Below are 57,671 nucleotides of genomic sequence, written 5' to 3'. Positions count from 1 at the left end.
TGAAGGTGTACGTCACAGATACCAACCAGGTTTCTCTGTGCAATTCCACCCAGATGCTGCACCAGGTCCGCACGATGCAAGTTATCTATTTGACGAGTTCATCGAGATGATGGAAGCCTTCAAACAAACAAACTAAAGACGAGTGTGAAATCGTCGGAGAATTTATTTAATGGCAACCCGAGAGTTGCCGAATAGAAAGGCAGGTCGTTTCTTTTAGTCGCTATTAGGCGAACTAAAAACTCCCTGCACTAGATTTTTTATCGAAAGATATCGTTTCTCTAAAAAATCGTCGGAGAATTTATTTAATGTCGCTCTGTGAGGCGACGAATAGAAAGGCAGGTCGTTTCTTTTAGTCGCTATTAGGCGAACTAAAAACTCCCTGCACTAGATTTTTTACCGAAAAGTATCGTTTCGCTAAAAAATCGTCGGAGAATTTATTTAATGGCAACCCGAGAGTTGCCGAATAGAAAGGAGAAGGGTGAGCCGTATTTGCTGAACTGAATACGGGCTACGGACGATGCTAAAAAGATAGTTATTCTTAGAACTGACAGTTCTAAGAATAACTCCTATTTTAGCTTTGTCCGCTTGACGCCCTTAATATCTTATAAATGCCTAAACGTACTGATATTCAAAAAATTATGGTGATTGGTTCTGGTCCGATTATTATTGGTCAGGCTGCTGAGTTTGACTATGCTGGGACTCAGGCTTGCTTGTCTTTGAAAGAGGAAGGGTATGAGGTTGTTTTAGTAAACTCAAACCCTGCAACTATCATGACTGATAAGGAAATTGCAGACAAGGTTTATATCGAACCGATTACACTTGAGTTTGTGACTCGTATTCTCCGTAAAGAACGTCCAGATGCCTTGCTTCCAACACTTGGTGGGCAAACAGGGCTTAACATGGCCATGGAATTGTCTAAAAATGGCATTCTTGATGAATTGGGAGTAGAACTTCTCGGGACTAAATTGTCTGCCATCGACCAAGCTGAAGACCGCGATCTCTTTAAACAATTGATGGAAGAATTGAACCAACCGATTCCAGAATCTGAAATTGTTAACACAGTGGAAGAAGCCGTTGCCTTTGCAGCGACAATTGGCTACCCAGTGATCGTCCGTCCAGCCTTTACCCTAGGTGGTACTGGTGGTGGTATGTGTGCCAACGAGGAAGAATTGCGTGACATTGCTGAAAATGGTTTGAAGTTGTCACCTGTTACCCAATGTTTGATTGAACGTTCCATTGCAGGTTTCAAGGAAATCGAGTACGAAGTGATGCGTGACTCAGCTGACAATGCTCTTGTTGTATGTAACATGGAAAACTTTGACCCAGTCGGGATTCATACAGGGGATTCCATCGTATTTGCCCCAGCGCAAACTATGTCAGATTATGAAAACCAAATGCTTCGTGATGCAAGTTTGAGCATTATACGCGCTCTCAAGATTGAAGGTGGATGTAACGTTCAGCTAGCCCTTGATCCACACAGCTTCAAGTATTATGTCATCGAAGTAAATCCTCGTGTATCTCGTTCGTCAGCCCTTGCTTCTAAGGCGACAGGTTACCCAATTGCTAAATTGGCTGCTAAGATTGCAGTCGGTTTGACCTTGGATGAGGTCATCAACCCAGTTACAGGTTCAACTTATGCCATGTTTGAACCAGCCCTTGACTACGTTGTTGCCAAGATTCCACGCTTCCCATTTGACAAGTTTGAAAAGGGTGAGCGCCGTCTTGGTACTCAGATGAAGGCGACTGGAGAAGTTATGGCCATCGGTCGTAACATCGAAGAGTCACTTCTTAAAGCTTGTCGTTCACTTGAAATTGGTGTCCACCACAATGAAATGCCTGAACTTGCAGATGTTTCAGATGATGCCTTGATTGAAAAGGTTGTAAAGGCACAGGATGACCGTCTCTTCTACGTATCAGAAGCCATTCGCCGTGGTTACACACCGGAAGAAATTGCTGAGCTGACAAAAATCGATATCTTTTATCTGGATAAACTATTGCATATCTTTGAAATTGAGCAAGAATTAGGCTCACATCCAAAAGATCTTGAAGTTTTGAAAACTGCAAAATTGAATGGTTTTTCAGACCGTAAGATTGCTGAACTCTGGAATACTACAGCTGATCAAGTTCGCCAACTACGTTTGGAAAACAAAATTGTCCCAGTTTACAAGATGGTTGATACTTGTGCGGCAGAATTTGAATCAGAAACTCCTTACTTCTATTCAACCTATGGTTGGGAAAATGAATCGATCAAGTCTGAAAAGGAATCTGTACTGGTCCTAGGTTCAGGTCCGATCCGTATCGGTCAAGGGGTTGAGTTTGACTACGCAACCGTTCACTCTGTTAAGGCGATTCAGGCTGCTGGCTACGAAGCTATCATCATGAACTCAAACCCAGAGACAGTTTCAACAGACTTCTCTGTATCGGATAAACTTTACTTTGAACCATTGACATTCGAAGATGTTATGAATGTTATTGACTTGGAGCAACCAAAAGGCGTTATCGTTCAGTTTGGTGGTCAAACAGCTATTAACCTTGCAGAGCCATTGGCTAAGGCAGGTGTGATTATCCTTGGTACGCAGGTTGCTGACCTAGACCGTGCCGAAGACCGTGACCTTTTTGAGCAAGCCCTCAAAGACTTGGATATTCCACAGCCTCCTGGACAGACTGCAACAAACGAAGAAGAAGCAGTGCTTGCAGCTCGCAAGATTGGTTTCCCAGTCCTCGTTCGTCCTTCTTATGTCTTGGGTGGACGTGCCATGGAAATTGTAGAAAACGAAGAAGACCTTCGTTCTTACATGCGTACAGCCGTTAAAGCAAGTCCAGACCATCCAGTTCTTGTCGACTCTTATATCGTTGGACAAGAATGTGAAGTTGATGCTATCTCAGATGGACAAAATGTCCTTATTCCTGGTATCATGGAGCATATCGAACGTGCTGGTGTCCACTCAGGTGACTCCATGGCTGTTTATCCTCCACAAACCTTGTCTCAAAAGGTTCAAGAAACCATCGCAGACTACACTAAACGTCTTGCAATTGGCCTCAACTGTCTTGGTATGATGAACATTCAGTTTGTCATCAAGGATGAGAAAGTCTACGTTATTGAGGTCAATCCACGTGCCAGCCGTACTGTTCCATTCCTATCAAAAGTAACCAATATCCCGATGGCTCAGGTTGCAACTAAGTTGATTCTTGGTCAAAGTCTTGAAGAACTTGGTTACCAAGATGGACTTTACCCAGAAAGCAGTCGTGTTCATATCAAGGCGCCTGTCTTCTCCTTCACTAAGCTCGCAAAAGTAGACAGCTTGCTCGGTCCTGAAATGAAGTCAACAGGAGAAGTTATGGGTTCTGATACGACACTAGAAAAAGCGCTCTACAAGGCTTTTGAAGCTTCTTATCTTCACTTGCCAACCTTTGGGAATGTTGTCTTTACTATCGCTGACGATGCCAAGGAAGAAGCTTTGGATTTGGCTCGTCGTTTCCAAAATATTGGCTACGGAATCCTTGCGACTCAAGGAACAGCAGCTTTCTTTGCAAGTCATGGCTTGAAGGCTCAACTCGTTGGTAAGATCGGTGATGATGAACACGATATCCCAAGCTATGTTCGTAAAGGGAAAATACAAGCCATTATCAACACAGTTGGTACTAAGCGAACTGCTGATGAAGATGGTGAACAAATCCGCCGTTCAGCTATCGAACATGGTGTACCACTCTTTACAGCCCTAGATACAGCAGATGCTATGCTTAAGGTACTTGAAAGCCGTAGCTTCGTTACAGAAGCAATTTAGTTTCTTGGTAAATGATCTAATACTCTTCGAAAATCAAATTCAAACTGCGTCAACGTCGCCTTGCCGTACTCAAGTACAGCCTGCGGCTAGTTTCCTAGTTTGCTCTTTGATTTTCATTGAGTATAAGTAGCTTTTTCTCCAGCGTCAAAAGACGCTGGTTTTTACTCTTTCATAGAGAAATCGAGTTAGAAAAAATAGTTACAGTTCATCATTAAATGTCAAAGTTTATTAATAGATTTATCATTAACGTTAAGTGAGTAGACTTATTCTGACTTTCCCTAAAATTTTGTTGAATTTTATGATATAATAGGGGAAAATTGAGAAAATGAGCAAGTATTTTCATAAGTCCTTTCAAAAAGTATCTTAACTTTTGGATAAAAATTTGTAATCTCGGCTTCTCAATATTAGAATAGTAGGAAAAGACAAGATTAGAAAGAGGTAAGTATCTATGTCTTCTCATAAAAAAGTGTCACTCTCTGAGATTAATCAATCTATCGATACTCCAAATAATAATCATTTCTGGCAAAATTTAAAGGCCTTCTTGGGTCCAGGTGCCCTTGTGGCAGTTGGTTATATGGATCCAGGGAACTGGATTACAAGTGTTGTCGGTGGGGCTTCCTATAAGTATAGTCTCTTGTTTGTTATCCTGATTTCATCGCTTATTGCCATGCAACTTCAGCAGATGGCAGGAAAGCTTGGAATTGTAACTCAGATGGACCTGGCTCAAGCAACGGCACACCATTCACCAAAATGGCTTCGTTATAGTCTATGGGTGATTTTGGAGTTGGCCTTGATGGCGACGGATTTGGCAGAAGTTCTAGGTTCAGCCATTGCCCTCAATCTTCTCTTTAAAATTCCGATTATGATAGCCATCCTCTTGACGGTTTTAGATGTCTTTCTCTTATTGCTACTGATGAAGTTTGGCTTTAAGAAGATAGAAGCAATCGTGACCACGCTAATTTTAACGATCTTAGCAATCTTTACTTACCTAGTAGCTTTGTCACATCCAAGCTTCCAAGGAATCGTTGAAGGTTATCTGCCAAATGCAACCTTATTTGAGAGTCCTCTGCCTGGGCATGAAAGTCAATTAACCTTGGCGTTAGGTATCGTGGGTGCGACAGTGATGCCCCACAACCTCTATTTACATTCTTCCTTGTCTCAAACTCGGAAAATCAATCACAAGGACAAGAATGATGTTCGAAAAGCCGTGCGCTTTATGACCTGGGATTCTAATCTCCAATTATCCTTGGCCTTTGTGGTTAACTCCCTTCTTTTGATCTTAGGAGCGGCCCTCTTTTTCGGACATGCATCTGAGATTTCTGCCTTTTCTCAAATGTATAACGCCCTGCAGGATTCAACCATTGCGGGAGCTATAGCTAGCTCAACCTTATCAACCTTGTTTGCCTTGGCCCTATTAGCCAGTGGTCAGAATTCGACTATCACAGGTACCTTGACAGGCCAAATCGTTATGGAAGGTTTCTTACATATGAGATTGCCACAGTGGTTCATTCGTTTGGCGACTCGTCTCTTTGCCTTACTGCCTGTCATGATAGTAGCAGTTCTGTTTGGTCATCAAGAAAAAACCTTGGATCAGTTATTGGTTTATTCACAGGTCTTTCTTTCAATCGCTCTTCCATTTTCAATCTTCCCCTTGATTTATCTTACTTCAAAAAAATCACTGATGGGAGAATTTACCAATGCCAAATGGAATACCATCCTTGGTTATATCGTTTCCATTATCTTGACCATCCTCAATGTGAAATTGCTGTTTGATATTTTTTAAGATCTTTTAACATGAAGTAGAAAAAAATCACCCGAGAGTTAAATTCACTGGATTCCAAAAAGTTAGACAAAGAATATACAAAAGGGATTTCGTCCTGTGTAATGTACAGGGTGAAGTCCCTTTTTAGATGTTAAAAATTGTGATTTTATGATAATATAGGTATAGGATTTATATTTGTAAGTAATTTTATATCTTAGGAAATTTATTATTTTCCTCACTGTTTTTACAAAATAATAAAGCAAATTTATTGAAATAAAATATAAACTAAAATTTGAATTGGTTTCGTAGTATTCCTCTCTTAAAGTATGGGAGTATTTTACAGGAATATTAAAGTTATTTATTTTCTCATGAAATATGCAAACAGTCTACATTTTTACCAATCAAGACATTATAAAAACCATTGAAGATTTACAACAATTTAGTTTCCATAGTTTTGATAAGATAAGAGTAATAGAAGGAGGCTGAATATGAAAGAATATATTTTACATCAAGGAAGAGCTGTAGTGAAAGTTCCACTTTCTAAAATTTATTATGTCACAACGCACCCAACAAAAGCTCATGCTGTTCTTTTTGTAACAGCCGAAGGGAATTTTGAAGCTTCAACCTCACTATCTAAAATTGAAGCAGAAAGTACAGAAGAACTTATTAGATGCCATAGAAAGTTTCTTGTGAATAAAGATAAAATAGCAGGATTTAATCATGAGACAAGAACGATTATGTTTCTGGATGATAGAGTATCAGACATCGCTTGTTCTAGAAGACACTTTACAATATTAAAAAATCAGTGGAAAAATATATAGGAGTGAAGTAGTGAATATTTTTATACTAGAAGATAATTTTTTACAACAGACTAGAATTGAAAATATTGTCAAAAAAATTTTGGTGGATAATAAGGTTGAGTATAGGCATTTTGAGGTTTATGGAAAACCTCAACAGCTTTTAGAGGACATTTCAGAGAGAGGAAATCATCAATTATTTTTACTTGATATTGAAATAAAAGATGATGACAAAAGAGGATTAGACGTTGCTAGAGAAATTAGAAAACTTGATTCTCAAGCAGTGATTGCTTTTGTAACATCACATTCTGAGTTTATGCCTGTATCTTTTGAATATTTAGTATCAGCTATTGATTTCATTGATAAAGAATTACCTGAACCATTATTTATCAAACGAATTGAAAATGTTATTTCAAGTGTTAGAGATAATCAAAGAAGAACAGTATCTGAGGACTCTTTTATATTTACAGGATCCAAAGCTCAAATTCAAGTCCCTTTTAAAGATTTATTGTATATTGAAACATCAACAATTGCTCATAAGTTGACTCTCTATTCCAAACGAGACATAGTTGAATTTTATGGACAATTGTCAGATATTCTTAAACAGGAACCACGTTTATTTCAATGTCATAGATCATTTATCGTAAATCCTTATAATATATCTTTAATTGATAAAGAAAATCGATTAGTTCATTTTCAGAACGGGTCCTCTTGTATTGTCTCTAGATTAAAAATTCGTCCACTTATGAAAGCTATCGAAAGACTTCATGACTAAGGAGATTTAGATGATATTTTTTCTAAATATTATAGGTGTTTTTCTATTGTTATGTATCCATACTAAGGTTGTAGGTGAGAAATTAAATCTAAAAAAAGTAGTAATGTCCATTATTCTGTTCCATCTTTTATCATTCCTATTTATTGTTTTATTTAAATCAACTGGATTTTACTTTCTTGGGTCATTATTGCTTTATCCCACCTTTTTTATCCTATATACTTTGTCTATTAGTAAATTAAGAAGTAAGGTTTCTTTATTACTTTTTTACTCATTATTTCCACTTGGATTTTGGGATGTCATCAGAAATTTTTTAGGTTACTTTATAATTTTTAAGATTCCAATATTGTATAGACTATATGAAACTAATCTAGGAACAATGATTTTCTCTTTATTAGCTGAAATTATTGTGTTTTTTCTTATTAGTCTCTTTCGATATAATTTTAGTCATTTAAAAATAAAGAACTTGGATAGAAAGACAAAATTTATTTTAATTACTGCGGATATTTTAATGCTAGCCTATTTTATCTTACCATCTTATATAAACTACAGTGATAAAGTAAGTTGGGATAGAATGTTGGATTATAAAGAATTATTGACAGCAGTTTACTTTTTATTGTTTATTTGTTTTGTTAATCTCTTGGATAGAAGATTACTTCAAGAACTACAGGAGAAAGTCGTTCTACAAAAAGAAATTCAATTGCAAAATCTTAGTAATTATAGTCAACAAGTTGAGGGGCTGTATCAAGAAATTAGAAGCTTTAGACATGATTATGCTAATATTTTATCGAGCTTAAAAATAGGTATAGATCAAAAAGATATTAATCTGGTTTCTCAAGTCTATGATAGTGTTTTGAAAAATTCTGGTGAAAAATTAAAAGGTAAGCGTTTTGATGTAGCACATCTAAGAAATATCAATGATTTGGCGCTAAAGAGTTTACTATTATCTAAGTTATCGGAGGCCCAAAACTTATCCGTTCCAGTTTCCCTGGAGATTGGTGAACAGTTCTCTATAAAAAATATGGAACAAATTGACTTCTTAACAATTACTTCTATCTTGTTAGATAATGCTATTGAGTCCGCAGCAGAAGGAGGAATAGCAGTTTGTTTCCTTGAGGATACAGAATGGAATAAATTAGTCATGATTGTAAAAAATTCTACTTTAGAAAGAGAGATAGAATTGAGAGATATATTCAAGCGTGACAATTCTTCAAAAGGCGTAGGTCGGGGTCTAGGATTGGCCAATGTTCGGAAAATTTTAAAATCTTATCCAAATGTATGTTTGAAAACTACAAGTAAAAATTATGTCTTTACACAGATTCTGGAAATAGAACTTTAAAAGAGCGACCACTCTTAGGATATTCTATTGAATATTTTAAGGAGTGCCTCAAGCTTACTTGATTTGCGCTGTAGGGTGCTATCGTAGGTAGCTATTTAGCTTCTGAATTGAGACCACCAAAATAGTTTAAAAAAGAAGAGGTTTTACTATGTCAAATGAAACTATGATTCAACTTATACTCATTGCAATTTGTTGTGTATACATTATTTTTAATACTAAGTCTGATAAAAATCCAAAGAGAGGATATCGTACAGCTTTGTACCTTTTCGTTATGGCTGGTATTATATCCTATATTATGAAATATCTAAATTGGTTAGATTTTTTCTTACTAATAACTCCGATAATGTGTCTATTTAAATTTGAAAATAAGTGGAGTTAGCAACATTTGACTCTTCATTAGGCTATCAGCTTTTTTGATATTAATGTATTTTAAAAAGTTTTGAGCATGTTACATAGAGGCTGGGCAAAACCCTACTTCTAACTATCAAAAAACGAGTATTCCGTAGATGGAGATACTCGTTTTCTTATGTCATGGTTTATAATTAAAATAAAATGAATGGTTACAAATCATGAAAAAATACGTTTCGTGATGAAAATCGTACATTTAAAGACTTAGTGGTAAAAATCTCTTTTGTTCTGCTATACTGAACTTGTCAAGGTTACAATCTGACAAAAAATATCTATTATATAGGAGTTATTATTCCATAATGAAAAAACAAGAGATATTAAATCATATTGATAACTTATTATTGTCTGATGAAGTTTCTCATGATGTTCAATTAAAAAAAATATTTTTGAATGGAGAAACCTCAATAAAAAATGATGAATTTGGAGCTATAGGTAGATTAAGTAATGACTTGTCTATTTATTTGATGACTCATCAATATCTGGCGCCGAAAAATGTGATAGAATTTGCTAGCTTAATTGCAAAGATACCTCATCAAGAGAGAGGTAAAGGAGCTTTCTTAAATATGCTCGCTATAACATTTTCTAATTTAAAGTAAGTTGGAGAATTTATCTATCATGTCAACTTGAAGATAGCTTTTTAATATCGAGGATATTAAAAAGCTATCTCATAATGTAAAACTTACATTTAAAGATTTTGAGGAAATTAATCTTTTGCTATACTTATATTAAATTCATCAAGGTTATAATCTGACAAAAATAATAAAAATTAATATGGAGGTATTCCTCATGGAAACAAAGACACCGATTCAATTTGATGTTTTGGATACCGAAATGCTGGCTAGCATTGAGGGAGGAACAGTTAGTGTAGGGGAAGTTGCTCAGGCGACAGGAATTTGCACATTAGCAGGAGCAATGATTGGTAGTTTGGTTGTATCAGGAGCTGGAACTTGGGCTGGAGGTATTTTAGGAGCACAATATTGCACAGGTATATGGGCTATCGCTAAATCTTTATAGAAAAGGGGTTAGTTAATGGAAAGTGGGAAATTTAGGCTAATTTTAGCTCTTTTTACGTCTTTTTTATAATACGTGCGCTTGAAATAGTTCTAAATGTTACAATAAGCGAAGTTTTAGTTCTTTCTGTAGGTAGTGTGTTTTTTGAGTTGCTGATTCACTTATTTACGCATAATAAGAAGAGAGGAAACACTAGTTCTGAACTATGCTTTAATCGATACAAGCAATTTATTAAAAAGATTTCAGCACCTACTTTTTTTCTGTTACTATTATCAATTATCTTTGTTGTTATAAATGGCTATAAGTCGTCTTCTGTATTATTTTATACTCATATATTTGTAGTATTATTCACAGTAGGATACATTATTTGCTCAAATAATATCGAATTACATATTTCAAAAAAGGAATGAGGTTACGTATGAATAAATTAAATATGCACTTTATAATAATAAATTCTTTTGAGACATAGTAGTAAAGTGATTGAGCTATAGATATGATGAGGATGGAAATATGGAGATTGTAATAATGAATATAGTTAATCATCTCTTGCTAAAGATTGAATGGATAGTAAGTAATATCTTTATAAAAATGAGTATACTTTGGATGCTTATTTGGTTTTTATACTATTTAAAGAGTGATTTAGCAATGTATTTCTTGTTTTTTGGAAACGGCTTTTTATTATTGCTAATAATTTTTCGATTTTCACTGTATCAAATTAAACTAGTAATGCAGAATGATATTAAGTAATTGTGTCTAGATCATATTTTGGGGAATCATATTATAATCATTCTGGACGTTTTCAAGATCTTTTGGGATTTGTATAATAGAACTTGGTGAAGCTATTATAGGCTTTTGAATAGGAACTGAATTTTTTCTACGAAATAGAAAGTTGAGGTACAAATGAAGCATCGTTTGATAATTGCAATTAGTTTTATAATGACGGTTTTAGTCCTAAATATTTTATTAGAATCAAATACTATTATTCATAAATTTATTGCTATATTAGGTCTGACTATGTATTATAGAGGTGTTTTTAGAGAGTATAAAAATTTTAAAAATAATTCAGATTTTTAAATTTTATATTAAGTCATGTAATTTGTGTGTTATTCATGATATTGTAGGAGACATTCCATATAGGATTGTAATTATCATTTGAATGTTTTCAGATAATATTATTTGTAGGAATGATTATCTATATACGAAATCGAATTGGAACTCTCGGAATTTCAAAATGAATATAGAATCTGTAGTAAAATGTGTTGTATCAGAAATGGCTGTGATAATAGCAGTATGTTATAGTAATGAAGGAGTATCGAAATGAATCAACAATTTAGAAATCAATGTTTAGATGCAATTGTAGAATTTGAAACTAGCTTTAAAGAAATGAACTTACCTCAACAACAATATTTCCAAGCTTATAGTCTAGTTAGTAAAATAGTATCCGAAATGAAATTAGATGGTGTTGCATTTGCTCAAGCTTTTAGATATTTTTATGAATTTTTTAGTCGTGAGTTATTTCCAGGTGGTATTGTTTTATCTGAACAAGCTCGTAAAGATTTTAGTAGAGTATCAGATTTGGCGAATTCTGCGGAGTTACTAAGAACAATCCATAGTCCTATTAAAATATTTTGGTAAATAGAGAATGTATTATAATGACATGAATTGCAACTTGATTTTAAATTAGCTATTTACTAAACGTTTAAAAGTTAGATGATGATCATAAAAAACGCATAATATCAAGTGTTTACAAACATTGATACTATGCGTTTTTTAATGCAGAGATTTGCTGGATTATTTCCTTGTGGTGAGTTTTAGTCAAGCAAATTTAGCAATTCTCATCTTAGACGAAAATCCATTATAAAAAAGCTGCATGAAGATGCAGCTACACTATAGCAACGGAAGACATGGGATTCGAACCCACGCACGCTTTCACACGCCTACCGCGTTTCCAACACGGCCTCTTAAGCCTCTTGAGTAATCTTCCAATACTTACTAAAATAGTTTATCATAAAGGGAATTATCTTGCAAATAAAATTCAAACAATTGGCAAAATGATAGAAAATGAAAGAAAGTGACAAAAAGTGCTTGACTTTGATTTTTTTTGTGGTAGAATGATTATTGTAATCGTTAACAGGAGGTGAGTAAGTGCTAAAAACCGAGAGAAAAAAATTGATTTTAGAGGAGCTGAGCAAACATAAAGTCATTTCTCTAGAGAAATTAGTAGGTTTGTTAGACACGTCAGAATCAACGGTTAGACGAGATTTAGATGAATTGGAATCGGAAAATAAACTTCGCCGAGTTCATGGAGGAGCAGAGTTGCCTCGCTCCTTGCAAGAAGAAGAAACCATTCAAGAGAAATCTGTCAAAAACCTTCAAGAGAAAAAATTGATTGCGCAAAAAGCAGCTTCCCTCATCAAAGAAAAAGATGTTATCTTTGTGGATGCAGGAAGTACAACAGCCTTTCTCATTAAGGAATTGGAGCGAAAAGACATTACTGTTGTGACTAACTCCATTCACCATGCAGTACAATTAGTGGATAAGCAAATTCCAACTGTGATTATCGGTGGTGGGGTTAAGATGACGACTGATGCCAGCATCGGTGGTGTCGCGCTTAACCAGATTAACCAACTACACTTTGACCGTGCCTTTATCGGAATGAACGGTGTGGATGATGGTTATTATACAACTCCAGATATGGAGGAGGGAGCTGTTAAGCGAGCTATCTTAGAAAATGCCAAACAAACCTATATTTTGGCGGATTCATCCAAGATAGGTCAGTCTTGTTTCGCTAAGGTTGCGCCTATAAAAAGAGCTATTGTCATTACAAGCAAGGGTCACGAACTCTTGCCAGCTATTAAAGAAAAAACGGAGGTTATCGAAGTATGATTTATACAGTCACGCTAAATCCATCTATTGACTACATTGTTCGTCTGGATAAAGTGGAAGTTGGTAGTGTTAATCGTATGGATAGTGATGATAAGTTTGCTGGTGGTAAGGGAATCAATGTTAGCCGTGTCTTGAAACGATTGGATATTCCAAATACAGCGACTGGATTTATCGGAGGTTTTACTGGTAAATTTATCACAGATACTTTAGCTGAAGAACAAATTGAAACCCGATTTGTTCAAGTAGCAGAAGATACGCGTATCAACGTCAAGATTAAAGCGGATCAAGAAACTGAAATCAACGGAACTGGTCCTACAGTTGAGCCTGAGCAATTGGAAGAGCTAAAAGCTATTCTTTCAAGTCTAACAGCAGAAGATACAGTGGTATTTGCTGGTTCAAGTGCTAAAAACTTAGGCAATGTCATCTATAAGGATTTGATTGCCTTGACCCGTCAGACGGGTGCTCAAGTGGTCTGTGACTTTGAAGGTCAGACCTTGATTGATAGTTTGGATTATCAACCACTTTTGGTCAAACCAAACAATCATGAACTTGGAGCTATCTTTGGAGTGAAACTCGAAAGCTTAGATGAGATTGAAAAATACGCTCGAGAGTTGCTGGCTAAAGGTGCTCAAAACGTTATCATCTCTATGGCTGGTGACGGTGCCCTTCTGGTAACATCAGAGGGAGCCTACTTTGCTAAACCGATCAAGGGAACAGTGAAAAACTCAGTTGGTGCTGGTGACTCTATGGTTGCTGGATTTACTGGTGAGTTTGTCAAATCAAAAGACGCAGTAGAAGCCTTCAAATGGGGAGTGGCTTGTGGAACAGCAACTACCTTCTCTGATGACTTGGCAACTGCAGCATTTATTAAAGAAACTTATGAAAAAGTTGAGGTAGAAAAAAGATGAAAATTCAGGATTTATTGAGAAAAGATGTCATGTTGCTTGATTTACAAGCAACTGAAAAAACAGCAGCTATCGAAGAAATGATTCATAGCTTGGTAGAACACGGATACGTGACAGATTTTGAAACTTTTAAAGAAGGAATCTTGGCGCGTGAAGCTTTGACTTCTACAGGTTTGGGTGATGGTATCGCTATGCCACACAGCAAAAATGCTGCTGTTAAAGAAGCAACAGTTCTCTTCGCTAAGTCAAACAAGGGTGTTGACTATGAAAGTTTAGATGGACAACCAACTGACCTCTTCTTTATGATTGCTGCTCCAGAAGGTGCCAATGATACTCACTTGGCTGCCTTGGCAGAATTGTCTCAATACTTGATGAAAGACGGTTTTGCTGACAAACTTCGTCAAGTAACATCAGCTGATCAAGTTATTGAACTCTTTGATCAAGCATCAGAAAAAGCTGAGGAACCAGCTCAGGCTCCTGCAAATGATTCTGATGACTTTATCGTAGCAGTTACAGCTTGTACAACAGGAATTGCCCACACTTATATGGCTCAAGAAGCTCTTCAAAAAGTGGCTGCTGAAATGGGTGTTGGTATCAAGGTTGAAACTAATGGTGCCAGCGGTGTAGGTAACCAATTGACAGCAGAAGATATCCGTAAGGCTAAAGCTGTCATTATCGCTGCAGATAAAGCAGTTGAAATGGATCGTTTCGATGGCAAACCATTGGTAAATCGTCCAGTAGCAGATGGTATTCGTAAGACAGAAGAGTTGATCAACTTGGCTCTTTCTGGAAATGCTGAAGTTTATCATGCTGCTAACGGAGCAAAAGCTTCAACAGCGTCTAACGAAAAACAAAGTATCGGTGGTGCTTTCTACAAACACTTGATGAGTGGTGTATCTCAAATGTTGCCATTCGTTATCGGTGGTGGTATCATGATTGCCCTAGCCTTCTTGATTGATGGTGCAATGGGTGTGCCAAATGATAGCCTTGGAAATCTTGGTTCTTACCATGAACTCGCTTCTATGTTCATGAAAATCGGTGGCGCAGCCTTTGGTTTGATGCTTCCAGTATTTGCAGGATATGTTGCCTACTCAATCGCTGAAAAACCAGGTTTGGTAGCAGGTTTCGTAGCTGGAGCTATTGCCAAAGAAGGTTTTGCCTTTGGTAAAATCCCTTATGCTCAAGGTGGTGAAGCAACTTCAGCCCTTGCAGGTGTATCATCAGGTTTCCTAGGAGCTCTTGTTGGTGGATTTATCGCAGGTGCCTTGGTACTCTTAGTTAAAAAATACGTGAAAGTTCCTCGTTCGCTTGAAGGTGCTAAATCATCCTTCTCTTGCCACTTCTTGGAACAGTCTTGACAGGATTTGTCATGCTTGCTGTTAACATCCCAATGGCAGCAATCAACACTGCTATGAACGACTTCCTTGGCGGTCTTGGAGGCGGTTCAGCTGTCCTTCTTGGTATCGTTCTTGGAGGTATGATGGCTGTCGATATGGGTGGACCTGTCAATAAAGCAGCTTATGTCTTTGGTACTGGTACTCTTGCAGCAACAGTGTCAACAGGTGGTTCAGTAGCCATGGCAGCAGTTATGGCTGGAGGAATGGTTCCACCACTTGCGATCTTCGTCGCAACTCTTCTCTTTAAAGATAAATTCACAAAAGAAGAACGCAACTCAGGTTTGACTAACATCGTTATGGGCTTGTCATTCATCACTGAAGGAGCGATTCCATTTGGTGCGGCTGACCCAGCTCGTGCTATCCCAAGCTTTATCCTTGGTTCAGCAGTGGCAGGTGGACTTGTTGGTCTTGCAGGTATCAAACTGATGGCACCTCACGGAGGAATCTTCGTTATCGCCCTTACAACAAATGCCCTTCTTTACCTTGTCTTTGTCTTGATTGGAGCACTTGTTAGTGGTGTAGTTTATGGTTACCTTCGTAAACCTTTAGAAAAATAATTACAAATACATTCAAATGACTGAACACGAAAGTGGGCAGTCATTTTTTGATAATGGAGTTAGAGAGACCGGTCTCTAAAGTGATATAATAGAGGTAAATCGTAGAGAATTTAATACTCAATGAAAATCAAAGAGCAAACTAGGAAGCTAGCCGCAAGCTTTACTTGAGTATGGTAAGGCGACGCTGACGTGGTTTGAATTTGATTTACGAAGAGTATAAATGACAGAATACTAAAGTTCTACAAACACCTTTGAGGAGATAAGTGTCATGAATGATTCTAGAAAAGAAGAAATCGACAAACTAGAGAAATCTAAGATTTATTGCCAAAATCTTACAAAAGAAGAGTTGCAAGAGACCTATGCCAGCTTGGTGGAGGAGAATTTTCCTGATTCTAAACGAATTCATTTTATAGCTGATTTAGGTAGGAGCCCAGAAATTGCCTTTCATTTTGAGCTCATTTGCAACGATTGGGAGGAAGGAACTGACCTGAATTTTGAAGCGAGTTTTGACCAGCATGGGCAGGCGGGAATCGATTATCTTTTAGAAACTCTCAATCAAGAGGAAGTGGAGAGTCAACGCGTTTTGATTGTATATCTTCTAGCGAAAATCCTCTCCAAAGCAAGACATAGAGATTTTTATGCGTTTTCTTGCAAGCAAGTACTTCCTGTTCTAATCTCTCTTTTACCTAGTTCAGAAGCTTCGAATCGTAGAAAGCTAATCATTGCCCTAGGTTGGATTGGTTCAATAGGTGAGATAGAAATCTTAGGACAACATCTCTTGACTGACCAAGATGCTCTTTGTCGTGCCTGGTCTGCCAGTAGTCTAATGCAATTATCTTTTCATCAAGTAAAAAAAGAAATCTTAATGGAAAAAACGAAGGATTTGTTTTGTGAAGCAATTACAGAAGAAAAGGACTTACAGGCTTGCGCTCTGATTGTAGAAGCAGGCCAGGTATTGTTTGGGAAAAAATGGATTCCTACATCTGCTGTAGAGAAGTTGGAAATCGAAAAGATTGAGAAGGCAAGAAAATCAGCAATTAGATTTTTAAAGAAATAGTGAGACAAGGTTGTTGAAAAATCATATAGAAAAGAAAGTGCAGAAATATCAACGAAAAATGATTGTATCTAGTAGATTCAGTCATTTTTTTGATTTCTCTAGATGTTTCTGAAATATGGTATAATAGAAGCATGGCAAACAAGAATACAAATAAAACAAGACGGAGACCGTCAAAAGCTGAATTAGAAAGAAAGCAAGCTATCCAACGGATGTTAATTTCCTTAGTCATAGCTTTTTGCTTAATGTTCGCTGCTCTGAGATTAGGAGCAGTTGGACTCACGCTCTATAACCTTATTCGATTACTAGTAGGAAGTCTAGCCTATCTGGTCATCTTTGTCGTTCTAGTCTATCTTTTTTTCTTCAAATGGATTCGGAAGCAAGAAGGTCTAATCTCAGGTTTTCTTTGCATTTTTTCAGGCTTATTGTTGATTTTTGAAGTTTATCTTGTATGGAAATATGGCATCGAGCAGGCTGTCTTTAAGGGGACTTTAGCCCAAGTTTTGACAGATTTGACAGGCTTTCGTGTGACTAGCTTTGCTGGAGGAGGGCTTCTAGGTGTTGCCCTTTATATTCCAGTCGCCTTTCTCTTTTCAAATATTGGTACTTACTTTATCGGAGCCATCTTAATCTTGATCGGTGCTCTTCTAGTCAGTCCTTGGTCTGTCTATGACGTTGCTGATTTTCTTGGAGCACGTTTTGCACTTTGGATGGAGCGACGTGAGCAGAAAAAACAAGAACGTTTCATCAAACGAGAAGAAGAAAAAGCTCGTAAGGAAGCAGAGGAACAGGAAAGACTAGAAAAAGAACAAGCAGAACAAGCCTTGTTGGATATACCTCCTGTTGATATGGAAACTGGCGAGATTTTAGAAGCGCCCCCTGTTCATTTTGATGATTTACCACCTCTTCCTGAGGAAGAATGGGTAGAACCTGAAATTATTCTCCCTCAAACAGACTATGAAGTTCCTAGCGAAGTTGACATTCCAGAAGAGGATGAGTTCTTAGAGGATGAGGATGTTGAGGTAGATTTTTCTGCTAAAAAAGCTTTGGAATACAAACTTCCAAGCTTGCAACTCTTTGCACCCGAAAAGCCAAAAGACCAGTCCAAGGAAAAGAAAATCGTTCGCGAGAATATCAAGATTTTGGAAGAAACTTTTGCAAGTTTCGGTATTAAGGTAACGGTTGAACGTGCTGAAATTGGTCCATCAGTTACCAAGTACGAAGTCAAGCCAGCCGTTGGTGTGCGGGTCAATCGTATTTCCAATCTAGCAGATGACTTGGCTCTGGCCTTGGCTGCGAAAGATGTCCGTATCGAAGCTCCAATTCCTGGGAAATCCTTAGTCGGGATTGAAGTGCCTAACTCTGAAATTGCGACCGTATCTTTCCGAGAACTCTGGGAACAATCGCAAACTAAACCTGAAAATCTGCTAGAAATTCCCCTTGGGAAAGCTGTCAATGGTACAGCTCGCAGTTTCGACCTTGCTAAAATGCCTCACTTGCTAGTAGCTGGTTCGACAGGTTCTGGTAAATCTGTTGCAGTCAATGGTATCATTGCAAGTATTCTCATGAAGGCGCGTCCAGACCAAGTCAAGTTTATGATGGTGGATCCGAAGATGGTTGAGCTGTCAGTCTATAATGATATTCCTCACCTCTTGATTCCAGTTGTGACGAATCCTCGTAAGGCCAGCAAGGCCCTTCAAAAAGTCGTGGATGAGATGGAAAATCGCTATGAACTCTTTGCCAAAATTGGCGTTCGTAATATTGCTGGTTTCAATGCTAAGGTAGAGGAATTCAACACTCAATCTGAGTATAAACAAGTACCTCTTCCTTTGATTGTCGTGATTGTCGATGAGTTAGCTGACCTCATGATGGTAGCCAGCAAGGAAGTAGAAGATGCTATTATCCGTCTTGGACAGAAGGCGCGTGCAGCTGGTATTCACATGATCCTTGCGACGCAGCGTCCGTCGGTTGATGTTATTTCTGGTTTGATTAAGGCCAATGTACCATCTCGTGTAGCCTTTGCTGTATCTTCAGGAACGGATTCTCGAACTATTTTGGATGAAAATGGTGCTGAGAAACTCCTGGGTCGAGGGGACATGCTCTTTAAACCAATCGATGAAAACCACCCTGTTCGTCTGCAAGGCTCCTTTATCTCGGATGATGATGTTGAGCGTATTGTTAGCTTTATCAAGGCTCAAGCAGATGCTGACTATGATGAAAGCTTTGATCCTGGAGAGGTTTCTGAGACAGAAGGTGAGTCTGTCTCAGGAGATGAAGGTGGAGATCCGCTATTTGAAGAAGCTAAGGCTCTGGTCATTGAAACTCAAAAAGCGAGCGCATCCATGATTCAACGTAGATTATCAGTTGGTTTTAACCGAGCAACGCGCTTGATGGAAGAATTAGAGATGGCTGGAGTTATCGGACCTGCAGAAGGAACGAAGCCTCGAAAGGTTTTACAACAATAAAAAACGAAAAAATAGTATAAAAATGCATGGAAACTTTTTTAAAAAGTTAGTCAAAATTGGTCTAACTTTTTAGATAGAGTTTCCTTTTTTATAGCGATTTCTTTAGAAATAAGGCCATCTGAAAATCGTTTCAGACTTGCCCAATAATTGGATTTTACTTTTACTAGTTTTACCTATTAAACTATTGATTTTTTAAACTGTTTTTGATATATTAAATTGGTATAGAAAAAATTATATGTTTATCTAGAAGTGTTTAAAAATTGAGGAGGATATTTTTTTAAAACAAAATGCAAACGCTTACTTGATAAACTGAAAGGAACAAAAAAACCGATGGATAAAGGATTATTTGAAAAACGTTGCAAATATAGTATTCGGAAATTTTCATTAGGGGTTGCTTCTGTTATGATTGGTGCAGCTTTCTTTGGAACTAGCACTGTCCTCGCAGATTCTGCACAATCAGGTTCAACAGCGAATATGCCAGCTGATTTGGCGGCAGCTCTTGCCAATGCTAAAGAGGATGATGGGCATGACTTTGAAGCACCAAAACCTGGTGAAGATCAGGGTTCTCCTGAAGTAACTGAAGGACCAAAGACTGAAGAAGAATTGCTGGCAAAAGAAAAAGAAACTGCAACTGCAACAAGCTCAGCAGCTTCAGATACTCTTCCTGAAGAACTACGTGGAAAACTTGATAAGGCTGAAGAAAATGGCCGCACTGCCTCAAAAGAAGAACTAGAAAAAGAAGATAAAAGCTTAGTTCCAGAAGAAGTAGCTAAAACAAAAAATGGGGTATTAAACTACGGTGCGACTGTCGAAATTAAAAGCTCTGCTGGGCTCGGTAGTGGTATTGTTATCGGGGAAAATCTCGTTTTGTCTGTTTCTCATAACTTTATCAAAGATGTTCCAGATGGAAATAATCGTAAGGTAGCTGATAATGTTGAAAGTGATGACGATGTTTATACAATTTCTTACCAAGGCGCTCCAGACGTCAAATTCAGTAAAAATGATGTAAAACACTGGGACCGTGAAGGATTCCTCAAAGGATATAAAAATGACTTGGCAATCGTTAAGCTTCGTACACCTCTTGCAAATGCACCAGTTGAAGTGACTGACAAGCCTGCTACAACTAAGGTAGGAGATAAGGTTCATGTATTTGGCTATCCAAAAGGCGAACTTGATCCGATTTTGAATACAACTGTTGAGGACATTAATAATCACGGAGAAGGTGTTCGTGGAATTAGCTATCAAGGAAGTGAACCAGGTGCTAGTGGTGGCGGTATTTTCGATGAAAATGGGAAATTGATTGGTATTCACCAAAATGGTGTATCTGGTAAACGTAGTGGAGGTATTCTCTTCTCACCTGCTCAGCTAGAGTGGATTCAAAACTACATCAAGGGTATTGAAACAACGAAACCAGCTGGTCTAGATGCTCTCGATAAACAAGTTGAGGACAAGGAAGAAAAACCAAAAGAGGATAAACCTAAGGAAGATAAGCCAAAAGAAGAAACACCAGCAGAAAATAAACCTGCTGAAAACAAGTCAGCAGAAAATAAACCAGCAGAAAACAAACCAGCTGAGAATAAACCGACTGAATCAAAAGAAGTTACTCCAGAATGGAAAACGGTTGAAAATAAAGACCAACAGGGAACAGTAACAATCCGTGAAGAAAATGGAGTTCGTTACAACCAACTAGCTTCAACTGCTCAAAATGACAATGGTAAGAAACCAGCCTTGTTTGAAAAAGATGGTTTGACAGTTGATGCTAATGGAAATGCCACAGTTGATTTGACCTTTAAAGAAGAATCTGAAACAGGTAAATCTCGCTTCGGTGTCTTCATGAAATTCAAAGACACTGATAACAACGTTTTTGTAGGTTACGACCAAGGTGGATGGTTCTGGGAATATAAGTCAAATGGAAGTGGACTTTGGTACCAAGGTGGACGTGTTGCAGCACCAGTAAATGGTTCTGTCAACCACTTGACGATCAGCCTCAAATCAGATGGACAACTTAACGCAACAAACAATGATGTCAAACTTTTTGACACACTTACCTTACCATCTGCTGTAAATGACAAGCTCAAAGATGAGAAGAAAATCGTTCTTAAGGCTGGAAGCTATAGCAGTGAGAGAACCATTGTAAATGTTAAAACAGATGACCAAGAAGGCGTGAAAAACGACCAAGAGGCTGCTGAAAAAGAAAAAGGTGATACAGTAGACGATAGCAAAGTCAAATATGACACGATCGAATCTACAGTATTGAAAGCAGTCATCGACCAAGCCTTCCCACGTATTAAAGAGTACGTCCTAAATGGCAACAAGCTTCCAGGTCAAGTGCAACCTATTAATCAAGTTGTGATTAATAAGCACGCTGTGACTCCTGAAGTTACCTATAAGAAGGTCAATGCAACGACTGCCGAGTATGAAATGAAACTCCGTGATGAGGAAAACCTCATCAATGCAGATATGACAGTTCGTTTGCAAGTGGTGGACAACCAACTTCACTTTGATGTGACTAAGATTGTCAACCATAACCAAGTTACACCAGGACAAAAGATTGATGACGAACGTAAATTACTTTCTTCAATCAGCTTCCTAGGAAATGCCTTGGTATCTGTTTCAAGCGATCAAGCAGGGGCTAAGTTTGATGGGGCAACCATGTCAAACAATACTCACGTCAGTGGTGATGACCATATCGAAGTAACAAATCCAATGAAAGAATTAGCCAAAGGCTATATGTATGGATTTGTTTCAACAGATAAACTCGCTGCTGGTGTATGGAGTAACTCACAAAATAGCTACGGTGGTGGTTCTTACGACTGGACACGTTTGACAGCTTATAAGAATACGATTGGCAATGCTAACTACGTGGAAATTCATAGCTCTGAATGGCAATGGGAAAAAGCCCACAATGGAGTTGTCTTCCCAGCATACACTCAAGAACTTCCAAGTGCAAAAGTTGTCATCACGGAAGATGCCAATGCTGACCATAAGGTTGACTGGCAAGATGGTGCGATCGCTTACCGTAGCATCATGAACAACCCTCAAGGTTGGGAAAAAGTTAAAGACATTACTGCTTACCGTATCGCTATGAACTTTGGTTCACAAGCTCAAAACCCATTCCTCATGACCTTGGATGGTATCAAGAAGATCAACCTCCATACAGATGGTCTTGGTCAAGGTGTACTGCTTAAGGGATACGGAAGTGAAGGACATGACTCTGGACACTTGAACTATGCGGACATCGGTAAACGTATCGGTGGTGTTGAAGACTTTAAGACTCTTATTGAGAAAGCTAAGAAATATGGTGCCCACCTCGGTATCCACGTCAACGCTTCAGAAACATATCCAGAGTCTAAATACTTTAATGAAGATATTCTTCGTAAAAATGCAGATGGTAGCTATAGCTACGGTTGGAACTGGCTTGACCAAGGTATCAACATTGATGCTGGTTATGACCTCGCTCATGGGCGTCTAGCTCGTTGGGAAGAGTTGAAGAAAGAGTTGGGTGAAGGTCTAGACTTCATCTACGTCGACGTTTGGGGTAACGGTCAATCAGGTGACAACGGTGCCTGGGCAACTCACGTTATTGCGAAAGAAATTAACAAACAAGGTTGGCGCTTTGCTATTGAGTGGGGCCATGGTGGTGAATATGATTCTACCTTCCAACACTGGGCAGCTGACTTGACCTATGGTGGCTATACAAATAAAGGTATTAACAGTGCCATCACTCGCTTTATCCGTAACCACCAAAAAGATTCTTGGGTTGGGGACTACAGAAGTTATGGTGGTGCAGCTGACTACCCACTTCTAGGCGGTTATAGCATGAAGGACTTTGAAGGATGGCAAGGACGTAGTGATTATAACGGTTATGTAACAAACTTGTTTGCTCATGACGTTATGACTAAGTACTTCCAACACTTCACAGTCAGCAAATGGGAAGATGGCAAACCAGTAACCATGACTGACAATGGTAGTACCTATAAATGGACTCCAGAAATGAAAGTCGAATTGGTTGATGCTGCAAATAACAAGGTTGTGGTAACTCGTAAATCAAATGATGTCAACAGTCCACAATACCGTGAACGAATTGTTACACTTAACGATCGTGTGATTCAAGATGGTTCAGCCTATTTGACACCTTGGAACTGGGATGCAAATGGTAACAAGCTTGAAAGTGACAAGGAAAAAATGTACTACTTCAATACTGAAGCAGGTGCAACAACTTGGACACTTCCTAGCGACTGGGCAAATGGTAAGGTTTACCTTTATAAACTAACTGACCAAGGTAAGACTGAGGAAAAAGAAGTTGCCGTGAAAGACGGTAAGATTACCCTTGACCTCACTGCAAATCAGCCATATGTTCTCTATCGTTCTAAACAAACAAATCCAGAAATGTCATGGAGTGAAGGAATGCACATCTATGACCAAGGATTTAACAGTGAATCTTTGGATCATTGGAAGATTTCAGGAGATGCTTCTAAGGCTGAAATCGTCAAGTCTCAAGGTGCAAACCAAATGCTCCGCATCCAAGGCAATAAAGAAAGAGTTAGTCTCACTCAAAAATTGACTGGCTTGAAACCAAATACTAAATACGCAGTTTATGTCGGTGTCGACAACCGTAGTGATGCTAAAGCAAGTATTACTGTTAATACTGGTGAAAAAGAAGTAACCAACTACACCAACAAGTCACTCGCCCTCAACTATGTAAAAGCCTATGCTCACAATACTCGTCGAAGCAATGCAACAGTTGATAACACAAGTTACTTCCAAAACATGTATGCTTTCTTTACAACAGGTTCAGATGTATCAAATGTAACCTTGACCTTGAGTCGTGAAGCAGGAGATGAGGCAACTTACTTCGATGAAATCCGTACTTTTGAAAATGAATCAAATATGTACGGTGACGGTCATGATACTGCAACAGGAGTTTTCAAACAAGACTTTGAAAATGTCGGCCAAGGTATCTTCCCATTTGTCATCGGTGGTATCGAAGGTGTTGAAGACAACCGTACTCACTTGTCTGAAAAACATGGTCCATACACACAACGTGATTGGAATGGCAAGAAAGTTGATGACGTTATCGAAGGAAATTGGTCACTCAAGACAAATGGTCTCGTAAGTCGTCGCAACTTGGTTTACCAAACAATTCCACAAAACTTCCGCTTTGAAGCAGGAAAGACCTACCGTATCACATTTGACTATGAAGCTGGTTCTGACAACACTTACGCCTTTGTAGTCGGTAAGGGAGAATTCCAATCTGGTCAAACGAGCAATATGGAAGTACATGAATTGCCAAATACTTGGACAGATTCTAAGAAAGCGAAACGAGCAACCTTCCTCGTGACAGGTGCAGAAACTGGCGATACATGGGTAGGTATCTACTCTACAGGAAATGCAAGCAATACTCGTGGAGATTCTGGTGGTAATGCAAACTTCCGTGGTTACAATGACTTCATCATGGATAGACTTCAAATCGAAGAGATTGTCTTGACTGGTAAGATGATGACAGAAAATGCTGTCAAGAACTATCTGCCAACTGTTGCCATGACCAACTACACCAAAGAAAGTATGGATGCTTTGAAAGAAGCAGTCTTTAACCTCAGTCAAGCAGATGATGACATTAGTCTAGAAGAGGCAAAAGCAGAAATTGCTAAAGTTAATGCTCTTAAAGATGCTTTAGTGATGAAGAAAACTGCTCTTGTAGCAGATGACTTTGCTAGTCTTACAGCTCCTGCTCAAGCTCAAGAAGGTCTTGAAAATGCCTTTGATGGCAACTTGTCTAGCCTATGGCATACATCATGGAGCGGAGGAGATGTTGGCAAACCAGCAACCATGGTCTTGAAGGAACCAACTGAAATCACAGGCTTCCGTTATGTTCCACGTGGTTCAGGTTCAAATGGTAACTTGCGAGATGTGACTCTTGTTGTTACTGATGAAACAGGTAAGGAGCATACCTTCAATGCAACTAATTGGGCTGATAATAACAAACCAAAAGATATCGACTTTGGTAAGACTATCAAAGCTAAGAAGATTGTCCTAACTGGAACAAGAACTTATGGAGATGGTGGTAATCAATATCAATCAGCTGCAGAATTGATCTTTGCTCGTCCTCAAGTTGCTGAAGCAGGTCTTGACACAAGTGCATATGAAGCAGCCTTGGCTAAAGCTCAAAAATTGACTGATAAGAGCAATCAAGAGGAAGTAGCAAGTGTTGTTGCCAGCATGAAATTTGCAACAGATAATCATCTCTTGACAAATAGAATGCTTGAATTCTTTGCAGATTATCTCGGCCAATTGAAAGACCAAACACCTACTCCAACTCCAGATCCAGAACCAACTCCAGAACCTAAACCTGAAACTCCAACTTCAAGCAAGGGTGATGAAGCAGCACCAGTTGTTGACCTTCCAGAATTCACAGGTGGTGTAAATGGTGTTGAAGCCGCAATCCATGAAGTACCAGAGTTTACTGGTGGTGTGAACGCAGCTGAAGCCGCTGTTCATGAAGTACCAGAGTACAATGCAGTCAAGGGAACAGCAGGAAATGAAGTAGCTATCCACGAAGTTCCAGAATTTACTGGAGGTGTAAATGGAGCTGAAGCCGCTGTCCATGAAGTACCAGAGTATACAGGTGCGATTGGAACAGCAGGTGATCAAGCCGCACCTACTGTAGAAAAACCAACTGAAGGTGTTCGTGTCTTGTCAGATAAGACTACAGGAGTTGTAGTTGCAGGACTAGCAAGAGATTTAGCTACAGATCTTAATCTTAAAGTTCAAAAAGTAACAGACCAAAGTCTACAAGGTGTGAAATTTGATGCTTATGCTCTTCATTTAGTTGATAAAGATAAGCATGAGGTTCAAGCGAAGGGTGTAGTGCTTGTTCGACTTCCAGTTTCTAGTGAAGTAGCTGGAGTATACTACACTGCATCAGGTGAGGCAGTAAGCTTTACAAATGGTCAAGGTACAGTTGAGTTTACAACTAGTCAGCTAGGACATTTTGCAGTAGTTTATAAACAAGTTTCTAAACCACAAACGCCATCAGTAGGAGAACCAGGTCATAAACCACAAACTCCATTAACTGACGAACCTAGAGGTCACGTACAGTCTCCATCAACAGAGAAACTGGATCAGAAACCACAAAATGCAGCAGTACAAAAACTTGATCAGAAATCAGTTGATACTGCTAAATCAGAAATGAAGGAAGTAGCAGCTAAACAAGAAGCGAAGGATAAACTTCCAGAAACTGGTACTAGCAAGTCAGAGCATCTCTTCTTCCTTGCCAGCCTCAGTCTAGCAATGTCTGCTCTATTTCTTGCAAAGAGAAAAGAAGATTAAAAAATAAAAAGTTTTCAATAAAAGAGAGCTTAGACTCCACAATCATTGTAGTGGAGAAAAAGAAAACCCAGAGAGGACCCTCTAGGTCCTCTCTTTTTTTAAAGGAGAATGAGAGCGCTTACTCTTGAAGGCGTATGAAAGGAAATAGGAAAAAATGGGAAAACATTTTTTTGAGAAACGGTGTCATTACAGTATACGTAAATTTACAATCGGCGCAGCTTCTGTTATGATTGGTGCTAGCATTTTTGGTGCTGGTGCGGTTCAGGCTGCTGAAACAGAAGGACCTGCAGAGACAGAAGGTACGGTAACACAGGCTCAGCCTCTGGATAAACTGCCAGCAGATATAGCAGCAGCTATTGAAAAAGCAGAAGCAAGTGCTGGAACTGTAGATGAACAACCTGCAGGGTCAGAAACTGGAGCAACTGCAGCTGAAACAACTACTCCAAAACCAACTGAAACTCCTGTTCCTAAGGAAGAAGTAGCTTCAAAACCAGCTACAAATCCTAAAGAGGAAGCAGCTTCTGAGGCGAAACCAGCTGCAACTCCTGCGACTAAAGATGTAGTAGATACACCAGATGTCAATCATTTAGAAAAAGCTTCTGCTACAGTCTCAAACCATGAAGCCAACACACAATACACAGCAGAAAAGGCGATTGACGGAAAACCTGATACTCGTTGGGCAACTGACCAAAACGTTGAGAAACCAACAATCGAATTTACTCTTGAAAAGACAACAGTGATTAAGCATGTTGAGATTGATTGGGACCGTCGCGTTCGTGGTGAACAAAATGATCCAAATATCAAATCATGGAACCTCTATTACGCTGGCCAGGATGAGGTGAATGGTTCAGGAGTTAAAGAATGGAAGCTGGCTTATCAAAGAACAGGGAATCCTCTTCTTGATGAAAAAATTGACTTGAAAGAAGCTATCCAAGCTAAATACCTTAAACTTGAAATTACAGATTATCAAGCTGGTACAATGAACTGGAAAAATGTTGGGATTCAAGAAATTCGTGCCTACTCAAACATTCCAGACGCTAGCAAACCAACAGATATTCGCCAAGTGACAGAATTAGCTGTTGCTGAAGATGGGAAATCACTTGTCTTGCCTAAGTTACCAGGCCAAGTCAGCTTAATTGGTAGCAACAAACAGGGTGTTGTTGACCTAAATAACAAAATCTATAAACCCTTAACAGACCAAACTGTTAAAGTCATGGTCCAACAAGTCAAGGATACTCATACCTTCACAAAAGAATTTGAAGTCCTTATTAAAGGCTTACATGCAGACGAAGGCGTTGGCACTAAACCAGCAGTTGCTCCAGCAGTTCAACAATGGTATGGAACTGAAGGCAAAACTTCTATTACAGCTGATACCGTGATTTCAGTTGGCGATTCTGGATTTGGTCAAGAAGCTAAATTCTATCAGACTGGCCTTGAAAGTCGTGGGCTAGAAATCGCTACAGGTGATCAAACAGCTCAAAAACGGATCGAATTTAAAAAGGTTGAAGATAAGGGTTATGGTAAAGAAGGCTATGGTATCACTGTAAAAGATGGTGTTATCACTGTAGAAGCTGCAACCAACGCAGGAGCCTTTTACGCAACTCGTACTCTCCTTCAGATGGGAGAAAATGATTTGCAAAACGGAGAAATCCGTGACTTCCCAAGCTTCAGTCACCGTGGCTTTATGCTAGATACAGGTCGTAAGTTTATCCCTTATGATACACTTGTAGATATCATGCTCAACATGGCTTACTACAAGATGAACGATCTTCAGTTGCACTTGAATGACAACTATATCTTCTTAAAAGATCACTTGGCTGGTAAAAATCTTTCTCAAGATGAAGAACTAGACTATGTCCTCAAAAAAGCTAAGACAGGCTTCCGTGTAGAGACTGATGTTGTCGGTGAAAATGGTGAAAAATTAACATCAAAAGAGCACTACACCAAGGAAGAAATGCAAGATATTATCAAGTGGGCAAAAGCTTTGCATATCAACCTTGTTCCTGAAATTGACACTCCAGGTCACGCCCTTTCATTTGTTAAAGTCCGTCCAGACTTGATGTATAAAGGTCAGCTTAGTGCGAGAAAACATAATGTAGAGCGCGTGGCTATGCTAGACTTGGATAACAAGTACGAAGAAACTCTTGCTTTTGTCAAATCAGTCTATGATAAATTGTTGGATGGAGAAGACGCACCACTTCATGGTGTTTCTACTGTTCATATCGGTACAGATGAATACTATGGAAATCCAGAAAGCTATCGTCGCTATGTCAACGATATGATTCAGTACATCAAAGGCAAAGGCTTAACACCACGTATTTGGGGTTCCCTCAGTGCCAAACAAGGAACTACGCCGGTCGATTGGAAAGATGTAGAAGTCGATATTTGGAGCATTGGATGGCAACGTCCAGCTGCCGCAATTGCTCAAGGTGCTAAGATTATCAATATCACAGATATTCCAACCTATAGTGTTCCAAGTGGTAGCAATAGTCAAGGTGGATATGGAGATTATGCAAACTATGAAACTCAATACAATCGCTGGACACCAAATGATTTCTCAACAGGTGGAGGACCACGTCTAGAAGCCTCTAATCCAAATATCCTTGGTGGTGGTCATGCGGTCTGGAATGATAACATTGACCTCCATGAAACTGGACTCACTTCTTACGATATCTTTAAACGCTTCTTCAAGAGTATGCAGTCTACTGCAGAACGCACTTGGGGTTCAGACCGTGCAGCCAAGACCTATGCAGAACGTGTTCAACCAGCAAGTGTTTATGCACCACAATCTAACCCAGATAAGACCGTAGCTGAAGAAGACTTGTTCAAGATCAATCCTGATACTGTCAAAGATTATCTTGCTAAGAAAGTACAGAAGACTGAAGCAGGTTTGAACTTCGAAAAAGATAGCACTATCGAAGGCCTAGTTGGTGATGCTGGACCAAGTCATGTCTTGAAATTGGATGTGACAGTGACTGGTGATGGCGAGCAAACCTTCTCAACAAGTGGAAACAATCAACTCTATCTTGCGGACAAAGATGGCTACCTTGCCTATACTTTTGAACAATTCCATATTCAATTTAACAAGAAACTTGAAAAGAATAAACGCTATCAAATTTCTGTCGTAACCAAACCTCAAGTGACTGAAGTTTATGTGGACGGTGAAAAGGTTGAACGGATTGCAAATCCAGCTAATCCACGTTTGGCTCATAATAGCTTAGTCTTACCACTTGAAACAATCGGTGGCTTCAAAGGAATCTTGCATAGTGCTGAGTTGTCAAATGAAGCATTTGTAAACCCACGTTTGATTCCAAATGATCATTTTACAGTTTCTGCAACAAGTCAGGAATTGCCAGGAACCAATGCAGAAGGTCCAGTCGAAAAAGCCTTTGACAATGATCCAAATACCTTCTGGCATTCAAAATGGACTGGACATCAAGCCCCATTCACAGTGGCAATGAACTTGAAAGCAGCTGAAACAGTGAATGGCTTGACTTATCTTCCACGTCCAGGTGGAGGCAACGGTGTTGTGACCTCTTATGAAATCTATGCTCAAAAAGATGGTCAAATGGTTAAAGTTGCTTCAGGAACTTGGGAAAACAATGCCAAAGAGAAAACAGTTAACTTTGATGCCATTGAAACCGATAAGGTAGAATTTAAAGTTCTAGCTGGTTCTGCAGGATTTGGTAGTGCTGCAGAAATCCAACTTCTTAAACCAGTTTCTACTAACAAGGTGGAAGAGCCAGTTAGTCCAGAGAAACCTGTGACACCAGAAAAACCTGAAACTCCAGAAAAACCTAAAGTTGAGGAAATGGGCGATGGTACAACTGAGCTTGCTGATAGCTTTGTAGCTACGAAACCTACAAGTGACGAAGCAGTTGCCGCAGCAGCACAAAGTCAGGATTATCTCAAGAAAGAGTACAAGGTCTTCCCAACACCACAAAAAGTAACTTACGATGAAGGTGTTACGAAACTCCATAAACAAGTCAATCTTGTCATGGGCGATCAATTAGATATCTATACTCGTAACCGCTTGAAGAGTGTCCTACAAGATCATCAAATCTCATACACAAGCAGTCAAACAGCAGTGGCAGGTGCTACCAACATCTACCTTGGTGTTCATGGCCAAAATTCACAGGCTGAAAAAGAAGTATCTGGTATTTCTCAAGGACTCTTTGATAAGATTGATGCCTATGCCTTGTCTATCAAGAACAATACAATCTCTATCGTCGGTAAGGATACAGATGCTGTCTTCTACGGTTTGACAACTCTCAAACACATGCTTAATGAAAGTGAAGCTCCAGTCTTGCGTAATGTAACAGTTGAAGACTTCTCTGAAATTAAGAACCGTGGCTTTATCGAAGGATACTATGGTAACCCTTGGAGCAATGCTGATCGTGCTGAGTTGATGCGTTATGGTGGTGACTTGAAGTTGACCCAATACTTCTTTGCACCAAAAGACGATCCATACCACAACAAGAAATGGCGTGAACTTTATCCAGAAGAAAAATTAGCTGAAATTCGTGAATTGGCGCGTGTCGGAAACCAAAACAAGACTCGTTATGTTTGGACCATCCACCCATTCATGAACAACCGTATCCGTTTTGGAAACGATGCTGATTACCAAAAAGACCTTGAAACTATTAAAGCTAAATTCACTCAATTGATGGATGTCGGTGTTCGTGAGTTCGGTATCCTAGCTGATGACGCTCCAAGTCCAGTTGGTGGCTACAATAGCTACAACCGCTTGATGAAGGACATGACAGACTGGTTGACTGAAAAACAAGCAACTTATGTTGGCCTTCGTAAGGAAATGATTTTTGTCCCAGGTCAATATTGGGGTAATGGCCGTGAAGATGAGTTGAAATCACTCAACGAAAATCTTCCAAGTTCAGCATCAATGACCCTTACTGGTGGTAAGATTTGGGGTGAAGTGTCTGAAAGCTTCCTCTCTAACCTTAAGAATAATCTGACTGCAGGAGGTAAGACCTACCGCCCAGTTTCTCTATGGATTAACTGGCCTGTTACAGATAACTCTAAACAACACTTGATCTTGGGTGGTGGTGAGAAATTCCTTCATCCGAATGTAGACCCTAGTCTCCTATCAGGTATCATGTTGAACCCAATGCAACAATCTGAACCTTCTAAGATTGCCCTCTTCTCTGCAGCTCAATATGCATGGAAACAATGGAAGTCAGAAGAAGAAGCTAAGAGAGTGAATGATATCGCCTTCAACTTTGTTGAAACAGGTAAATTTACTGACAGTGAAACATCTGTTGCCTTCCGTGAGCTTGGTAAACATATGATCAACCAAAACATGGATGGTCGTGTTGTGAAGTTAGAAGAATCTGTTGAACTTGCACCAAAATTGGCGGCCTTCATGTCTAAGTTGAAAGCTGGTCAAGATGTTGGTGCAGAGCGTCAAGAATTGCGTGCAGAATTTGCTAAACTAAAAGCTGCAGCACAACTTTATAAAGCATCTGGTGATGAAAAGATGCGTGCTCAAATCCACTACTGGTTGGATAATACTATTGACCAAATGGACGCCTTGAGTGCTCTTCTTGATGGTACAGAAGCTATCGAAAAGAACGATTCTGCAAAACTTTGGGATAGTTACTATAAGGGCTTGAAACTCTACGAACAATCACAAACTTATACCTTCCACTATGTAGACCATGATGAAAGAGCTGAGTTGGGTGTTCAACATATCCGTCCATTCTTGCTTGGCCTTCGTGAAATCCTTGCAACAGAAGTTCAAAAAGCCTTGCATCCTGACCAAGTCATTAGTACCTTTATCACAAACCGTACAGGTGTCGAAGGTGGACTTGCTGAAGTGACTGACGGAGATTTAGGAACACATGCCCTTATCAAGTCACCAAATAGCATTCAAACTGGTGACTACATTGGTTTGAAATTTAATAAAGCTGTTCCAATTCAAAACTTGACCTTTGCAATGGGAACTCAAGCAAATCCTCGTGATACCTTCAACAATGCTAAAGTTGAGTACCTCAATGAAAATGATGAGTGGGTAACCCTTTCAGAACCAAGCTACACTGGTAATGAGCCTCTGCTTAAATTTGAAAACCTCAACATCAACGCTAAAGCTGTTCGCATGATTGCAACTTCAGATCGTGGAAACACTTGGTTTGCGGTAAGAGAAATTGCTGTTAACCGTCCTGTAGAAGTTGTTCGTAACAAACAGACAGCTACTGTGACCATCAGTCCAAATCTTATGTACAAGTACAACACAACAGTTGGACAGATTACAGATGGACGTGATAATACTGAAGCCATGCTTGCAAATGCTGATCGAACAGATACAACTCCAGTCAATGGTTGGGTACAACTTGACTTGGGTGAAGTCAAACCTGTGACCAAGGTTCGTCTGGTTCAAGGATCAGGAGATAAATTGGCAGAAGGTGTTCTTGAATATTCTGCAGATGGTAGCTCATGGCAAGAATTGGATCGCTTGACTGGTGAACAAACAAAAGAAATCGAAACTCCAATTTCAGCTCGCTACGTTCGTGTTCGCAATACTAAGAACATCAACTTATGGTGGCGTATCGCTGACTTCTCAGTTGAAACACGTGCAGGCAATAGCGAATTGACTGATACAAACGTTGAAAGCTTGAAGTCAACTCCAGTTTATGACAGCCTAGGCCGTTATGACCTGCAAATTCCAAGCGGAACTAAGCTTCCAGCTAATAGCTACTTGGGTATGAAACTTGATCGTCTGCACCAAGCTGAAAGCATTCAAGCACTTGGTACAGAAAATCCATCTCTCAACTTGGAATACTCTCCAAATGCTCAAGAATGGTATCCAGCTGATCAAGTGACTGATAAGTCCTTGGTACGTTATGTTCGTCTGGTTAATAAGACTGACCAAGAACAAGCAGTGACAGCAACTTCTCTACTTGTTCAGACAAAAGAAGTTCAGCCAACCACACTTGATTCTACATCAATGGGAATCCACCAAACATACGGTCGAAATGATGTTCGCAAGATCAAGAATTTGGATCAGTTATTTGACGGTGTTTACAATAACTTTGTAGAGTTCTCAGACTATGCTCGTAAAGACGGTCATATTACCTTGAAACTTGGTAGCGAACGTGATATTAAGAAGATTAGAGCTTACATCCAAGACGGCACTCAAAACTATCTCCGTGATGGTAAGATTCAAGTCAGTCAAGATGGCAAGACTTGGACAGATGTTGTGACAGTTGGTGACGGTGTTGCTAATGAAACACGTGATGACTCCTTGACAGATGGCTGGACACATGATTCTAAGATGCCAGGAAATCGCTATATCGAGGGTGAACTTTCAAGCCCAGTTAAAGCCAACTATCTCCGTGTTCTATTTACAGCAGACTATGATGCTCGTTTTGTAGGCTTCACTGAGTTGGTGATCAATGATGGCGAATTCGTGAAACCAATCAATGACCCAACTGTAGAAGGAAACAGCGGTGAAAGCCAAGGCAACCTTTACACTAATCTTGTAGATGGTAAAGTCTTGACAAGATACAAGGCTGAGAAAGAACAAGGTGAGCTTGTTTACCACTTGTCAGAACCAACAGATGCTAACCATATCCGACTTGTTTCAAGTATTCCTCAAGGAGTTACTGCACGTGTCCTTGCTCGCACTTTGAAAGCAGATAGAGACGGAGCTTGGACAGATCTAGGAGCAATTACCTCAAGCTTCCAAACATTTGCAGTGAGAGAAAAAGCGCCATTGTTAGATGTCAAAGTTGTTTGGGAAGGTGGTAAACCTGAGTTTTACGAAATGACGACCTTCCATCAAGAGCTTCCAGAAGAACCAGAGCAACCAGCTCCAACTTCAAGTAAGGGTGACGAACCAGCACCAGTAGTAGAAGTCCCAGAATTTACTGGTGGCGTAAATGGTGTTGAAGCAGCTGTTCATGAAGTTCCAGAATACACTGAAGCTATTGGCACAGCAGGTGAAGAAGCAGCACCAGTAGTAGAAGTTCCAGAATTCACAGGCGGTGTAAATGGTGTCGAAGCGGCTATCCATGAAGTACCAGAGTATACTGAAGCTACGGTAGAAGCAGACAAGATTCCAGCACCAGTAGTAGAAGTCCCAGAATTCACAGGTGGTGTAAATGGCACTGAAGCAGCTGTCCACGAAGTCCCAGAATATACTGGTGGTGTTAATGGTGTTGAAGCAGCTGTCCATGAAGTCCCAGAGTTCACTGGTCACGTAAATGGATCAGAAGGAACTACTCACGAAGTTCCAGAATTTACTGGAAGTGTGAATGGTTCAGCCCCAACTACACGTGAAACTCCAGCATACACAGATGAGCAGTCTCTTGTAGCTCTTGCTATGTCACAAGATAAGACCTACCAAGCACCTGCAAGTCATCCATACAAGCTCCCAGAGACAGGTACTAAAGAAAATGCTGGCCTTGCAGCCGTTGGTGTTGTAGGTGCACTTCTTGCTATGTTTGCTATGGGAAAGAAAAAAGACGACGAATAAGATGATGTAAAATCATCTAATACTCAATGAAAATCAAAGAGCAAACTAGGAAACTAGCCGCAGGTTGCTCAAAACACTGTTTTGAGGTTGTGGATAGAACTGACGAAGTCAGTAACAAATATACGGCAAGGCGACGTTGACGCGGTTTGAATTTGATTTTCGAAGAGTATAAGTCATAGAGATTGGATCAAGAGATTAATCTCGATTATAAAAAGCGGACAAAACTAGTTTTCTGATAAACAGAAGCTGGTCTTGTTCGCTTTTTCTTAAAGTGAGGAAGCTGATGGTCATTGAAGTTCCTTGAATAAAACATTTCGAACTCCTGACGAAGTCCTTAGATTGAGTTAAGCCACAAGTCAAATTTTCTACCATTTAGGATGTTTTGATGACAATTTAAGAAAGAGCAATCTTTTCCTAGAAATAAATGCTAAACTATAATTGTTCCTAAACATGATTTAGTAGATCGGTGGTCTGGTTCAACCCTAAAAGAATAAAACCGATCTTACAAGTTAATCAGAAGAGTATTATTGAATTGGATTTAGAGGTAGCTAGTAGAGAAAAGTAAATCTGAAATTTGATGTTCTCTTGTGAGCAAGACTAAGGAGTTATTCTATTCATTTATTTGTAGAAAGCTTTGGGGAGTATCTATGAAATTTAAGAAATATATCTTTCCTTTAGCACAAGCCTGCTTGGGTTTGTATTTATTCGCTAATGGAGGTAGTTTGATTAATTTAGATATTGGGGTCATCCTTGTGTTATTATCCCTGATTAAGGGAGTAGAAATCTATAAAGAAGAAAGAAAACATAGGTGAGCATCGTTAGTAACTAGAGATGCTGGAGTTCAGGAAAGAAGAGGTAGTGGTGTGCAAAAGTTGAAAAATAGTTTAAAATTTGTAGGAATGATCTTACTGATTATAAATGTAAATACATTTCCCATGAGAATGCTGGCCCTCGAAGATTCTAGTTCTCTATCCTTAAAGTGGACGACTAGTACTGGGTATTTGATAATTGCTACCTTTTTACTAGTTGCTGTTTGGCGACAATACAAAAAGAAAATTTCGAATCAGCAGAAGGCTTTCAAGTTCACATGGAAGGATTTTGGAATAGCCCTTTTATTTTATGTGGCTACTCGAGTCGTAGCGATTGTAGGTACTCTTCTGATCCAAGTGGTTACTGGAAATCCAACATCCGCTAACGATGCGGCCTTGCTGGCTACAAGTGAGCTGGTCACTCGAGTTTTTCCTCTATTTTTCATCGCCTTTCATTTTGCAATTGGTATATTTGCTCCAATCATGGAAGAATTAGTATTTAGAGGATTCTTCAGCCACTATTTTTTTAAAGCTGATCAAAAGTGGTTGAAATTGTTAATAAGTTCTGCTATTTTTGGCTACCTGCATATGTTTTATCCGATAGAGTTTCTAACTTATTTTTTACTGGGAGTGATATTCTACTTAGCCTATGCTCGTAGAGGGAATATCCTTGATTCTATAGCTGTTCATTTGTTAAATAACGGACTGCTGGTACTGGTATCTATTTTAAACTATCTATTTTTAGTTTTTAGCTAATACTCTTCGAAAATCTCTTCAAACCACGTCAGCGTCGCCTTGCCGTATATTTGTTACTGACTTCGTCAGTTCTATCCACAACCTCAAAACAGTGTTTTGAGCAACCTGCGGCTAGCTTCCTAGTTTGCTCTTTGATTTTCATTGAGTATAAAATATATTCAAAAAATGATTGGTTTAAAGGCTGATCATTTTTCTGTTGCAAAGATCAACTTTTGCTGATAAATGCTGAAGATAGCAATAAAAAACCAGCGATTCAATCACTGGCTGTTAGATCGTTCTTTTAGGAAGCTCCATTAGTAGTAGACGTTTTTGTATCTGTTGTTTGAGTGCTAGATGAAGGAGCAGTTGGTTGTTCTTGTTTACTGCTAGTATCTTCTTTCTTGCTTTCTTCACTGCTACTAGATTGAGTTGTTGTTTCTTCTTGTGTGTTGTCCTTTGTAGAAGTATTATCCTTGTTGGGAGTAGTGTTCTCTTGAGGGGATTCCTTTTGAATCTCTTTTATGACAGTTGTCTGGGTTGTCGTAGTTTCTTTTTTAGAGTTATTATTGTTGTTATTCATAGCATTCATGATGGTGATGCTTGCAGTAATCAGTCCCAGAATACTACCGATAGTAGCAATCGTTTTTTGAAAAACAGTAAATCCTTTTTTGATGTGTTCCGTTTTAGGTTTTGATGTTCTACGATAATTAGACATAAATTCTCTCCTTTACTATGATTCATTATACCGAAAATCTTTAAAAAAAACTTAAATGAACCTGAATTGCCTTTCTTGTCGCCTGAACTGTTTCGTGATACAATAGAAGGAGTGATTTTAGAAAGCGTGAGAAACCATGATTTACTTTGATAATTCGGCAACGACTAAGCCTTATCCAGAAGCACTTGAAACCTATATGCAAGTGTCTGCAAAAATTATTGGAAATCCTTCGAGTCTCCATCGATTGGGGGACCAGTCTACCAGAATTTTAGAAGCTTCTCGTCAACAGATTGCAGATTTGATTGGCAAGAAAAGCGAGGAAATTTTCTTTACATCTGGTGGCACTGAAGGGGATAACTGGGTTATCAAAGGGGTTGCATTTGAAAAAGCGCAATTTGGTAAACACATTATTGTGTCAGCTATTGAGCACCCAGCAGTCAAGGAGTCAGCTCTTTGGCTTAAGACTCAAGGTTTTGAAGTGGATTTTGCACCAGTTGATGAAAAAGGATTTGTAGATGTAGCTGCTTTAGAAAATATACTTCGTCCTGATACAACGCTAGTCTCTGTTATGGCAGTTAACAATGAAATCGGCTCAATCCAGCCTATTGAAGCTATTTCAGAACTATTAGCTGATAAGCCAACTATCTCTTTTCACGTTGATGCCGTTCAAGCTTTAGCTAAGATTCCGACAGAAAAGTATTTGACTGACCGAGTGGATTTTGCGACCTTCTCCAGTCATAAATTCCATGGAGTTCGTGGTGTTGGCTTTGTCTATATCAAGTCTGGTAAGAAAATTACACCGCTTTTAACTGGTGGTGGCCAAGAGCGTGACTATCGTTCAACAACTGAGAATGTAGCAGGAATTGCAGCAACAGCCAAGGCCCTACGTTTGTCTATGGAAAGACTGGACTTGTTTGCTAGTAAAACAAGTCAGATGAAGGAAGTCATCCGTCAGGCTCTTCTTGACTATCCAGATATTTTTGTCTTTTCAGGTGAGGAAGACTTTGCCCCTCATATTCTGACCTTTGGGATTAAGGGTGTTCGTGGGGAAGTCATTGTTCATGCCTTTGAAGACTATGATATTTTCATCTCTACAACCTCTGCTTGTTCGTCCAAGGCTGGAAAACCTGCTGGTACCCTGATTGCTATGGGCATTGAAAAGGATAAGGCCCAGTCAGCAGTTCGTCTAAGCCTAGACCTAGAAAATGACATGAGTCAAGTTGAGCAATTTTTGACTAAACTAAAATTAATCTACAATCAAACTAAAAAAGTAAGATAGGAGCATTCATGCAGTATTCAGAAATTATGATTCGCTATGGAGAGTTGTCAACCAAGGGTAAAAACCGTATGCGTTTCATCAATAAACTACGTAATAATATCTCAGACGTTTTATCCATCTATCCTCAAGTTAAAGTGACAGCAGACCGCGATCGTGCCCATGCTTATCTGAATGGGGCAGATTATGAACCGGTGGCAGAATCTCTCAAACAAGTTTTTGGGATACAAAACTTTTCTCCAGTATATAAGGTTGAAAAATCCGTAGAAGTTCTTAAGTCTGCCGTGCAAGAGGTTATGAAAGACATCTATAAGGAAGGTATGACCTTTAAAATCTCAAGCAAGCGTAGTGACCACAACTTTGAGTTAGACAGTCGTGAACTCAACCAAACGCTTGGTGGAGCAGTTTTTGAAGCTATTCCAAACGTTCAAGTCCAAATGAAAAATCCTGATATCAATCTGCAAGTGGAGATTCGTGAGGAAGCAGCCTATCTTTCCTATGAAACCATTCGTGGTGCAGGTGGCTTGCCAGTTGGAACTTCTGGTAAAGGTATGCTCATGTTATCAGGTGGGATTGACTCACCTGTTGCTGGTTATCTAGCTCTAAAACGTGGTGTAGATATTGAGGCTGTTCACTTTGCTAGCCCTCCATACACAAGTCCAGGTGCCCTCAAGAAAGCGCAAGATTTGACCCGTAAATTGACCAAATTTGGTGGGAATATCCAGTTTATCGAAGTGCCTTTCACTGAGATTCAAGAAGAGATCAAGGCTAAAGCTCCAGAAGCCTATCTGATGACACTGACTCGTCGCTTTATGATGCGCATTACAGATCGTATCCGTGAAGTGAGAAAAGGTTTAGTCATCATCAATGGTGAAAGTCTTGGTCAGGTGGCAAGCCAAACCCTAGAAAGTATGCAGGCTATCAATGCAGTTACCAACACTCCCATCATCCGTCCAGTTGTGACTATGGATAAGTTGGAAATCATTGATATTGCTCAGGAAATTGATACCTTTGAAATTTCTATTCAGCCATTTGAAGACTGTTGTACCATTTTTGCACCCGATCGTCCGAAGACAAATCCAAAGATTAAGAATGCGGAGCAGTATGAAGCGCGAATGGATGTCGAAGGTTTGGTTGAACGTGCAGTAGCAGGAATCATGATTACTGAAATTACGCCTCAAGCTGAGAAGGATGCAGTCGATGAGTTAATTGATGACCTCCTTTAATCAGAAAAAACAGAGGAAAAGATGAAATAAGTAAAAAAAGTTAGTTTATTGTCCTAAATTTGGACGGAAACTGACTTTTTTTCTATATTTATGATATAATTAGATAAAATTTTGAATATAGAGAGTTTTCTGACAATGAATCAATCATATTTTTACCTGAAAATGCGAGAGCATAAATTAGTGGTTCCCTACACGGGTAAGGAGCGCCGCGTACGTGTTCTCCTCCCAAAAAACTATGAAAAAGACACGGATAGAAGCTATCCTGTGGTGTATTTCCATGATGGACAAAATGTCTTTTATAGTAAGGAATCTTACGTTGGACATTCCTGGAAGATTATTCCTGCTATCAAGCGAAATCCAGATATCAGCCGTATGATTGTTGTGGCTATTGACAATGATGGTCTTGGACGGATGAATGAGTATGCAGCTTGGAAATTCCAAGAGTCTAATATTCCTGGCCAACAATTTGGTGGTAAGGGAGTCGAGTACGCAGAATTTGTCATGGAAGTGGTTAAGCCCTTTATCGATGAAAACTATCGGACAAAATCAGACCGTAAACACACTGCTATGATAGGATCTTCACTTGGTGGCAATATTACCCAGTTTATTGGCTTGGAGTATCAAGATCAGATTGGATGTTTGGGAGTTTTCTCATCAGCTAACTGGCTCCACCAAGAATCCTTTGATCGCTATATCGAGCGTAAAAAACTCTTGCCTGACCAACGCATCTTTATATATGTTGGAACGGAAGAAGCTGATGATACAGACAAGACCCTCATGGCTGGCAATATTAAGCAGGCCTATATCGACTCTTCCCTTCGCTATTATCATGATTTGATAGCGGGAGGAGTGCAGTTGGAAAATCTCTCACTCAAGGTTCAGGCTGGAGCCATTCACCATGAAGTGCCATGGTCAGAAAATCTTCCAGCTTGTCTACGTTTTTTTGCAGAAAATTGGTAAATAGTATAAAGGAGACAGGATATGAATATTGAACATCTTAGCCACTGGAGTGGTCATCTAAATCGTGAAATGTACGTCAATCGTTACGGACACGCAGGTATCCCAGTTGTTGTCTTTGCGTCCTCAGGTGGTAGCCACAATGAATACTATGATTTTGGCATGATTGATGCATGTGCATCTTTTATTGAGGAGGGCCGTGTTCAGTTCTTTACACTTTCAAGTGTCGATAGCGAGAGCTGGCTTGCGACATGGAAAAACGGTCATGACCAAGCTGAAATGCACCGTGCTTATGAGCGATACGTTATTGAAGAAGCTATTCCTTTTATCAAGCATAAGACAGGCTGGTTCGATGGCATGATGACGACAGGTTGCTCTATGGGAGCTTACCATGCTCTCAACTTCTTCTTGCAACATCCGGATGTCTTCACCAAAGTCATTGCTCTTAGTGGTGTCTACGATGCACGTTTCTTTGTCGGTGATTATTACAATGACGATGCCATCTATCAAAATTCACCAGTAGACTATATCTGGAATCAAAATGATGGTTGGTTTATCGACCGTTACCGTCAAGCTGAAATTGTGGTTTGTACGGGACTAGGTGCTTGGGAACATGATGGCCTTCCTTCTTACTACAAGCTCAAAGAAGCCTTCGACCAAAAACAAATTCCTGCCTGGTTTGCAGAATGGGGACATGATGTCGCCCATGACTGGGAATGGTGGCGCAAACAAATGCCATATTTCCTCGGTCACATGAGTCTATAAAAGGAGTCGCTTATGAATTATCTTGTAATTTCACCCTATTACCCACAAAATTTCCAACAGTTTAGTATTGAGCTAGCCAATAAAGGAATCACCGTTCTAGGGATTGGGCAAGAACCCTACGAACAACTAGATGAACCATTGCGCAATAGCCTGACTGAGTATTTCCGAGTTGATAATCTTGAAAATATCGATGAGGTTAAACGTGCAGTTGCCTTTCTTTTCTATAAACATGGTCCAATTGACCGCATTGAATCACACAATGAATACTGGCTAGAGTTGGATGCTGCCCTTCGTGAACAATTTAATGTTTTTGGTGCTAAAACAGAAGACCTCAAGAAGACTAAGTTCAAGTCTGAAATGAAGAAACTCTTCAAGAAAGCTGGAGTTCCAGTTGTGCCAGGTGCGGTGATTGAAACAGAAGCAGATGTTGATAAAGCTGTTAAAGAGATCGGCCTTCCCATGATTGCTAAACCTGACAATGGAGTTGGAGCAGCCGCAACATTCAAACTTGAAACAGCAGATGATGTCAATCACTTTAAAACTGAATGGGACCATTCAACTGTTTACTTCTTTGAAAAATTTGTCACCTCTAGTGAGATCTGTACCTTCGATGGTTTGGTAGATAGAGATGGGAATATCGTCTTTTCTACGACATTTGACTACGCACACACACCTCTCGATCTCATGATTTATAAGATGGACAATTCTTATTATGTTCTCAAGGAGATGGATCCAAAATTACGCAAGTTACGCAAGTATGGTGAGGCTATTGTCAAGGAATTTGGCATGAAGGAACGTTTCTTCCATATCGAGTTCTTCCGTGAGGGTGATGACTATATCGCTATCGAGTACAATAACCGTCCAGCAGGTGGCTTTACCATTGATGTCTATAACTATGCCCATTCTTTTGATTTGTACAAGGGCTATGCAGCAATCGTTGCAGGTGAACAATTCCCAGCTTCTCAATTCGAGCCTCTATACTGCTTGGCAACATCTCGTCGCGCTAATGCCAATTATGTTTATTCAGAAGAAGACTTGCTCGCTAAATATGGTCAGCAATTCAAGGTCAAGAAAATCATGCCTGCAGCCTTTGCTGAATTGCAAGGAGACTTTCTCTATATGCTAACGACACCAAGTCGTGAAGAAATGGATCAGATGATTAAGGACTTTGGTCAGCGTCAAGAATAATCAAAATTTTGACTTAACAAACTCTCTTTGTTAGGTCTTTTTTGTAGACTTGAAATAAAAGCGTTTTCCCACAGGATTCTTTTAGAAAATCTGTTGCTAAAAGGCTTAAAAATTGATAGAATAGGGATTGTCTAAAAAATATTAAGGAGAATCTATCAATGGATTTCGCATGGGCAGTCAAATATGCCACTGAATTTTTGGGAACAGCCATCTTGATCATCTTGGGAAATGGTGCAGTTGCCAACGTTGAACTTAAAGGTACGAAAGGTCACCAAAGTGGCTGGCTCGTTATCGCTGTTGGTTACGGTATGGGGGTTATGATCCCTGCCTTGATGTTTGGTAATGTTTCTGGTAACCACATCAACCCAGCCTTCACTCTTGGTCTAGCAGTTAGCGGACTTTTCCCTTGGGCACAAGTAGCACCATACATCGTTGCACAAGTCTTGGGAGCAATCTTCGGACAAGCCTTGGTTGTTGCAACTCACCGTCCTTACTACTTGCAAACTGAAAAAGCAAACAATATCTTGGGAACTTTCTCAACTATTTCAAGTATTGACAACGGAACAAAAGAATCACGCTTTGCAGCAACAGTTAACGGTTTTATCAACGAGTTTGTTGGTTCATTCGTTCTCTTCTTTGCAGCACTTGGTATGACAAAGAACTTTTTTGGTGCTGAAGTTCTCCAATACATGAAACAAATGGCTACTCAAGCAGGTCAAAATGTTGACTTCTCTGATTTGGCAATTAAAGCTCAAGTAGCGCCTCATACAGCATCAGGCCTTGCTGTTGGTCACTTGGCACTTGGTTTCCTAGTAATGGCCTTGGTTACTTCACTTGGCGGACCTACTGGACCTGGTTTGAACCCAGCTCGTGACTTTGGACCACGTCTCCTTCATGCCTTCCTTCCAAAATCAATCCTTGGTCAACACAAGGGTGATTCAAAATGGTGGTATGCTTGGGTACCAGTAGTTGCACCGATTGCAGCTGGTATTGCAGCAGTAGCGCTTTTCAAATTACTTTACCTATAATCACTCAAAACTGGGAAGACCCAGTTTTTTTCTTGTCTAGGAAAGTCGAGTTTTTAGATAAAGATTCTTAAATCGTCAGACTTTTTTCATTTTAATGCTAAAGGTGAAAATGTAGCGAAAATATGGTAAAATAGAGTACTAAGTAAACGTTAAAAAGGAATATTATGCGTAAAGAGATTGCACCCGAATTATATAATTACAATAAATTCCCTGGTCCTGAATTTCATCTATCTGGAGATAAAGTCGAAGCTGAAGGGTTTACCTTTACTTTGGTTGAAAATAGCAAGGATGCTTTTGATGCAACGGCATTTACTCAACGCTTTTCTGAAGTTTTAAGTAAGTTCGATTATATTGTTGGAGACTGGAGTAATGAGCAGTTGCGCTTACGTGGTTTCTACAAGAATGAGCGAGCTGAAGAGTCTCTTGAGAAAATCAGTCGTTTACAAGATTACCTACTTGAGTATTGTAGCTATGGTTGTGCCTATTTTGTTCTAGAAAATGAAGTTCCTAAACGAGCACCGTTTGACCAAAAGATGCGCAAAAAAGAGGAAGAAAAGGATTCTCGCAAAGGGAAAAAAACTGCCCAAAGTAAGAAAAGAAATCATACGGATAAGAGAAATAGACGCCGTTCAAAAGAACAGAAATCTCAGAAAGAAGACAAGGGGCAACGTCATTTCGTCATCCGTAAGAAAGATTAGAGAATAAGGAGAAAACATGAAACCGTCTATTTATAGTTTAACACGTCAAGGCATGCAAGAATGGGTCTTGGAGCAGGGAGAAAAGAAATTCCGTGCCGACCAAATCTGGGAGTGGCTTTACCGTAAACGTGTTCAGACATTTGAAGAAATGACCAACTTGTCTAAGGATTTGATTGCCAAGCTCAACGAGCAGTTTGTAGTCAATCCCTTGAAACAACGTATCGTTCAAGAGTCAGCCGATGGTACTGTCAAGTATCTCTTTGAGTTACCAGACGGGATGTTGATTGAGACAGTGCTGATGCGTCAGCACTATGGTTTGTCAGTCTGTGTAACAACTCAGGTAGGATGCAATATCGGTTGTACCTTCTGTGCATCAGGCTTGATCAAGAAGCAACGTGACCTCAATAACGGTGAAATCGTTGCGCAGATTATGTTAGTCCAAAAATATTTTGACGAACGTGGACAAGATGAACGTGTTAGTCATATCGTTGTAATGGGGATTGGAGAACCTTTTGATAACTACAATAACGTCTTGAACTTTATCCGTACCATCAATGACGATAAGGGAATGGCTATCGGTGCTCGCCATATCACCGTATCAACTTCTGGTTTGGCTCACAAAATCCGTGAATTTGCTAATGAAGGTGTGCAGGTTAACCTTGCTGTTTCTCTTCATGCACCAAACAATGAACTTCGTTCAAGCATCATGAAGATTAACCGTGCCTTTCCAATTGAAAAACTCTTTGCAGCTATCGAGTATTACATTGAAACAACTAACCGTCGCGTAACTTTTGAATATATCATGCTCAATGAAGTGAATGATGGTGTGGAGCAGGCGCTTGAGTTAGCTGAATTGCTTAAGAATATCAAGAAATTGTCTTATGTCAACTTGATTCCTTACAACCCAGTTAGTGAACATGACCAGTATAGCCGTAGTCCTAAAGAACGTGTCATGGCTTTCTATGATACGCTCAAGAAAAAAGGTGTCAACTGTGTCGTTCGCCAGGAACATGGTACAGATATCGATGCGGCTTGTGGACAATTGCGTTCAAATACCATGAAGCGTGATCGCCAAAAAGCAGTAGCTGAAGTAAATCCATAAGATGAGTCGAAAAACATTACTAAGCTTGGGAGTGCTTTTATACAGTCTTTGTATCGTCTGTTTTTGTTTTACTCCCCAGCCAAAACTTCCGATAGGAGTGGAAACTCCAGGTATTCAAACTTTTGGACGCCTGGTTTTTCTTTTGACGCCTTTTAACTCCCTTTGGAAACTGGGTGAAGTGACAAGTCTTTTTCAGTTATTTTGGATTTTTTTGCAAAACGCCTTAAATATCCTTTTACTTTTCCCGCTGATTTTCCAACTTCTCTTTCTCATTCCTAGTCTAAGAAATACTAAGAAAGTGATTTTGTTTAGCTTTTTATTGAGCTTGGGAATTGAATGCACGCAACTAGTTTTAGATTTTTTCTTCGACTTTAACCGGGTCTTTGAGATTGATGATTTGTGGACCAATACCTTGGGTGGCTACCTGGCTTGGCTCCTCTATAAACTACTACATAAAAACAAGATAAGGAATTAAAATGAGTATCTTAGAAGTTAAAAATTTGAGTCACGGTTTTGGTGACCGTGCGATTTTTGAAGATGTATCTTTCCGCCTCCTTAAAGGTGAACATATCGGCTTAGTTGGTGCCAATGGTGAAGGAAAATCAACCTTTATGAGCATCGTAACTGGTAAAATGTTACCTGATGAAGGTAAGGTGGAATGGTCTAAATATGTGACAGCTGGCTACCTAGATCAGCATGCTGTGCTTAAAGAAGGCCAAACTGTTCGTGACGTTCTTCGTACAGCTTTTGACGAATTATTCAAAGCCGAAGCGCGTATCAATGATCTCTACATGGAAATGGCAGAAGAGGGCGCTGATATTGATGCATTGATGGAAGAAGTTGGAGAACTTCAGGACCGTTTGGAAAGTCGTGATTTCTATACCTTGGATGCGAAGATCGATGAAGTGGCGCGTGCCCTTGGTGTCATGGACTTTGGGATGGATACAGACGTAACAGCCTTGTCAGGTGGGCAAAGAACCAAGGTACTTTTGGCAAAACTCCTGCTTGAAAAGCCAGATATCTTGCTTCTGGACGAGCCAACTAACTACTTGGATGCTGAGCATATCGACTGGCTCAAACGCTATCTCCAGAACTATGAGAATGCCTTTGTTCTTATTTCTCACGATATTCCTTTCCTCAACGACGTTATCAATATCGTCTATCATGTAGAAAATCAGCAGTTGACTCGTTATTCAGGCGATTACTACCAGTTCCAAGAAGTCTATGCCATGAAGAAATCACAGTTGGAAGCAGCCTATGAGCGTCAACAGAAAGAAATTGCTGATCTCAAGGATTTTGTGGCTCGAAACAAGGCGCGTGTTGCAACACGAAACATGGCCATGTCTCGCCAGAAGAAATTGGATAAGATGGATATCATCGAACTCCAAAGTGAGAAGCCAAAGCCATCCTTTGAATTTAAATCAGCTCGTACACCTGGACGCTTTATCTTCCAAGCCAAGGACTTGCAGATTGGCTACGATCGTCCCCTTACTAAACCATTAAATCTTACCTTTGAGCGCAATCAAAAGGTTGCTATCATCGGTGCCAACGGTATCGGGAAAACAACCCTCTTGAAGAGTCTTTTGGGAATTATTCCACCTATTGCTGGGGAAGTTGAGCGTGGTGACTATCTAGAACTTGGCTACTTTGAACAAGAAGTGGAAGGTGGCAATCGTCAAACACCACTAGAAGCTGTCTGGAATGCCTTTCCGGCACTCAATCAAGCCGAAGTTCGTGCAGCCCTTGCTCGTTGTGGTTTGACGACTAAACATATCGAGAGCCAAATCCAAGTATTGTCAGGTGGGGAACAAGCCAAGGTTCGTTTCTGTCTCTTGATGAACCGCGAGAATAATGTCCTTGTTCTTGACGAACCTACCAACCACTTGGATGTGGATGCCAAGGACGAACTCAAACGTGCTCTGAAAGAATATAAGGGTTCTATCCTTATGGTTTGTCACGAACCAGACTTTTACGAAGGCTGGATGGACCAAATCTGGGATTTCAATGAGTTGACATAAAAAGAGAATCCCGCAAAACTAGAATAGGAAAAAGCCAAGTCTGGGTGACTTGGCTTTTTGGCTAGTAATTCAAATAGGTCTCAATATCAGATTTTTGGATTTCTTTCCCGTAGTGACAAATCGGGCAAGAAACGAAATAAGTTTTTCCGTAAGGAAAGAGTGGAATCCAGTAAAGGGTAAACTTACGTCCAGTTTCTGAAATTTCCCAAGTGTCGGTATTGTTACAGTGACCACACTCGATAGTGGTTTGAGTATGTCCTAAGACCTTTTGGTAACCTTTCGAACCCCAGAATAAAATCATTTTCACATCTCCTTATTTTAGGGTCATCCTATTTTTTGCTGAAATCGTAGTCCTTAACAATTTCAATGCTGTCAATAGTGATAGCAGTAGTTGGTTTGTCTTTTTCGTCTTTTTCAGCCTTGGCAATCTTGTCAACAACATCCATACCGTCGATGACTTGACCAAAGACAGGGTGCTTACCGTCTAGACTAGGATTTCCACCTTCTTTGTAGGCTTCGATAATTTTCTTTGGATAGCTATTCGTAGGGAGTTTGGCAGAAATATCCGTCGTATTTTGGTTGATGAAGAACTGGCTACCGTTTGAATTTGGTTGACCAGTATTGGCCATAGAGAGAGAACCACGAATGTTATAGAGGTAAGGAGAGATTTCGCTCTTGAAACCAGTTCCCTGGTCTTTAGTCTTATCCTTATCATGCCAGATGGATTCACCACCAGTACCATCCCCTTTTGGATCACCAGTCTGGACCATGAAGCCATCAATCACTCGGTGGAAGGTAACGCCATTGTAGTAGCCTTCTTTTGCGTGAGTTAGGAAATTTTCAACCGCAAGTGGAGCTAGCTTTGGAAAGAGTTTGATGCGGATATCTCCTTGACTGGTGCGGAGAATGACTTCAGCTTCGTCTTCAGCAACTTCCTTAGAGAGTTGTGGGAAGTTAGCATTCTCATTTGTCAAGGCGTCTTTGAGATCCTTGGCAGATTGGGCAGCTGCTTTGGAACTTTCTTCAGCAGCCAAGCTAGAATCTACATAGTCATCCCCTCGGAGACTACGTTGGATACTGCTACATCCAGCAAGGGCAAAAGTTGAGATTAATAGAAGTGTTGCTATTTTTTTCATGGTAATCCTTTCAAAAATCATTTCTACCATTGTACCCTAATTGAAAGTGGATTTCAAATATTCAATTGTGATCATTCCGATAGTACATACAATTTTATAGCCTTGCTTACACCATTTTGATCATTAGAATCTGTTACTTTATTTGCACAGACTTTAACATCTGTAGGAGCGTTTCCCATTGCAACACCAAGTCCAGCGGTCTCAATCATTGGAATATCGTTATAATTATCTCCAATACTCATAATTTCAGTAAGTGATAGTTGATAATAGTTGGCTAATTCTAACAGAGCTTGTTTTTTTGAGACTTGATTATGTGTGACTTCAAGATAGTTATCCTTCGAGAGGTAAAAGTCAGTTTGAGGGAAATCCATGGTTGCTAATGTCTCTTTAAGTTTCTGGATAGTAGCTGCGTTATCTATTAGTAAAAGTTTATGAATAAGATTCTTTTCTTCCTGAAGAAAATCTGCTAGTGAAGTAACTTTGGGGCTCTCTCCAGTAATCTGTGCTTCAATTTCTACCCATTTATCTAAAGTATTTACGTACCAATATTTTCCAGAATAAACATTAATTGAAACTGTCGGAAATTCTTTTGTTAAAAAATCATGTAGTAAGAGTAATTCCTTTTTATTAATAGAATGCTGACTCAGAATTTTATCTCCTGTACTAATGAGAGCACCATTATAACTTGCAATTGGAAAACTTGTAATCCCCAGTTCTTCCGAAATTGGAGCTATACCAAGAGGAGAGCGAGCAGAAGCTAGACAAAAGGGATGTCACTTTGTTTCAAAAGTGGCATCAGTTCTATCAAATGAGAATCTAATTGGTGATTTTTATCCAAAATAGTACCATCGATATCACTCATGATTAACTTTATTACTGACATATGTTTCTCCTTTTTAAAATAGAATAGTTGTTTTACCATCTAAAGACTGTTGAATTTCCAGGTCGGGTTCTTTGTCTGTAATCCAATAATCAAAATCAGTAAGTTCGGAAAGAATATAATGAGAGTGTTTGTTTATCTTGCTGGTTTCAGCTAACAAGACGCGAATTTTACTGGTTTTAAATGCTCTTTTTTTCATTAGAACATCTTCTTGATCCTCAAAGCTAACTTGTCCGTCTGAAAGACTAGCTGCACCAAAAAATGCTAAGTCAAATTTAATTCTATTCAAAGATTCGGATTCTTCTAATGAGTAATAGAAACGATTCTTTTTATGAAATCGTCCACCGATAATGTGAAAATCGACATTTTCATTTTCTCCTAAGACCAGTGCATTATCCAATGAATGGCTGAAAATAGTAACCTTTTTATCAGTTATTTTTGCTAACTCAAGTACAGTTGTTGAAACATCATAGAAAATTAATTGTGAATCAGAAATGAGTTGGGTAGCTAAATGAGCAATTTTCTCTTTTTCTTTGGAAGACTGTTCTGCTCGACCTTTATAACCAAGAATCCTTTGCTTTTGAATTGGCAATAAACCTCCATGAGTTCTTTTTGCTCGTTTCTCCTTTGCGAGAATAGCAAAATCTCTACGGATGGTATCTTTAGAAACATGGAAATGGTCAACCATTTCTTTTGCTGATAGACTTCCTCTCTCTTCTAAAAGTTTTATGATTTCTTCTAATCGTTGTTCTTGGTACATAGGAAAGCCCCCTTTTAATACTAATATACCTCTTTTATAAGTGATTGTCAATAAGTGTAATGATTTATAAGTGTTTTGATTGATTTATAAAAAAATCAACCAGTCTTGGTTGATTAAAGATTCTTTTTAGGATGGCGGTCAATGATTGCTTGATGGTCCTTGAGAGCTTGTTCTCCTTTTGGAGTTAGTTTATAGCCACGAATCGAAAAGAGACTTGCTAATTCCTCTTCTGAAAAATGTTCATGAAGGGCTTGATTCAAGTCGGCAGCCTTCATTTTAGAAAGTCCAGTAACCCCCTTATTTTTAAGGATATTCTTTTTCATGGTGCTATTTAGATGATCCAGCGAATCAAAAGCAGTTTCAACAAGAGCATAGCCTTTTTCAACAAGCGTTTCTAAATGTTTTGGGGCATCAATGCCATAAGTGTACTCAAAGTATTTAGGAAACCAAGTTTCTGTAGTAAAGGTACCAAACTGAATTCGCCAGAGGAGGATAATATCTCCTGCCAGGAGATTGTCTTCTAATAATTCCATATTTCGCTTGGGAACAGGCTTGGGATTTAGTAGCCAAGTCTCTATATCACGATCAGGAGAGATATAAGGTTTGACTTGGTGGTCTTTGTAAATGTTCTCTAGACTAGTATTCATAAAGTTTCTCTTTCTAATTTATCCCTATTAGTCTAACAAATTTATAAAAAATTTAAAAATTTTAAAGTCTGTCAAGTTTTTTTCTTGACACCTCTCAGAAATCTGCTATAATAGAACATGTGCTAAATAGCTCAGCTATTTCACCGAACTAAAAAAATAAAAGAAAAGAGATATCAAAAATGGCAGTAAAAATCCGTTTGACTCGTATGGGTTCTAAGAAAAAACCTTTCTACCGTATTAACGTAGCAGATTCACGTTCACCACGTGACGGACGTTTCATCGAAACAGTTGGAACTTACAACCCACTTGTTGCTGAAAACCAAGTAACTTTGAAAGAAGACCGCGTTCTTGCATGGTTGGCTGATGGAGCTCAACCTTCAGATACAGTACGCAACATCCTTTCAAAAGAAGGCGTATTGAAAAAATTCCACGATTCTAAATTCTCTAAATAATTCTAAAGTAGGTTGACAGATGGATACGATTGAAAATCTCATTATTGCAATTGTGAAACCCTTGATTTCACAACCAGATGCCTTAACTATCAAGATTGAAGATACACCAGAATTTTTGGAGTATCATTTGGATCTTGACCAGAGCGATGTGGGTCGTGTAATCGGTCGTAAGGGTCGCACTATCTCAGCGATAAGAACGATTGTCTACTCTGTCCCAACTGAAGACAAAAAAGTAAGAATCGTTATTGACGAAAAATAAGAAGGGCGGGACGAATGTCTCGCTTTTTTTGCAAGGAGAAGGAATGAGAGATTTAACAGTTAGACAACTAGAGGAATACTTACTTGATCATTACCAACAATCTAGAACAGAAGAAGGACTTTTTATCAAACTAGTGGAAGAAGTTGGAGAAGTCGCTGAAGTTTTAAATGGACGTTCAGGTAGAAAAGAGGGTGTCCAAGATTCAAACGAGGAATTGGCAAAGGAGTTGGCAGATATCATTCACTATACAGTCGCAATTGCAGCCATCAACGATATTGATCTAACCAAGACCATTTTTGAAAAAGACAAGAAGGCAGCTATCAAGTATCAGCATGAACAAGATTTGGAAGGCTTTTTAGCAAGAAACCATCCATAGTTGCTCTTTTCTCCAACTTGTGAAAATCCCTGGAACGTGATAAAATAAAGGGTAAGGGTATATAATAAATCATTGTATAGAATGAGTGGTTTCTTTATGAAGAGGTTTGAAGTATCTACAGAAATTGGTAGTCTCTCTGTTACTTATCAAAAGCAAAAGAAAGTGCTAGTTTGTTTAAGTGGCGCAGGTTTGCTACCTAGTTATGAAAATTTTTCACTTATACTTGAAAAACTTCCTCCCACAATTGGTTATTTGACAATTGATTTTCCAAACACAGGTAGAAGTCCGATTCATGACCAAGCTGGAAAAAATCTAGATAATCTTGCAGATGCGGTTTATGAAGTACTTGAAGAATTAGAGATTTCTGAATATATACTTTGTGCACATAGTTTGAGTGGAATTGTAGCTTGCAAATTACTCAACAAACCAATTAAGTGTCAGGCCTTAGTAGCGATTGAACCAACAACTAAAAAAGTAATGTTTGCTGATTTTTCAGAAAATCCTTATCCAGAAATGGAAGAGCAGATGAGACTGATTGAAGAATTCGGTCCTGAACTTTATTTTAAGAACTTAACTCAAGCCACATTCAGCCCTGAAACTAACAAAGAAATCTGGGAAATAATGCAAGAAAAAGGCTCAGAGTTGGAAAATCAAGATCCAGAGTTTCAGGTATCTGTTGAGATCACCAAGGAAGATTTTGAGGATATGTCAATAGCAGATCGTATCCCTGTATTTATTTTTTGTCAGACTTATAGAGAAAAAGAGTACAGAGAATCAGAATATTGGACTTCCAGTACTAAACTCATTTTAGGAGGGAATCACCATTATTTACAGTGGTCTGAATCAGATAAAATTGTAGATATTATTAAAAAATTGTAAGAAGAAAATGGAGATAAGGAAATTACAGGAGATCAAATGAACTATTTTAACGTTGGAAAAATCGTCAATACCCAAGGCTTGCAAGGTGAGATGAGAGTCTTATCAGTGACGGATTTTTCGGAAGAACGCTTTAAAAAAGGTGCCGAACTGGCCTTATTTGATGAGAAGGATCAATTTGTTAAAACAGTGACTATCGCAAGTCACCGTAAACATAAAAACTTTGATATCATCAAATTTAAGGATATGTATCACATCAATGATATTGAAAAATACAAGGGCTACAGTTTGAAGGTTGCGGAAGAAAACCTTAATGACCTAGATGAGGGTGAATTTTACTATCACGAAATTATCGGCCTAGAGGTTTACGAGGGCGACAATTTGATTGGAATTATTAAGGAAATCCTTCAACCAGGTGCCAATGATGTCTGGGTAGTCAAACGCAAAGGCAAACGTGACCTTCTTTTACCATACATCCCGCCGGTTGTGCTTAATGTGGACATTCCCAATAAGCGTGTGGATGTAGAACTCTTAGAAGGGTTAGACGATGAAGATTGATATTTTAACCCTCTTTCCAGAGATGTTCTCACCGCTAGAACATTCCATCGTTGGAAAGGCCCGTGAAAAGGGGCTTTTAGATATCCAGTATCATAATTTTCGTGAATATGCTGAAAAGGCTCGTCATGTTGATGACGAACCCTACGGTGGTGGTCAAGGCATGCTCCTGCGAGCGCAACCAATCTTTGATGCCTTTGATGCTATTCAAAAGAAAAATCCGCGCGTGATCCTTTTGGATCCTGCTGGTAAGCAGTTTGACCAGGCTTATGCTGAAGATTTAGCACAAGAAGAGGAACTCATCTTTATCTGTGGTCACTACGAGGGCTATGATGAACGCATTAAGACCTTGGTAACAGATGAGATTTCTCTTGGTGATTATGTTCTAACTGGTGGAGAACTGGCAGCAATGACCATGATTGATGCGACGGCTCGCTTGATACCTGAAGTGATTGGGAAGGAAACCAGTCATCAAGATGATAGCTTTTCATCAGGCCTTCTTGAATATCCTCAGTACACACGTCCTTACGATTATCGTGGCATGGTGGTTCCAGAAGTGCTTATGAGTGGGCATCATGAGAAGATTCGCCAATGGCGTCTCTATGAAAGTCTCAAAAAAACTTATGAGCGTAGACCAGATTTGTTGGAACATTACGAATTAACAGCAGAAGAAGCTAAAATGTTAGCGGACATTAAAGAAAATACAAATTAAAAGGAGAAGCCTATGCAAGTCATTAAACGTGATGGACAAGTTGCCGACTTTGATCCAGATAAAATCTATCAAGCCATTCTCAAAGCTGCTCAAACGGTTTATGTTTTGACCGATGATTTACGTCAAAACCTAGCTCAGGTAACTAAGAAAGTTGTCTTGGATCTAGAAGATGCAAAAGTGGAGCGTGCGACAATCAGCATGATTCAATCAATGGTTGAGCATCGCTTGCTTGGTGCAGGTTACATCACCATCGCTGAACACTATATTTCTTACCGTTTACAGCGGGATTTAGAGAGAAGTGGTTACGGAGAACATATTGCTGTTCACCTTCATTTTGAACAAATCCGTTAATAGAAAAGAGTGAGATGAAGAAAACTCATCTCACTCTTTCTTAAATCGATTTTTTTGGGCAGTTTGGACAGTTGAGGGAACAAAACTTATTTTTTGAATATCTGGGACTCGAATAATGCGGGTCACATTTTTTGCAAAATTTTTAACGATAATTTGCTGGCGGTCCGTATCAAATTTGATGATATCCCCTGTAAAACTTGTATCTGAAAAAATAATGTGGACAGCAGTTTTTTTCAGGAGTGCCTCTTTAATGGCACTTGTCAGGGAGTCAGCTTTGGAATGATCTGGTTCTTCTCGTCCGTTGAGAAATCCTTGGAATTTTTGTTGAATATGTTTAAATAAATCTTTCATCGGAGCCTCCCTTCTTTTTACCATTATTATATACAATTTTAAAAAAATCTACAAGATTTTACGAATAATCAAGTGAAGACAATTAAAAGGAGAATACAATGGCAGAATTTACATTTGAAATCGAAGAACACTTACTTACGCTCTCAGAGAATGAAAAAGGTTGGACCAAGGAAATCAATCGTGTCAGCTTTAATGGAGCACCAGCAAAGTTTGACATTCGTGCTTGGAGTCCAGACCACACTAAGATGGGGAAAGGAATCACCCTCTCAAACGAGGAGTTTCAAGTGATGGTCGATGCCTTTAAGAATCAATAAGCAATCATAAAAAAACAGACGAAAGGAGGTTGGGAGAAAATTCCCGACCTCCTTTCTTTCTTTATTTATGTGAAAAGTAGGGTTGATTACTAAGACGTTGAAGGAGTGGTCGTCCGATAAAACTAATGGCAAGGATTTTTGCAAGATCAGGAATGATAAAGGGAAGCACACCGACAGCGAGAGCCTTGTCAATAGGCATACCAGCAAGGAAGTGGAGGCTGAGAATACCACCGACAAAGACAAGGGAATCCCCTAAGAGATTGGCTAGGAAAATACGTACAACACTGCTATTCGTATGAGTCAGATAGGAAGCAAGTCCAGCATAGACAAGGTCAAACCATAGATAACCAGCACTTGGCCCAATTAAAACGTGGAAACCAGCTCCTCCACTAGCAAAGACAGGAAGACCAATGGCACCTAGTAAGAGGTAAAGTCCTACAGAAAGGACAGCTTCCCTAGGTCGAAAAACAGTAGCGATGAGTCCGATAGCAAAGTTTTGCAGAGTAAATGGTACAGGTCCAATTGGGATACTGATTTGGGCTAATACTGCAATCAGAGCAGCCCCAATAGCAGGAATAGCGTAAATGTGTGCTTTTTTCATAATAGTTAACCTCTTTTGTAATTTATAGTAACTATTATACTTTAAGAAACATAATTGTCAACCTATTTCAAAAACAAAGGTTACAAATTTGTAACGGCCGATTTAGAGAGAGCCGGAGGCCAAGAGATTTTTCAAAACACAGATAAATCTTATCCGTAATAAAAAGACTAGCCTTATAGAGCTTGGCTACCATATAGTGAAAATTATTAGGAATCCTGATGGGATGCTATTTTTAAGTGTTTTATAATTTGCTCTAGTAAAAGAAAAAGATTGAAGAAAATGGTCCAAAATAGACTTTTTCTTCAATCTGAATGACCGAGATGATCTCATTTAAAATTATTAACGCATGGTCACAAATTCTTCTGATCCTGTTGGATGGATAGCAACTGTAGCATCAAAGTCAGCTTTTGTAGCTCCCATCTTAATAGCAACTGCAAATCCTTGAATCATTTCATCAACGCCATAGCCGATGCCATGAAGGCCAACTACCTTTTCGTCTGCACCAGCTGTAACGAGCTTGAAGCGAGCTTCTTGACGGTGACTTGTGACTGCGGAGTACATAGAAGCAAATTTTGAAGTATAAACTTTAATGTTTTCTTGTCCATACTCTTTGATAGCTTCTTCCTCAGTCAGACCGACAGTTCCGATAGCTGGGTGTGAAAAGACTACAGTTGGAATAGTAGTGTAGTCCATTTTGGCATTGGTTTTACCGTTGAAAAGTCTTTCGGATAGGGTACGTCCAGCCTTGATAGCAACAGGAGTTAGTTCTTTTTCGCCTGTGACATCTCCAAGAGCATAGATACCGTCAACGACGGTGTTTTGGTATTCATCAACTTGGATGAAACCACGTTCATTGAGAGTAACGCCTGCCTTTTCTAGCTGGAGTCCTTCAACGTTTGGACGGCGGCCAGTTGCCCAGATAACTTGACTGGCAGTATGAGTACTACCATCTTCGAAATGAATGGTAATGCCTTGTTCAGTTTCTTCAAGTTTAGCAGGAATCTTATGGGTGTGGAGGTTTAATCCAGTATTTTCCATTTCTTGAACTAGACTCTCAACAATATAACTATCAAATCCACGGAGCGGACGCTCGCGACGGACGAATAAATCAGTCTGCACACCAAGGGTATGGAGCACGCCAGCTAATTCGACAGCAATGTAACCTGCCCCAAGAATGGCTACAGATTCAGGCAACTCTTCCCAAGCAAAGACATCATCAGAACTACCACCTAGTTCCGCACCAGGAATGGTAGGAATATGAGGATGTGCCCCAGTTGCAATAACGATGTGCTTAGCACGGATCAACTCACCATTGACACTGACTGTATGAGCGTCAACGAACTCGGCGCGTCCTTCAATCAAATCAACTCCGTTACGCTTAAAGCTTCCACCATAAGAAGAGCGAGCACGATCAATATAGGCTTCACGATTTTTACGAAGCCTTGCATAATCAAATTCATTACCAGTACTTGTAAAACCATAGTCAGATCCATATTTGTGGATGCTCTCTGCGATTTGGGCACCGTACCACATAATTTTCTTAGGAACGCAGCCAATATTGACACAGGTTCCACCTAATTTCTTTTCCTCAATCACTGCCGCTTTAGCACCATGTTCACCAGCACGATTCATGGTAGCAATACCCCCGCTACCTCCTCCAATGGCGATAATATCGTATTCTCTCATAGAAAGCTCCTTTGTTGTTTTCTAGTCATATTCTATCTTTTTTTGAAGGTCAATGCAAAAATCTGCTACGTTTAAAATTTTTAAGAAAATGCTTGCAAAAATAAAAAAGAAAGTGTATTATATAACTAATACAACAATAAAAGATTTAGCAAATGTTTTTGGATAATGAGAAATAAATTGTCCATTTTTAGGATATGTGCTATAATCTTAACATATATATTTATAAAAGGGGTATTGCTA

General features: G+C 39.3%; 44 protein-coding genes, 1 tRNA gene and 2 pseudogenes (2 of these 47 only partly in view). 37 read left to right on the top strand and 10 right to left on the bottom strand.

Going from position 1 to position 57,671, the window contains the following annotated elements; genetic code table 11:
- The 9 genes from AAFQ93_RS08370 to AAFQ93_RS08330 form a co-directional block, all read left to right on the top strand.
- Positions 1-136, top strand: partial view of a carbamoyl phosphate synthase small subunit gene (locus AAFQ93_RS08370; protein WP_375555172.1) — the 3' end only. It extends 944 nt beyond the left edge of the window; the window shows 136 of its 1,080 coding nt (coding positions 945-1,080); the start codon falls outside the window, past its left edge; the stop codon is at positions 134-136.
- Positions 137-608: 472 nt separating this feature from the next.
- Entirely contained in the window at positions 609-3,785 is a 3,177-nt protein-coding gene (gene carB / locus AAFQ93_RS08365) for a carbamoyl-phosphate synthase large subunit (RefSeq protein ID WP_375555171.1), read from the top strand.
- 448 nt (positions 3,786-4,233) lie between these two features.
- Positions 4,234-5,568, top strand: coding sequence for an Nramp family divalent metal transporter (locus AAFQ93_RS08360; protein WP_004260041.1), 1,335 nt, complete (start codon positions 4,234-4,236; stop codon positions 5,566-5,568).
- Between the two features lie 467 nt (positions 5,569-6,035).
- Positions 6,036-6,368: a LytTR family DNA-binding domain-containing protein gene (locus AAFQ93_RS08355; RefSeq protein WP_223139927.1), complete on the top strand. Its 333-nt coding sequence runs from the start codon at positions 6,036-6,038 to the stop codon at positions 6,366-6,368.
- Between the two features lie 10 nt (positions 6,369-6,378).
- A complete protein-coding gene (locus AAFQ93_RS08350) occupies positions 6,379-7,119 on the top strand; it encodes a response regulator transcription factor (protein WP_223139926.1) in 741 nt (246 codons plus the stop codon).
- A gap of 10 nt (positions 7,120-7,129) precedes the next feature.
- Complete coding sequence (locus AAFQ93_RS08345) at positions 7,130-8,455, top strand: GHKL domain-containing protein (RefSeq protein WP_375555170.1); 1,326 nt, start codon at positions 7,130-7,132, stop codon at positions 8,453-8,455.
- Positions 8,456-9,162: 707 nt separating this feature from the next.
- Complete coding sequence (locus AAFQ93_RS08340; protein WP_049509274.1) at positions 9,163-9,459, top strand: bacteriocin immunity protein; 297 nt, start codon at positions 9,163-9,165, stop codon at positions 9,457-9,459.
- 190 nt (positions 9,460-9,649) lie between these two features.
- On the top strand, positions 9,650-9,877 hold the full coding sequence (locus tag AAFQ93_RS08335) for a Blp family class II bacteriocin (protein WP_375555169.1): 228 nt from the start codon (positions 9,650-9,652) through the stop codon (positions 9,875-9,877).
- Positions 9,878-11,191: 1,314 nt separating this feature from the next.
- A complete protein-coding gene (locus tag AAFQ93_RS08330) occupies positions 11,192-11,509 on the top strand; it encodes a hypothetical protein (protein ID WP_375555168.1) in 318 nt (105 codons plus the stop codon).
- Positions 11,510-11,770: 261 nt separating this feature from the next.
- Here AAFQ93_RS08330 and AAFQ93_RS08325 read toward each other — a convergent pair.
- Positions 11,771-11,858 (bottom strand) — tRNA-Ser (locus AAFQ93_RS08325).
- Positions 11,859-12,019: 161 nt separating this feature from the next.
- Between AAFQ93_RS08325 and AAFQ93_RS08320 the strand changes: the two genes are divergently transcribed.
- The 9 genes and pseudogenes from AAFQ93_RS08320 to AAFQ93_RS08280 all read left to right on the top strand — a co-directional run bounded on the left by AAFQ93_RS08320 (position 12,020) and on the right by AAFQ93_RS08280 (position 36,523).
- A complete protein-coding gene (locus AAFQ93_RS08320) occupies positions 12,020-12,760 on the top strand; it encodes a DeoR/GlpR family DNA-binding transcription regulator (protein ID WP_375555167.1) in 741 nt (246 codons plus the stop codon).
- Positions 12,757-13,668: a 1-phosphofructokinase gene (gene pfkB / locus AAFQ93_RS08315; RefSeq protein WP_301559723.1), complete on the top strand. Its 912-nt coding sequence runs from the start codon at positions 12,757-12,759 to the stop codon at positions 13,666-13,668. Before AAFQ93_RS08320 ends, pfkB begins: the two co-directional genes overlap by 4 nt.
- Positions 13,665-15,619: pseudogene (locus AAFQ93_RS08310) on the top strand (fructose-specific PTS transporter subunit EIIC). The gene pfkB and the pseudogene AAFQ93_RS08310 overlap by 4 nt, the downstream one beginning before the upstream one ends.
- 268 nt (positions 15,620-15,887) lie before the next feature.
- Positions 15,888-16,676: a HEAT repeat domain-containing protein gene (locus AAFQ93_RS08305; RefSeq protein WP_375555166.1), complete on the top strand. Its 789-nt coding sequence runs from the start codon at positions 15,888-15,890 to the stop codon at positions 16,674-16,676.
- A 131-nt stretch (positions 16,677-16,807) separates the two neighbouring features.
- A complete protein-coding gene (locus tag AAFQ93_RS08300; protein ID WP_375555165.1) occupies positions 16,808-19,138 on the top strand; it encodes a DNA translocase FtsK in 2,331 nt (776 codons plus the stop codon).
- A gap of 330 nt (positions 19,139-19,468) precedes the next feature.
- Positions 19,469-26,467, top strand: coding sequence for a SpGH101 family endo-alpha-N-acetylgalactosaminidase (locus AAFQ93_RS08295; RefSeq protein ID WP_375555164.1), 6,999 nt, complete (start codon positions 19,469-19,471; stop codon positions 26,465-26,467).
- A 154-nt stretch (positions 26,468-26,621) separates the two neighbouring features.
- Positions 26,622-34,958 carry an SIALI-17 repeat-containing surface protein gene (locus tag AAFQ93_RS08290; protein WP_375555163.1) on the top strand — a complete coding sequence of 2,779 codons (8,337 nt, stop codon included), beginning with the start codon at positions 26,622-26,624 and terminating at the stop codon, positions 34,956-34,958.
- Between the two features lie 647 nt (positions 34,959-35,605).
- Positions 35,606-35,770 carry a hypothetical protein gene (locus AAFQ93_RS08285; protein ID WP_375555162.1) on the top strand — a complete coding sequence of 55 codons (165 nt, stop codon included), beginning with the start codon at positions 35,606-35,608 and terminating at the stop codon, positions 35,768-35,770.
- Positions 35,771-35,821: 51 nt separating this feature from the next.
- Positions 35,822-36,523 carry a lysostaphin resistance A-like protein gene (locus AAFQ93_RS08280; protein WP_375555161.1) on the top strand — a complete coding sequence of 234 codons (702 nt, stop codon included), beginning with the start codon at positions 35,822-35,824 and terminating at the stop codon, positions 36,521-36,523.
- 280 nt (positions 36,524-36,803) lie between these two features.
- Here the strand turns inward: AAFQ93_RS08280 and AAFQ93_RS08275 are convergent, their stop codons facing one another.
- Complete coding sequence (locus AAFQ93_RS08275) at positions 36,804-37,217, bottom strand: DUF6556 family protein (RefSeq protein WP_375555160.1); 414 nt, start codon at positions 37,215-37,217, stop codon at positions 36,804-36,806.
- Positions 37,218-37,353: 136 nt separating this feature from the next.
- Here AAFQ93_RS08275 and AAFQ93_RS08270 point away from each other — a divergent pair, with 136 nt between their 5' ends.
- From AAFQ93_RS08270 to AAFQ93_RS08225, 10 genes are all read left to right on the top strand, one after another.
- On the top strand, positions 37,354-38,496 hold the full coding sequence (locus AAFQ93_RS08270) for a cysteine desulfurase family protein (RefSeq protein ID WP_375555159.1): 1,143 nt from the start codon (positions 37,354-37,356) through the stop codon (positions 38,494-38,496).
- A gap of 8 nt (positions 38,497-38,504) precedes the next feature.
- Positions 38,505-39,719 (top strand): tRNA uracil 4-sulfurtransferase ThiI, encoded by a 1,215-nt coding sequence (gene thiI, locus AAFQ93_RS08265; RefSeq protein WP_375555158.1) that lies wholly within the window; start codon positions 38,505-38,507, stop codon positions 39,717-39,719.
- Positions 39,720-39,854: 135 nt separating this feature from the next.
- Positions 39,855-40,679 carry an alpha/beta hydrolase gene (locus AAFQ93_RS08260; RefSeq protein ID WP_045763792.1) on the top strand — a complete coding sequence of 275 codons (825 nt, stop codon included), beginning with the start codon at positions 39,855-39,857 and terminating at the stop codon, positions 40,677-40,679.
- A 21-nt stretch (positions 40,680-40,700) separates the two neighbouring features.
- Complete coding sequence (locus AAFQ93_RS08255) at positions 40,701-41,441, top strand: esterase family protein (protein ID WP_001019250.1); 741 nt, start codon at positions 40,701-40,703, stop codon at positions 41,439-41,441.
- Between the two features lie 12 nt (positions 41,442-41,453).
- Positions 41,454-42,629, top strand: coding sequence for an acetyl-CoA carboxylase biotin carboxylase subunit family protein (locus AAFQ93_RS08250; protein WP_375555157.1), 1,176 nt, complete (start codon positions 41,454-41,456; stop codon positions 42,627-42,629).
- Positions 42,630-42,787: 158 nt separating this feature from the next.
- Positions 42,788-43,657 carry an aquaglyceroporin Gla gene (gene gla, locus AAFQ93_RS08245; protein ID WP_371559256.1) on the top strand — a complete coding sequence of 290 codons (870 nt, stop codon included), beginning with the start codon at positions 42,788-42,790 and terminating at the stop codon, positions 43,655-43,657.
- Between the two features lie 164 nt (positions 43,658-43,821).
- On the top strand, positions 43,822-44,355 hold the full coding sequence (locus tag AAFQ93_RS08240) for a YutD family protein (RefSeq protein WP_375555156.1): 534 nt from the start codon (positions 43,822-43,824) through the stop codon (positions 44,353-44,355).
- Positions 44,356-44,371: 16 nt separating this feature from the next.
- The gene (rlmN, locus tag AAFQ93_RS08235; protein WP_004253810.1) at positions 44,372-45,457 is read left to right on the top strand and encodes a 23S rRNA (adenine(2503)-C(2))-methyltransferase RlmN; all 1,086 of its coding nucleotides are present in this window, start codon (positions 44,372-44,374) and stop codon (positions 45,455-45,457) included.
- A gap of 1 nt (position 45,458) precedes the next feature.
- Positions 45,459-45,932 carry a VanZ family protein gene (locus AAFQ93_RS08230; protein WP_373114425.1) on the top strand — a complete coding sequence of 158 codons (474 nt, stop codon included), beginning with the start codon at positions 45,459-45,461 and terminating at the stop codon, positions 45,930-45,932.
- A 1-nt stretch (position 45,933) separates the two neighbouring features.
- Positions 45,934-47,475, top strand: a complete 1,542-nt coding sequence (locus AAFQ93_RS08225) for an ABC-F family ATP-binding cassette domain-containing protein (RefSeq protein ID WP_375555155.1) — start codon at positions 45,934-45,936, stop codon at positions 47,473-47,475.
- A gap of 61 nt (positions 47,476-47,536) precedes the next feature.
- On the opposite strand, the gene AAFQ93_RS08220 is transcribed toward AAFQ93_RS08225, so the two are convergent.
- The 5 genes and pseudogenes from AAFQ93_RS08220 to AAFQ93_RS08200 all read right to left on the bottom strand — a co-directional run bounded on the left by AAFQ93_RS08220 (position 47,537) and on the right by AAFQ93_RS08200 (position 50,898).
- Positions 47,537-47,776, bottom strand: coding sequence for a zinc-ribbon domain-containing protein (locus tag AAFQ93_RS08220; RefSeq protein WP_080979303.1), 240 nt, complete (start codon positions 47,774-47,776; stop codon positions 47,537-47,539).
- A gap of 28 nt (positions 47,777-47,804) precedes the next feature.
- Complete coding sequence (locus AAFQ93_RS08215) at positions 47,805-48,611, bottom strand: peptidylprolyl isomerase (RefSeq protein ID WP_375555780.1); 807 nt, start codon at positions 48,609-48,611, stop codon at positions 47,805-47,807.
- A gap of 71 nt (positions 48,612-48,682) precedes the next feature.
- Positions 48,683-49,494: pseudogene (locus tag AAFQ93_RS08210) on the bottom strand (HAD family hydrolase).
- 13 nt (positions 49,495-49,507) lie between these two features.
- Complete coding sequence (locus AAFQ93_RS08205; protein WP_375555154.1) at positions 49,508-50,251, bottom strand: DeoR/GlpR family DNA-binding transcription regulator; 744 nt, start codon at positions 50,249-50,251, stop codon at positions 49,508-49,510.
- A gap of 113 nt (positions 50,252-50,364) precedes the next feature.
- A complete protein-coding gene (locus tag AAFQ93_RS08200) occupies positions 50,365-50,898 on the bottom strand; it encodes a hypothetical protein (RefSeq protein ID WP_375555153.1) in 534 nt (177 codons plus the stop codon).
- A gap of 179 nt (positions 50,899-51,077) precedes the next feature.
- Here AAFQ93_RS08200 and rpsP point away from each other — a divergent pair, with 179 nt between their 5' ends.
- The 7 genes from rpsP (at position 51,078) to AAFQ93_RS08165 (ending at position 54,479) form a co-directional block, all read left to right on the top strand.
- Complete coding sequence (gene rpsP / locus AAFQ93_RS08195) at positions 51,078-51,350, top strand: 30S ribosomal protein S16 (protein ID WP_000268760.1); 273 nt, start codon at positions 51,078-51,080, stop codon at positions 51,348-51,350.
- Positions 51,351-51,369: 19 nt separating this feature from the next.
- A complete protein-coding gene (kphA, locus tag AAFQ93_RS08190; RefSeq protein WP_000379617.1) occupies positions 51,370-51,609 on the top strand; it encodes an RNA-binding protein KphA in 240 nt (79 codons plus the stop codon).
- Positions 51,610-51,652: 43 nt separating this feature from the next.
- Entirely contained in the window at positions 51,653-51,985 is a 333-nt protein-coding gene (locus AAFQ93_RS08185; RefSeq protein ID WP_178894814.1) for a MazG nucleotide pyrophosphohydrolase domain-containing protein, read from the top strand.
- A 96-nt stretch (positions 51,986-52,081) separates the two neighbouring features.
- Positions 52,082-52,864, top strand: coding sequence for an alpha/beta fold hydrolase (locus AAFQ93_RS08180; RefSeq protein WP_375555152.1), 783 nt, complete (start codon positions 52,082-52,084; stop codon positions 52,862-52,864).
- 36 nt (positions 52,865-52,900) lie between these two features.
- Positions 52,901-53,419, top strand: coding sequence for a ribosome maturation factor RimM (gene rimM / locus AAFQ93_RS08175; protein WP_375555151.1), 519 nt, complete (start codon positions 52,901-52,903; stop codon positions 53,417-53,419).
- A complete protein-coding gene (gene trmD, locus AAFQ93_RS08170; RefSeq protein ID WP_375555150.1) occupies positions 53,409-54,128 on the top strand; it encodes a tRNA (guanosine(37)-N1)-methyltransferase TrmD in 720 nt (239 codons plus the stop codon). The genes rimM and trmD overlap by 11 nt, the downstream gene beginning before the upstream one ends.
- A 12-nt stretch (positions 54,129-54,140) precedes the next feature.
- Positions 54,141-54,479 carry an ATP cone domain-containing protein gene (locus AAFQ93_RS08165; protein WP_375555149.1) on the top strand — a complete coding sequence of 113 codons (339 nt, stop codon included), beginning with the start codon at positions 54,141-54,143 and terminating at the stop codon, positions 54,477-54,479.
- 30 nt (positions 54,480-54,509) lie between these two features.
- Here AAFQ93_RS08165 and AAFQ93_RS08160 read toward each other — a convergent pair whose 3' ends face one another.
- Positions 54,510-54,830, bottom strand: coding sequence for a hypothetical protein (locus AAFQ93_RS08160; RefSeq protein WP_375555148.1), 321 nt, complete (start codon positions 54,828-54,830; stop codon positions 54,510-54,512).
- Between the two features lie 98 nt (positions 54,831-54,928).
- On the opposite strand from AAFQ93_RS08160, the gene AAFQ93_RS08155 reads away from it, so the two are divergent.
- Positions 54,929-55,144, top strand: a complete 216-nt coding sequence (locus tag AAFQ93_RS08155; RefSeq protein ID WP_000807425.1) for a YdbC family protein — start codon at positions 54,929-54,931, stop codon at positions 55,142-55,144.
- A 61-nt stretch (positions 55,145-55,205) separates the two neighbouring features.
- On the opposite strand, the gene AAFQ93_RS08150 is transcribed toward AAFQ93_RS08155, so the two are convergent.
- Both AAFQ93_RS08150 and gor read right to left on the bottom strand, forming a co-directional pair.
- Positions 55,206-55,745 carry a biotin transporter BioY gene (locus AAFQ93_RS08150; protein WP_375555147.1) on the bottom strand — a complete coding sequence of 180 codons (540 nt, stop codon included), beginning with the start codon at positions 55,743-55,745 and terminating at the stop codon, positions 55,206-55,208.
- A gap of 339 nt (positions 55,746-56,084) precedes the next feature.
- Positions 56,085-57,431 carry a glutathione-disulfide reductase gene (gene gor, locus AAFQ93_RS08145; RefSeq protein WP_375555146.1) on the bottom strand — a complete coding sequence of 449 codons (1,347 nt, stop codon included), beginning with the start codon at positions 57,429-57,431 and terminating at the stop codon, positions 56,085-56,087.
- Positions 57,432-57,670: 239 nt separating this feature from the next.
- Here gor and AAFQ93_RS08140 point away from each other — a divergent pair, with 239 nt between their 5' ends.
- On the top strand, position 57,671 holds a 1-nt sliver of the coding sequence (locus AAFQ93_RS08140) for an efflux RND transporter periplasmic adaptor subunit (protein WP_375555145.1). 1,187 nt of this gene lie beyond the right edge of the window; only 1 of the gene's 1,188 nt is visible here; the start codon is cut by the window's right edge — 1 of its three bases falls inside, at position 57,671; its stop codon lies off the right edge, out of view.

This window comes from Streptococcus nidrosiense, assembly GCF_042140045.1.
Taxonomy (GTDB): Bacteria; Bacillota; Bacilli; order Lactobacillales; family Streptococcaceae; genus Streptococcus; species Streptococcus nidrosiense.
This window is presented reverse-complemented; position numbering and strand designations above follow the sequence as displayed.

Excerpts from the sequence above, each read along its gene's own strand:
- AAFQ93_RS08160 (WP_375555148.1), bottom strand. The coding sequence starts at position 54,830 with ATGAAAGATTTATTTAAACATATTCAACAAAAATTCCAAGGATTTCTC.
- AAFQ93_RS08295 (WP_375555164.1), top strand. The coding sequence starts at position 19,469 with ATGGATAAAGGATTATTTGAAAAACGTTGCAAATATAGTATTCGGAAA.
- AAFQ93_RS08185 (WP_178894814.1), top strand. The coding sequence starts at position 51,653 with ATGAGAGATTTAACAGTTAGACAACTAGAGGAATACTTACTTGATCAT.
- AAFQ93_RS08225 (WP_375555155.1), top strand. The coding sequence starts at position 45,934 with ATGAGTATCTTAGAAGTTAAAAATTTGAGTCACGGTTTTGGTGACCGT.
- AAFQ93_RS08180 (WP_375555152.1), top strand. The coding sequence starts at position 52,082 with ATGAAGAGGTTTGAAGTATCTACAGAAATTGGTAGTCTCTCTGTTACT.
- AAFQ93_RS08165 (WP_375555149.1), top strand. The coding sequence starts at position 54,141 with ATGCAAGTCATTAAACGTGATGGACAAGTTGCCGACTTTGATCCAGAT.
- thiI (WP_375555158.1), top strand. The coding sequence starts at position 38,505 with ATGCAGTATTCAGAAATTATGATTCGCTATGGAGAGTTGTCAACCAAG.
- pfkB (WP_301559723.1), top strand. The coding sequence starts at position 12,757 with ATGATTTATACAGTCACGCTAAATCCATCTATTGACTACATTGTTCGT.
- AAFQ93_RS08355 (WP_223139927.1), top strand. The coding sequence starts at position 6,036 with ATGAAAGAATATATTTTACATCAAGGAAGAGCTGTAGTGAAAGTTCCA.
- AAFQ93_RS08255 (WP_001019250.1), top strand. The coding sequence starts at position 40,701 with ATGAATATTGAACATCTTAGCCACTGGAGTGGTCATCTAAATCGTGAA.
- AAFQ93_RS08150 (WP_375555147.1), bottom strand. The coding sequence starts at position 55,745 with ATGAAAAAAGCACACATTTACGCTATTCCTGCTATTGGGGCTGCTCTG.
- AAFQ93_RS08240 (WP_375555156.1), top strand. The coding sequence starts at position 43,822 with ATGCGTAAAGAGATTGCACCCGAATTATATAATTACAATAAATTCCCT.
- AAFQ93_RS08305 (WP_375555166.1), top strand. The coding sequence starts at position 15,888 with ATGAATGATTCTAGAAAAGAAGAAATCGACAAACTAGAGAAATCTAAG.
- AAFQ93_RS08345 (WP_375555170.1), top strand. The coding sequence starts at position 7,130 with ATGATATTTTTTCTAAATATTATAGGTGTTTTTCTATTGTTATGTATC.
- AAFQ93_RS08275 (WP_375555160.1), bottom strand. The coding sequence starts at position 37,217 with ATGTCTAATTATCGTAGAACATCAAAACCTAAAACGGAACACATCAAA.
- AAFQ93_RS08335 (WP_375555169.1), top strand. The coding sequence starts at position 9,650 with ATGGAAACAAAGACACCGATTCAATTTGATGTTTTGGATACCGAAATG.
- AAFQ93_RS08230 (WP_373114425.1), top strand. The coding sequence starts at position 45,459 with ATGAGTCGAAAAACATTACTAAGCTTGGGAGTGCTTTTATACAGTCTT.
- AAFQ93_RS08250 (WP_375555157.1), top strand. The coding sequence starts at position 41,454 with ATGAATTATCTTGTAATTTCACCCTATTACCCACAAAATTTCCAACAG.
- gor (WP_375555146.1), bottom strand. The coding sequence starts at position 57,431 with ATGAGAGAATACGATATTATCGCCATTGGAGGAGGTAGCGGGGGTATT.
- AAFQ93_RS08220 (WP_080979303.1), bottom strand. The coding sequence starts at position 47,776 with ATGATTTTATTCTGGGGTTCGAAAGGTTACCAAAAGGTCTTAGGACAT.
- AAFQ93_RS08285 (WP_375555162.1), top strand. The coding sequence starts at position 35,606 with ATGAAATTTAAGAAATATATCTTTCCTTTAGCACAAGCCTGCTTGGGT.
- rimM (WP_375555151.1), top strand. The coding sequence starts at position 52,901 with ATGAACTATTTTAACGTTGGAAAAATCGTCAATACCCAAGGCTTGCAA.
- AAFQ93_RS08215 (WP_375555780.1), bottom strand. The coding sequence starts at position 48,611 with ATGAAAAAAATAGCAACACTTCTATTAATCTCAACTTTTGCCCTTGCT.
- AAFQ93_RS08340 (WP_049509274.1), top strand. The coding sequence starts at position 9,163 with ATGAAAAAACAAGAGATATTAAATCATATTGATAACTTATTATTGTCT.
- AAFQ93_RS08360 (WP_004260041.1), top strand. The coding sequence starts at position 4,234 with ATGTCTTCTCATAAAAAAGTGTCACTCTCTGAGATTAATCAATCTATC.
- trmD (WP_375555150.1), top strand. The coding sequence starts at position 53,409 with ATGAAGATTGATATTTTAACCCTCTTTCCAGAGATGTTCTCACCGCTA.
- kphA (WP_000379617.1), top strand. The coding sequence starts at position 51,370 with ATGGATACGATTGAAAATCTCATTATTGCAATTGTGAAACCCTTGATT.
- AAFQ93_RS08205 (WP_375555154.1), bottom strand. The coding sequence starts at position 50,251 with ATGTACCAAGAACAACGATTAGAAGAAATCATAAAACTTTTAGAAGAG.
- AAFQ93_RS08330 (WP_375555168.1), top strand. The coding sequence starts at position 11,192 with ATGAATCAACAATTTAGAAATCAATGTTTAGATGCAATTGTAGAATTT.
- AAFQ93_RS08270 (WP_375555159.1), top strand. The coding sequence starts at position 37,354 with ATGATTTACTTTGATAATTCGGCAACGACTAAGCCTTATCCAGAAGCA.
- AAFQ93_RS08260 (WP_045763792.1), top strand. The coding sequence starts at position 39,855 with ATGAATCAATCATATTTTTACCTGAAAATGCGAGAGCATAAATTAGTG.
- rpsP (WP_000268760.1), top strand. The coding sequence starts at position 51,078 with ATGGCAGTAAAAATCCGTTTGACTCGTATGGGTTCTAAGAAAAAACCT.
- carB (WP_375555171.1), top strand. The coding sequence starts at position 609 with ATGCCTAAACGTACTGATATTCAAAAAATTATGGTGATTGGTTCTGGT.
- AAFQ93_RS08290 (WP_375555163.1), top strand. The coding sequence starts at position 26,622 with ATGGGAAAACATTTTTTTGAGAAACGGTGTCATTACAGTATACGTAAA.
- AAFQ93_RS08300 (WP_375555165.1), top strand. The coding sequence starts at position 16,808 with ATGGCAAACAAGAATACAAATAAAACAAGACGGAGACCGTCAAAAGCT.
- AAFQ93_RS08155 (WP_000807425.1), top strand. The coding sequence starts at position 54,929 with ATGGCAGAATTTACATTTGAAATCGAAGAACACTTACTTACGCTCTCA.
- AAFQ93_RS08200 (WP_375555153.1), bottom strand. The coding sequence starts at position 50,898 with ATGAATACTAGTCTAGAGAACATTTACAAAGACCACCAAGTCAAACCT.
- rlmN (WP_004253810.1), top strand. The coding sequence starts at position 44,372 with ATGAAACCGTCTATTTATAGTTTAACACGTCAAGGCATGCAAGAATGG.
- gla (WP_371559256.1), top strand. The coding sequence starts at position 42,788 with ATGGATTTCGCATGGGCAGTCAAATATGCCACTGAATTTTTGGGAACA.